Source organism: Emticicia fluvialis, from assembly GCF_024793945.1.
GTDB classification, from domain to species: Bacteria; Bacteroidota; Bacteroidia; order Cytophagales; family Spirosomataceae; genus Emticicia; species Emticicia fluvialis.
Genome location: NZ_JANUSD010000011.1, coordinates 1 through 57,671, shown reverse-complemented (window position 1 = coordinate 57,671; position 57,671 = coordinate 1). Strand labels below are relative to the sequence as shown.

Sequence of the window (57,671 nt, the reverse complement as noted above, 5' to 3'; positions counted from 1 at the left end):
TTGAGTGGGCCTCAAAAAACCTTGTGTGGAGCAATTCAAGTTTTGAAACTTACGTGTTATTGAAACCAGGTGCCAGCCAGCAAAAGGTAGAAGCCCAAATGACGGCTTTACTTGAAAAGAACATTCCGGACAAATCAGACCGCTGGTTTAGTTTATGGCTGCAACCCCTAACTGATATCCACCTTAACTCTGCAGACATCACCAATTCCAATACAAAAAGGGCAGGAGATGCCGCCCAGGTAAAGATACTGTCCATTCTTGCTTTGGTGGTATTGGTAATTGCTTGTATTAACTATATGAATCTGTCTACGGCGCGTTCGCAGAAAAGATTTAAAGAAGTGGGTATTAATAAAACAATAGGCGCCACCAACGCCCAATTGATTGGCAGGTTTTATACTGAAACCCTCTTGACAGTCTTGCTGGCCCTTATATTAGGGCTTGTTATTCTGGTGTTAATGATGCCATTTTTTAATGACATCGCCGGTAAAGAGTTATCAGTAAGAGATGTTTTTACACCTGAAGTGGGGCTGGGTTTATTGGCAATTTTTACGTTCGTTACGTTTGTGTCAGGGTCATATCCGGCTTTTTACCTGTCTTCATTTGCTCCTAAAAGTCTTTTGCAGGCACCTGTTAGCCGTAAAACCGGAGCCGGATTATTCCGCCAGTCGCTGGTGGTTATTCAGTTTTCAGCCTCCATAATTCTGATAATCTGCACCTTTATTTTTTTCCAGCAACTTAGGTTTATTCAAAACAAAAAGCTGGGGTATAACCCGGAGCAGGTGGTAGCCGTGATGACCTCAGCAGCTGAGAATAAAGAACAGATAGATGCTTTGATTAATAACTATAAAGATTTAAGCAATGTGCTGGAGATTGCACGCGCGCAGGCTTATCCGGGTACTGGCGGTAGCGGCCGCAGCATGAGTAAAGTAAATAATCCTAATGAATCTTTTGCAGTGCGCACCAACCGAGTAAACGGCGATTTTGCAAAAGTACTGAACCTCAAATTCGTTGCAGGCAAAACGCTGCCACTTACCAAAGCAGAAAAAGACACAACGGTGCAGATTGTTGTGAATGAAACAACTGTCAAACTGTTGGGTTATAAAACCCCACAGGATGCCATCGGAAAGTTTTCAGAAGATTTGTTCTGGAACCGCAAGGCCGAAATTGTGGGTGTGGTAAGAGACTTTCACTATGATTCTTTCCATCAGCCTATCGGGTCTTATGTTTTTCATAATAATGACACCGAGTCAAGGCCATACGTACTCGTTAAAATAAATACAGGTAATGTTGAGCAGACCATGAAACAACTGGAAGCTACTTTCAAAAAAAGTATACCTAGTTCAGCATTTGAATATCTTTTTCTGGACCAGTACCTGAACACATTATATGCATCAGAAACGCAAACGGCCAGAGTGGTATTTGTTTTTTCTGGTCTGGCTATACTTATTGCCTGTCTGGGGCTTTTTGGTCTGGCAGCTTTTACAGCAGAGCAGCGAACCAAAGAGATTGGTATCCGTAAGGTTTTAGGGGCTTCGGTAGCCGGCCTGACCACATTGATATCGAAAGATTTTATGAAACTGATAGTAGTTGCTGTAGTAATAGCCAGCCCCATTGCCTGGTATTTTATGAATAGCTGGTTGAAAAACTTTGCTTATCAGGTAACTATCCAATGGTGGGTATTTGTGGTTACTGGTCTCTTAGCTACTCTGATTGCGCTTCTTACCGTAAGTTATCAGGCTATCAAAGCAGCATTGGTGGATCCGGTGAAATCGTTGAAAACGGAGTAAATGGAGCATGAGAAAAAGACAAGGGAAAACATAAAAAGCACTTTTGCTTTTTCTAAAACTAATAATATGAAACTAAATTTTATATTAAGAGTACTGGTTAGAAACAGACTCTTCACCTTTCTGAATGTGTTCGGTCTGGCTTTGGGCATGGCCGGTGGGATACTGGTTTTTCAATTGGTGAAATACCATTTAAGTGTTGATACCTATCATAAAAATGCAGACCGGATTTATAGAGCAGTGGTTGACCTGCATCTGGAAGATGGCAGCATAGAAAAAGAAAAGGGTAGTGCCTATCAATTGCATCAGACCTGGGCGAAGGAGTATCCGGCCATTGAAAAAACTACATATCTGGCGCATCAACCATTGACAATTTCGGTTGCAAGAAATGGGGAAGTCAGGAAATACGCAGAGCGGGAATCGGCTGCTTTTACCAATGCCGACTACTTTAAGATATTTGATTATGAGTGGAAGGCAGGTAAGCCCGAGGTACTTGAGAATCCTAATCAAGTGGTAATTACGGAGCGATATGCCCGGAAGTTTTTCGGAAATGATAACCCTTTGGGAAAGGTTATTAAACTTGAAAGTAAACAGGAAGTTGTGGTGGCGGGGGTACTGAAAGATTACCCGGCCAATACGGATTTGAAAACCGATATTTTTGTTTCACTGCCTACATTGAAAATCCTTGTGCCTGAATATGGCTACCAAGACTGGGGTTGGATTGACAGCAGCAGGGAAACCTTTGTGATGCTGCGCTCGAAGGAATTAAAGAATAAGCTTGAAAGTCAGATGCCTGCTTTTTCTAAAAATTATTATGGCGCAGACTCAGAAATATTCAGGTATCATCTACAAGATTTATCTGATATTCACTTTAACATCGACTATGACGGAAAAATCAGGAAATCAACCATCCATTTGCTGATAGGTATCGGATTGCTAATGGTGGTTATTGCCTGTATCAATTTCATTAATCTTTCAACGGCGCAATCTTTTAAACGACACAAAGAAGTAGGGGTAAGAAAAACTTTGGGCAGTTCACAAGCCCAAATTTTCTGGCAGTTTATTAGTGAAACCACATTGTTAGCTTTGTTTTCCGGCATACTGGCAGTAGTTATCGCCTTCGTAGCTGCTCCTTTACTTGCTCAATGGTTAGCTACCCCTGTTCACATTAGCCTGTTCTCTGACCTCACCCTAATTGGTTTCATGGCTCTTCTGCTGGCGGCCGTTGTTTTTATGGCCGGGTTTTATCCGGCACTTATCATTGCCAATTTTCAGCCTTTAAAGGCATTGAAAAATGTCACTGAGTTGCCTAAGAAATTTACACTTCGCAAAGGGTTGGTAGTAATACAATTCAGCATTGCCTGCATATTGATAGCGGTGTCTATGCTGGTTGTGTTGCAGCTTGATTACCTGGAAAATAAAGATCTGGGCTTAAGAAAAGACCTGATTCTGCAAGTAAATATTCCGGATGCTGAAACCGGCAAACTTAGAACACTTAAAAACCAATTGCTTCAACAGGCAAATGTAAGCTCTGTGTCTTTCTTTCGCACTGCGCCAACTTCGCAGACCGGTAGTGGCGGAAGCATCAGATTTGAAAACAGAGACTGGGAGAAATTTGTGGCAAGGTCTAAAATAGCTGATGAAGCCTATATTGATACCTATGGCATCAAGCTAATCAGCGGCCGTAAGCCTGTTGCTTCTGACACCCTGCGAGAGTTACTGGTGAATCAGAAAATGGTAAAAGATTTAGGATTGAAATCAGCCGATGAAATTCTGAACAGAAAACTATTGGTAGGCGACCACAACAAAACCGGAGCCATAGTAGGCGTAGTAGCCGATTTTAATAATACCGACCTCTATTCGGGCATTGAGCCCACGGTTATCTTTTCGTCAAGAGCGCATTATCGTAAGGTAGCTATTCAGCTAAAATCCTTTGACCAGTCAACCCTGAAAAAAGTTGCCGGATTATGGGAGAAATTGTACCCAGACAACGTTTTTGAATACACTTTTTTTAATGAAGACGTGGCGAGTTTTTATGAGCGCGAAGAACTAATCAGTAACCTTACCAAGACCTTTGCCACGCTGGCAGTTTTCATTTCTTGCCTGGGTTTGTTTGGTCTGGCTACATTTTCTATCAGGCAGCGCACCAAAGAGATTGGCATCAGAAAAGTACTGGGCGCTTCGGTATTTGGTATCACCACTTTGCTTTCGCTCGATTTTCTGAAACTGGTGCTAATTGCTCTTGTGGTGGCCGTACCTGTTGCTTATTACTTTATGGCGCAATGGCTACAGGATTTCGCCTATCGAGTATCTATTGAGTGGTGGATATTTGCAGCCACCGGAGCCGTAGCGATTCTGATTGCCATCATGACTGTCAGTTTTCAGGCTGTAAAGGCAGCATTGATTAATCCGGTGAAGAGTTTGAAATCAGAATAAAACATGCCCCTAACCCCTAAAGGGGGACTACAAAAATACTGAGGTTTTTAATAGCTCCCCTTTAGGGGTGGGGAGCAGAAATTCATTATTCAATTTTAAATTCCCTTTAGGGGTTAGGGGCTTATGTTAAAAAACTACTTTAAAATCGCCATCCGTAACCTTTTTCGCAATAAGGTTTACAGTTTTATTAACATTGCGGGGCTCAGCATCGGTCTTGCAGCGGCTATGCTTATTATGCTTTATACCAAAGATGAAGTAAGCTACGACCGTTTCCATGCCAACCAAGCCAGTATCTACCGGGTTACTACCGAATGGATTAATCCGGATGGCAGCGTGAAACAGTCAGACGGTGTAACGGGGTATTTTCAAGGCCCTAAGTTTAAAGCAGGTGTGCCTGAGATTCAGTCGTTTATGCGTTTACGCAGTGATTTCCGGAATATCCGTCAGGGTAACGAAATAAAAGGGTATGAATTATTAGCGGCCGACGCTAACTTCTTTTCTGTGTTTTCTTTCCCTTTGCTAAGTGGAAATCCCAAAACAGCATTGATACAGCCTAACACTTTAGTTATTTCAGAGCAAATGGCAGAAAGACTGTTCAAAACTAAAGATGTGATGGGTAAAACTATTGATTTTGTAGAGGATAACAAACTGGTGCCTTACCAGATAACGGGGGTGGCAAAAAAAGCGCCGCAAAACTCTTCTATTAAGTTTGATTTTCTGCTGCCTTTAGTTGTAGAAAATGAAGAATACCAGAATAGCGATAACTGGTTCAATTTCTTTCTTAATACATTTGTGGTACTTAAGCCGCATGCCAATGTGGTATCAGCAGAGGCTAAAATGAAACGGGTTTATGAGGCAGATGCAAAAGAGAGTATTCAGAAAATGGCCAAAGAGTTTGATGTAAAAGAAAATGCCAGATACGCCCTGCAACCATTGGCCGACATGCACCTGAGTACTACATTTGCTGCCCAGAATGGTTTGTCTGATGCCAGCAACCCTACTTTTTCTTATATCCTTACAGGCATTGCTATTTTTATATTATTAATAGCCTGCATCAACTTCATTAACCTTACAGTAGCCCGTTCGTTGAAACGCGCCAAAGAAATTGGAATAAGAAAAGTAGTTGGCGGCGACAGAAAACAACTGATTTTTCAGTTTTTGGGCGAGTCTTCCATACTTTGCCTGATAGCCTTTGTGCTGGCAGTATTTATTGTGCAGATGGTGTTGCCTACCTTCAATCAATTAGCAAATAAGTCTTTGGCTTTCTCCTATTTATTTGACATCAGGCTGATATCAGCCTATGTCATACTATTTGCCATAACAAGTCTGCTGGCTGGGTTTTATCCGGCGCTTGTGCTGTCTGGATATGACCCGGTGAGAACCTTATACAGCCGATTTAACCTGACAGGAAAAAACTATCTGCAAAAAACATTGGTGGTGGTGCAGTTTAGTTTGGCTTCGTTTCTGATTATTGCTACCATGACCATCTATTCGCAATTCAATTACCTGACAACCAAAGAGTTGGGGTATGACGATAAAAATCTGATATTGGTTGACAAGTGGCTTTTAACTCACAGCCAGTCGGCTTTGTTTATCAACGAATTGAAGAGTGACCCGAATATTATTGAGGTAGCACCCAAAAACGCAGGTTCGTGGGGTACAATAGCGAAAGTGAACGGCGATACACAGATTGATTTTGCCTATGAAACAGTTAATCATGTTTTCTTGCCTTTAATGAAGATACCCGTTCTGAAGGGGCGAAATTTCTCTCCTGATTTTCCATCTGATTCAACAAAATCGGTCATTGTGAATGAAGCCTTTGTGAAAAAAGCAGGCTGGAAGAATCCACTAGGGCAGGAAGTTAATTTCTATAACAGCAACGATAAGTACACGGTAATAGGAGTTGTAAAAAACCACCATTTTAATTCACTGAGCCAGGAGATTGGGCCACAATTATTTACCATGAAACCCGGTAATGTATACGGTAGAATATTTATCAAAATTAAGCCGGGGTCTGCAGTAGCCAGCCTGAAACATATAGAGAAGACTTTCAAAAAGCTATTCCCGATTAACTCTTATGATTTTAAGTTTCAGGAAGCCGAAAACCTGAAAAACTATGAATCAGAAGCAAAATGGAAACAAATTATGCTTTTTGGCGCTGCGCTTACCATTTGTATTTCCTGCATAGGTTTGTTTGGCCTGGCCACTTTGTCGGCAGAGAAACGTACCAAAGAAATTGGTATCCGTAAAGTGTTAGGTGCTTCGGTAAGTAGTATAGTGCAATTATTGTCTTCTGACTTCCTGAAACTGGTGGGTCTATCATTTATTTTTGCGTTCCCAATCGCTTTTTTGGCCGCACAAAAATGGCTCGAAAACTACCCGTATCGCATTTCTATTAACGCATATATATTTATAATAACGGCAATGGTAACCATTGCTGTGGCGCTTTTAACTGTAGGTGGGCAGGCCATCAGAGCGGCATTGATGAACCCGGTGAAGTCGCTGAAAGCAGAATAACAGCCGGAAAAACGGACAAAAAAAGGCAATGGAAAACCCCACTGCCTTTTTTAATTTGTTTCAGACCTTATCTTTTCTTAAAAAACATAACTTCTTTTACCGGATTACCCACCTGTATTTGTACTTGTTGGGTTTCAAAAACTATGCTAGTGGCTTCCTGCAGATTTTTGAAATACTCAGCCTCAGCTTTATTGGCTTCTTCGCTACCTGCCATCTCGGTAGCTATCAGTTCTTTAATTTTCAGGGCACCTGTTTTTTCATCGCAGGTATAACCGGCACCATACATATTTACAAAACTATAGCCGCTCACATACAATTGAGTGGGGTTGTCTGGGGCTTTACCAATATCCATACCCATTTTATCAGAACCGGCAGTTTTGCTTACCTGGTATCCTGCAAAATAATAAAAAGTCTCTGAGCGTGGATTAACAGGGTCTTTGCCAGACTTAGGCGCATTCGGGTTGAGCATGCCAGTACCGGGCTTACCTGATAAATCACTACCCGCCATATCTTCTGCTTCATTTTTGCAAGCCATCGCCACGGTCAGAAAGCCAAATAGTAGCATTAATTTTTTCATAAATAAATAGATTAACGTTTCAATGATACAGACTCTTCTGCCCCCGAAATGGTTGGAAAATCTTCCTGAAATTTATTTATAGTGAGGCAGTTGCGTAAAATTGTATAATGTTATTTGTGTTCTGATAAAAGCTTAAATCTTTTAAGTGAGCCTTTCGGGTATAAGTGCAGCAGTTTATGCCCAAAAAAATGGAGTGAAAACAAAGAAAAGGGCCTGTCCGACAGCGTACTAAATTCGTCCGAAAACGGACAGATTATTTGAGTTTGATTTCCTTTAATATGCTTATTATAAGTTGTTTAAGTTTTTGGCATGGCTTTGGTTATTTAATAATTACAATACAAAATTATGAAAAAACTATGTTTAAAAACTATCTTAAAATAGCAATAAGGAATCTGCAACGAAACAAGGTATATGCCACCATCAATATACTGGGGTTGGCGTTGAGTATGAGTTGCGGAATCCTTATTTTTGCTTTGGTGAAACACCATCTTAGTTTTGATAACTTCCATTACAACTCAAGCCGCATTTACCGCCTTGTTACCGAACAACACCGCGACAACATAAGCTATGCCAACAGCGTACCCAATCCGCTTGGAAAGGCATTTAGAAATGATTACACATTTGGTGAGAAAGTTGCACGCATCTGCACCTTTGATGAACAACTGATTACCGTGAAACAGGGTGGAGAAATTAAAAAATTTAAAGATGAACAAGGTGTAGCCTTTACCGAACCTGAGTTTTTTGAGATTTTTAATTATCCGCTTTTGCAGGGCGATAAAAAGACAGTTTTAAGTGAGCCCAATACGGCGATTCTTACCGAAAGAGCTGCCAAAAAGTATTTTGGCAATGAGAGCCCTATCAACAAAACCTTTAAGCTCGATAACCGAATTGAGTTTAAGGTTACCGGGGTGCTTAAAGATTTGCCAGCTAATAGCGACAGAAAAACCGAGATTTATGCATCTTACCCAACCCTTAAAACATACAATGAATGGTTTGCCAGTGATGACTCCTGGGGGGGTATTGCCAGTTCAATGCAATGTTTTGTTTTGATGCGCCCTGGTGTTTCTATTGCAGAGGTAGAAAAAGTAATGCCGGCATACGTGAAAAAATACCGCCCAACGTCTAAAAACGTGCATCATTACAAATTTCAGCCATTGGCCGAAATGCACTTTGATGCGCGCTACGGTGGCCCAATGGACAAGAAAAATCTATGGGTGTTATCGTTCATAGGCTTGTTTCTGATAATTACGGCTTGTGTAAACTTCATTAACCTGGCAACGGCACAGGCTTTAAAACGTTCAAAAGAAGTAGGCGTAAGAAAAGTACTGGGCAGCTTAAGATATCAACTTTTCTGGCAGTTTATTGCCGAAACCGGTATAATAACCATCATTGGCGCAATTGTGGCCATCAGCCTGGCTTTCATGGCTTTGCCTTACGTTAACCTGTGGTTTAATTCTCAAATCAGTATCAATTTCTTCTCAGATGTTTATCTGATACTCTTTGCCTTCTTATTGGTATTAGTAGTTACAATTTTTTCCGGTTCGTATCCCGGCCTTATTCTTGCCGGCTTCCAGCCTGTTCTCGCTCTTAAAGGAAAACTATCACAACAAAACATTGGTGGTTTTAACACACGACGCACCCTTATCATTACCCAGTTTGCTATCTCGCAGGTTTTAATTATTGGTATGGTAGTTATTGCCAGCCAGATGAAATATGCCCAGCATTCTGACCTCGGCTTTAAAAAAGATGCACTGGTATTTGTTCCCATTGCCTCTGGTACAGAGGCAAATAAACAAAAAACAATCAGGAATCAGCTGGCTGCGCTAAACGGCGTAGAAAACGTTTCATTGTTTTTTCGCCCTCCGGCTTCCAGCTCAAACTGGAACACATCTGTTAAGTTTGATAACCGCACAGAAGACGAGGTTTTCAGAGTAAACGTAAAATCGGCTGACGACCAATACGTGCCTACGTTCGGGTTAGAATTGGTAGCTGGCAGAAATGTTTTTCCGGCGGATAGCATGAAAGAGTGCCTGGTCAATGAAACATTTGTGAAAAAGCTGAATTTTAAATCGCCACAGGAAGTAATAGGTAAAATTGTTAAGCTGAATGACGGCCGGAGCAGCGGCCCCATAGTAGGTGTGATAAAAGATTTTCATGACAGAACGTTCCATGAAGATATCAATCCTATACTTATTACTACCTTGCAAGAAAACTACGATAGCTATGGCCTGAAACTGAATATAGCCAATGCTCAGCAAATAATGCCGGAAATTGAAAAGATATGGGCCAAACACCACCCTGACCAGATTTACGAATATCAGTTTTATGATAAAGTAATAGCTGAGTTTTATGAAACAGAAAATGTGATGCTGAAATTGATTCAGGCGTTTTCAGGAATCGCCATTTTTATTGGGTGCCTGGGTTTATATGGTATGGTGGCGTTTATGGTTACGCAGAAAACCAAAGAAATTGGCATCAGAAAAGTTTTGGGTGGCACAATACCGCAGATTATCTGGATATTCGGAAAAGAGTTTTCCGGTCTTATTTCTGTAGCTTTCATCATTGCCTCACCATTTGCCTGGTGGTTAATGAATAGCTGGCTGCAAGACTTTAAGTTTCATATAGATATAGGCGTTGAAGTATTTATAATAGCCATTGTCTCCACATTTGTGGTAGCTGCTTTAACGGTGGGGTATCAGGTGTTAAAAGCCGCGTTGATGAATCCGGTGAAGTCGCTGAAAAGTGAATAACACGCCGCGCGGCGGCCGCCCAACCCCTAAAGGGGAGTTGAGTGAAATACTTTCTGTAATTTTAAATAAATCCCCCTTTAGGGGCTAGGGGCACCATGATACGTAATTATTTCAAAATCGCTTTTCGGAACCTGGTTCGGAACAAGATTTACAGCTTTGTCAACATTGTGGGCCTGGCTATGGGTATTACCGCTTTTTTATTCATTCTTGAATATATCAGTCTGGAGAAAAGCGTCAATAACTTCCATAAAAATCTGTCAAGTACTTATCGTTTGCTTAATGAAGATATCCACGGTGTCACCTGGGCCGAAATAGAGCCGGGCTGGGCATTGAAAGCCAAAGAGAATTTTCCGGAGGTGAAAGATTTTTGTCGATTCGAACAGGGTATAACCAAGGGTGTGGTCAGGAGGTCTGTTGCAAATGCCGAGGCATTCCGCGAAGCCAACATCAGTTTTGCTGAAAGCAACTTCTTCGATTTTTTTACCTTTCCGTTGGTGGCAGGTAGTAAAAAGGCGCTTCAAAAACCCAATACTGTCTTTATTTCTGAATCCACCGCCAGAAAGTATTTCGGAACCCTCAACCCATTGGGGCAGGTACTTGTGCTTGATAATCAGTTTGGGTCTTCATCTCATACCATAGAGGGGGTTTTTATGGATATGAAAGACAATTCTGACATCAGATTAGATATGGTTTTCTCTTTAGAAACGTTAAAGAATCCTGCCAATCTGAAAGGCAACAACTGGGCTACATTAACTAATCTGGACTCGCAGTATATCAACACATTTTTTCAGTTGAACGACGGAGTAAATGTTAAAGCCTTTGAAAATAAACTTACTGCCTTACGGAAGAAACTTGGCAAAGAAAACGATGGTGTACGCTTTCGTTTACAGCCGTTGGCCAACGTTCATCTGGCTGCCTCATTAAGTGATAACCTTCAAACCACGGGTAACCTCAAGTATGTGTACATGCTGGGCGGAATAGCCTTTCTTATTTTATTAATTGCCTGGTTTAATTACATCAACCTTTCAACGGCCAATTCTTTAAAAAGAGCCAACGAAGTGGGTGTAAGAAAAGTAATTGGCGCTACTCAGTTTAACCTTATCAGCCAGTTTCTGGGAGAGGCATTGTTGGTTAATCTGTTAGGATTTACTTTAGCAGCCGTATTTGTTTATTCTCTTCAGCCATTTTTTAATGATTTAATAGGGAAAGAACTATCGTTTACAACTATTGATTTCTCGCTGGTTTCAGTTGCCGGGCTTGGTTTGTTGTTGGTTGGTTCTGTTCTGGCCGGGGCTCTTACGGCTTTTGTATTGTCTAATTTCAACCCGATTGAAACCCTGAAAGGCAAACTGGGCAGGCAGTCAAAAGGTATATTTCTTCGTAAGGCATTAGTGGTTTCTCAGTTCAGTATATCTATTATGCTTATTTTAGGCACAGTGCTTATCTATCGCCAGTTGCATTATATGCAAAACAAAGATTTAGGCATGAACAGCCACCAGCTTCTGGTAGTAAAAGGCCCCGAGGTAGGTAAAGACAGTACGTATGGTACCCGAAAAACCGCATTTATTGATGGCCTTGCCCAGCAAAGCTTTGTTAAAGATTATTGTGCTTCAGGCTCAATACCCAGCGGTTGGTATAATTTTACAACCTCTGGCTTTACACAGCCTAAATCTAAACCCGGCGATGAAATGAAAGCCTATTCATTTGCCATAATAGGAGACAGATTCCTGAAAACGTATCAGATTGAACTAAAAGCCGGCCGAAACTTTACCCCTGCCGAATGTTATCTGGACTGGAACGATAACAGCAAAATACTGCTCAACGAAAAAGCGGTAGAGTCTTTAGGCTTTGCTTCGGCAGAAGAGGCTGTTCAGAAGCGTATTCAGTGGGACGAGCGCCCATTGGAAATTATTGGAGTTGTAAAAAACTACCATCATACCGGTGTGCAAAGAACCATAGACCCGATTATTTTCTATCCGCAAAATTCATCAGCCTATTACACGCTTCGTATTACGCCAGATAATATAAATGCCAAGGTAGCAAGTCTTGAAAAACTCTATAAAGCTAATTTCCCGGGTAATCCTTACGAATATTTTTTTATTGACGAAAACTTCAATAAACAGTATCAGACAGAGCAACAGTATAGTAAAATATTTACCACGGCTTCTGGCTGGGCAATTATCATAGCTTGTCTTGGGTTGTTTGGGCTGGCCACATTTACTACCGAAAGCCGCACTAAAGAAGTGGGCATTCGTAAGGTGCTGGGGGCAGGCGTTTTAGGTATTACAGCCTTGCTTAGCAAAGACTTTATAAAACTGGTAGTTATTTCAATTGTAATTGCCAGCCCGGTTGCTTATTACCTTATGAGCCAATGGCTGGAGAATTTTGCCTACAAAGTAGATATTTCATGGTGGATATTTGCCGTATCAGGTGCAGGTGCTATTCTGATTGCATTAATAACAGTAGGGTATCAGGCAGTAAGAGCGGCATTAGCCAATCCGGTTCAATCTTTAAAGTCAGAGTAAAAAAACACCACCAACCCCAAATGGGGAGTTGAGTAAAGTATATTATATAAATAAAAAAATCCCCCTTTAGGGGCTAAAGTCAATATGATACGCAATTACTTGAAAATCGCCTGGAGAAACCTTGTAAAAAGTAAGGTGTACTCTTTTATTAATGTTTTTGGCCTGGCCGTTGGTATGGCGGTTGCCATATTGATTGGGCTTTGGATAAACGACGAGATGTCGGCCAATAAGCACCATGCCAATTATGCCACGCTCTATCAGGTAAAAATGCACCAGACGTTTGATGGCCGCAGAGGAACTCAGGATGCTTTGCCGTTTCCGATGGGAGAGGAACTGAAATCAAAATACCCGGATTTTAAAGGTGTGGCCATGTGCGACTGGGGCAGTACGCGGTCTTTGCTGGTGGGCAACCAGAAGTTTCTGAAATTCGGCCACTTTATTGGGCCAGATGCCATGGAAATGTTTAGTATTCAGGTTATCGACGGCGATAAGCAACCGCTGAAAGAACCATACTCAATCGTATTGACAGAAGAAACAGCAGAAGCCCTTTTTGGCAAGCAGGACCCCGTAGGAAAGATAGTGAAAGTAGATAATACCATGGATTTGAAGGTAACGGCCGTTGTAAAAAAACAGCCCAAAAATGCATCATTGCAATATGACTACCTGATACCTTTTGATTTGCAGGAGAAAATTTATGACTGGGTGGCCAAATTTCATAAAACTAACTGGGGCAATAATTCTTGGCAAACATTTGTTCAGCTGAAAGATGGTGTAGACCCCGAAAAAACCAATGCCAGAATAAAAAACGTAGTGCTTGACCATTTTAAAGAAGACCAGCTGATGCAGAAGAGCATCAAACCAGAGGTATTTGTACACCCAATGGCCAAATGGCGTTTGTATTCTGATTTTACCGAGGGTAAAAACACCGGCGGGTTTATTCGTTACGTAAACCTGTTTGGTATTTTTGGCATTTTTGTTCTGGTTATTGCCTGTATCAACTTCATGAACCTGAGCACCGCCCGTTCTGAAAAACGCGCCAAAGAAGTTGGTGTCCGTAAGGCTGTAGGTTCAGCACGAAATCAGTTAATAGGTCAGTTTCTGAGCGAATCCATTCTCATTGCTTTTATTTCTCTTGTACTGGCTATTGTTTTGGTAGGGCTGTCATTGCCTTATTTCAATAGAATGACCGAAAAACAAATGTCAATGGAGCTTGCTAATCCGGTTTTCTGGGCAATCATGCTTGCTTTTACACTTATTACCGGTTTGCTGGCGGGTAGCTACCCTGCGCTTTACCTATCGTCGTTCAATCCTGTAAAGATACTTAAAGGGGGTATTCATGTAGGTAAAAACGCTTCCCTGCCTCGAAAAATCCTGGTTGTTTTGCAGTTTACTTTTTCTATTGTGCTTATGATTGGTACGGTAATTATTTACCAGCAGATACAATATGCTAAAAACAGGCCTATCGGCTTTAACAGCAAAGGATTGATTTCTGTTGAAAGTTCAAGCGACCTGTTAAGAAATTATGATGCACTGAACAATGAATTGCTGGCCACCGGTGCTGTCTTATCTATTTGTAAATCGAATTCACCGCCAACACAAATATATAGTAACAATAACGGGTGGGAGTGGAAAGGCTCTACACCAGAAGACAAATCGGCTATTTTCAGTACAATTGCCACCAGTTTTAATTACGTAAAAACCATAGGGGTTAAGTTAAAAGAGGGTCGGGATTTTTCAAGAGAATATTCAACTGATTCTGTTGGCGTATTACTCAATGAAGCCGCCGTAAAACGCATGGGGCTTAAGAATCCTGTTGGAGAAATCTTGAAATGGAATGGACGCGAAAGACGCGTAGTGGGTGTGGTTGCCAATGTAATGATGGAGTCTCCTTTCAGAAATATATCGCCTTTAACTATTGTGTTTGAGAAAGACTGGGTGAGTTACATCAATATCAGGTTAAACCCTACTGTTTCAAGTGCGCAGGCTATCAAACAGATTCAACCGATATTTGATAAGTATAATCCGGGTTTCCCGTTCGACTACAAGTTTGCTGACCTTGAATATGCATCTAAGTTTAATTATGAAGAACTGATTGGTAATCTGGCTGCTATTATATCTGTGCTTGCCATATTTATTTCTTGTCTGGGCTTATTTGGTCTAGCGTCTTTCATGGCCGAGCAACGCAAAAAAGAAATTGGGGTTCGTAAGGTTTTAGGCGCAAGTGTGGCTAATCTGTGGGGGCTTTTATCAAAAGACTTCGTGAAACTCATTATTATATCCTGCGTTATTGCCTCGCCTATCGCCTGGTACGGTATGTCTGAATGGCTCAGTGATTATACTTATAAAATAGATATCGGCGTGGGGGTATTCTTAATGGTATTATTTGTTGCCATACTGGTTACCCTGCTCACAGTAAGTTATCAGGCCATTAAGGCTGCGCTGGCCAATCCGGTAAAGAGTTTGAAAACTGAGTAACAACCTTTGCCCCTGAACGGGAGCGGAAAGAAATATATCTACAACCATAAAATGAGGTCCCCTTTTAAGGGCGAGCCTACCTGTCGGAGGTGTGTTATGCTGAGTAACTATTTAAAAATTGCGTGGAGGAACTTGCTAAAAAATAAGACCTTCTCATTTATTAATATATTTGGGCTGGCCATTGGGTTCAGCAGTTTTATTCTTATTGGTCTTTATGTGATTGACGAGCTGAGCTTTGATGATTTTCATGAAAAGGCAGACCGTATTTATCGTCTGGACGTGGATGTCAGATTCGGCGGGACTGATTTAAAACTGGCTACCAGCGCAGACCCCGTTGGCGAGTATATGAAGAAAGACTACCCCGAGGTAGAGCAATATGCTAGATTATATGCCAATGAGGGTCCTAAGTTTATCCGCAAAGGTAGCGAGTATATCAGAGAAGCCGATATTACTTACGCCGATTCTACCATTTTTGATGTGTTTACCTTTCCGGTTTTAGCCGGTAACCCGAAATTAGCTTTAGACCAGCCCAACACTGCCGTTGTAAGTGAAACCACTGCTAAAAAGTATTTTGGCACAACAGATGTGCTAGGTAAAACCCTTGAAGTAGGCCTTGAAGAAAAAACACGCTACAACATTACAGCAGTAATGAAAGACATGCCGGCGAGTTCTCACTTCCACTTTGATATTCTGCTCTCAATGGATAACCTGGAATATCAGTTTGGCAATTTTCTGAGTAATAATTTTCATACCTATGTGGTATTGAAAAAAGGTACTGATTACCATGCCTTTGAAAACAAACTTGAAGGTATGATTATTAAGTATGTGATGCCACAGGCAAAACAGTTAATGAATATCAATAGTCTTGAGGAGTTCAGGAGGGCAGGCAATAAATTAGAGTATCACCTGATGCCAATGACTGACATACACCTGAAATCAGACCGCGCACCCGAACTTGGGGTAAACGGTAGCATACAGTATGTGTACATCTTTTCGGCAGTGGCTTTGTTTGTATTGCTGCTGGCGTGTATCAATTTCATGAACCTGTCTACTGCGCGTTCTGCCAACAGAGCCAAGGAAGTTGGCATACGCAAAGTACTGGGCACACCCAAAGGTACTTTAATGAGCCAGTTTATGGCCGAATCTGCCTTTATGAGTTACCTTGCTTTTGGTGTTGCATTATTAATAACCTGGCTTGTAATGCCTTATTTTAATGATATTGCTGCCAAGGCATTCACCTACAGAGACCTGATTGCGCCTAAAACACTTCCTGTACTGCTGCTTTTACCATTGGTTGTGGGTATGCTGGCAGGCTATTACCCTGCATTTTTCCTGTCGTCTTTCAGGCCTATTGTAGTGCTTAAAAGCAAATTAAACACAGGTGTGCAACGCAGTAGTTTTCGAAATGTGCTGGTTACCTTTCAGTTTTTTACTTCAATTCTACTGGTAATAGGTACTATTGTGGTTTACCGCCAGTTAAATTTTATTCAAACAAAAAACCTGGGTTTTAATAAAGACCAGGTACTGGTTATTAACGGAACAGGTGCCTTGCGCGAAAACAAAGAGGCGTTTAAAAAAGAAATACTTAAACTCTCGGGCGTGCAAAGCGGTGCGTCGGCAGGTTTCTTGCCTGTTGCCAACTCATCACGTACCGACCATAGTTTCTCCAAAGAATCAACCATCAGTTCAAATGACGGTTTTCAGATGCAGATGTGGAATGTAGATTACGATTATGTGCCTACTTTAGGAATGGAGTTGCTAAAAGGCCGGAATTTCTCTAAACAGTTTGGCACTGATTCAAGCGGGATTATCATCAATGAAACCGCCGCAAAAGTGTTGGGTTTTGATGACCCCATCGGTAAAAGAGTGTACTCTATAGAAGATGAGAGAAGTTTTTATCATATAGTTGGCGTGGTGAAGAATTTCCATTTCGAATCCATGCGGCAGAATGTGGGCCCTTTATGTATGCGTTTGGGTGTGAGTAGCTGGGCGATGGCCTTTAAAGTAAAAACCTCAGATATGCCAGGTTTAATTAGCCAGATAAAAGACAAATGGAAAGCCATTGCGCCTGAAATGCCATTTAATTATAGCTTTCTTGATGAACGATTTGATGAAATGTATCGTGCCGAACAGCGGGTGGGCAAAGTGGCAGTTACTTTTGCTATAATTACTATTGTTATTGCCTGCCTGGGTTTGTTTGGGCTGGTAACCTACATGGCCGAGCAAAGAACCAAAGAAGTGGGTATCAGAAAAGTATTGGGGGCATCGGTTTTGGGTATAGTTTCGCTACTTACCATAGACTTTATCAGGCTCATTGTGCTGGCCTTGTTAATTGCAAGCCCGATAGCTTATTTATTAATGAACAGCTGGTTGCAGGACTTCACTTATCGCATTAATCTGGAATGGTGGTTTTTTGTATTGGCAGGTTTGGTAACATTGGCGGTTGCAATGCTAACGGTGAGTTATCAGGCTATCAAAGCAGCTTTGATGAATCCGGTGAAGTCGTTGAAAAGTGAATAAATTACAGAGGGAAAAGGGCATGGGGCATTGGTTTTCTTCCCTATGCTCTTACCCCTTTGCCATAAGCCCAAATATTATGATAAACAATTACTTCAAAATCGCGTGGCGGAATTTGTTGAGAAATAAAGTTTTCTCATTCATTAATATTTTCGGCCTTACTATTGGTTTAACCAGCTTTCTACTGATAGCGCTCTATATTTTCGACGAGCTGACTTTCGACGGGTTTCACTCTCAGGCAAATCATATTTACAGGGTCGTGAACCAAAAAACTTCTGCGGATGGTAAAGAATCGAAGGTTTCAAGTGTAGCCTTTCAAATTTCAGAAGGAAGTAAATCAAATTTCCCTGAAATAAAGAAAGTAGCCCGATACACAGGGGCAGGAAGAAGTAATATAGGCACGCAGGAGAATACTAATGTTTTCTATGAAGATTTAATATTTGCCAGCAATGATTTTCTGCAAGTGCTAGACTTTGAGGTTTTATCAGGTGACCCTAAAACAGCTTTAAATGCTCCGTTCTCGGTTGTTTTAACAGAAGAGTCGGCTCAGAAATACTTTAATTCAACCAACGTAATTGGCAAGTTCATTAAAGTCGACAGAGATACTATTCCTTACACTATAACGGCCGTGTTGAAAAATATTCCGGTCAATTCGCATCTATCGTTTAATTTGCTTTTTTCGGAGTCGAGTATTAATAATCAGCGGTTTAAAGATTTTGTTAGTTCTGATTGGAGTTCTGACAGCTTCAATACTTACCTCTTATTAGATCCGAAAGCTGATGCAGGTAACTTGCAGGCAAAGCTGAATCAGCTGGTGGCAACCAAACGCGACAAAACAGTAAAAGATAAATATACGTATTCATTACAGCCATTGAAAGATATTCACTTTTACTCCGCTGATATTGAGGGACAAACTAGTCAAGGGAACCTCACTCACATTTACATATTTGCAGTTCTGGCTGCCTTTGTGCTGATTATAGCCTGTATAAATTATATGAACCTGACAACGGCCAGATTCGCAAACAGGGCCAGAGAAATAGGCGTGCGCAAAACAGCAGGGGCGACAAAAAAGAACCTTATCAGTCAGTTTATCACCGAGGCCCTTATCGTTACTTTAATAGCTTTATGTCTTTCTATTTTTTTTGTTCAGATTTTACTGCCTTATTTCAATCCTTTTACCCAAAAAGAGCTTTCGCTTGGGTTAGGTACTGATTTTAGAATCTGGATAGGTGTTGGGCTTATTGTAGTATTGGCAAGCCTCATGTCTGGTATGTATCCCGCTCTCATACAGTCGGGTATTAAACCTATTGTGCTGCTGAAAAGTAAAATTAATGTTGGCAAGGGCAATATTTCTGTCCGCCGCTTACTAGTGGTGTTTCAGTTTTCACTCTCTATCATCATGATAGTGGCTACTACCATTGTGTATCAGCAAATGAAATATGTTGAAACAAAAGACATGGGCTTTAAAAAAGAGCAATTGCTGATAGTAGATATTAACAGCGGTAAGGTAAGAAAAGGTGCAGAGACCATTAAAAGTGAATTCAAAAAATTGTCGCAGGTGAAGCAGGTAGCCCTTAGCTCACGCGTGCCCGGCGAATGGAAAAACCTTTTGCAGGTAGGTGTAAAAAATGAAAACATCGGCTCTACAGAAGGTAAAAATATGTATTTTCTGGGAGTTGACGACCAGTTTCTGAAAACTTATGACATTCAATTGCTGAATGGCAGAAACTTTACCAATGTGGGTGCAGGAGATTCTACAGCTGTGATTATCAACGAAACAGCTGCCAGACAACTGGGCGTAACTACGGCGTCAAATCAGGTAATTGAGATACCAAGTGTTGATTATAGCGGAACAATCGAAAAACTTGATAACCCTTTTTATGCCAGAGTAGTAGGTATTGTAAAAGATTTCAATTTTCAGTCTCTCCACCAGGCGGTTTCACCAATGGTGATGGGTTTTCATAAAAATCCTATTCAGAATATTGATTATTTCAGTATCAGAATTTCGGCTGAAAATATAAAAGAGACTATCAAACAGATGGATAATGTACTGAAGAGCATAGACCCGGACCATCTGTTTGAGTATCATTTCCTAGACAAGCAATGGGAGTTGTTTTATCAGCAAGACCAAATACAGCAAACCATTTTTATGGTTGTGGCCATTCTCACAATTTTAATAGCTTGTCTGGGTCTGTTTGGCCTGGCTACTTACGCAGCCGAACAACGTATTAAAGAAATAGGTGTCCGTAAGGTACTTGGTGCCAGCATAGCTGGCATTGTTATGATATTGACACGCGATTTTGTGAATTTGGTGCTGATAGCAGCCATGATTGCCTTTCCGGTTTCATGGTGGGCTATGCACACCTGGCTGCAGAATTTTGCTTATCACATAGAAATAAAATGGTGGGTGTTTGCATTGGCGGGCATAATGGCCATAGGCATAGCACTCATTACCATCAGTTACCATACCATCAAAGCTGCTTTGATGAATCCGGTGAAGTCGTTGAAATCAGAGTAAGCCCCGCGCGACGTCCGCCCAGCCCCTAAAGGGGAGTTGAGGGAAACATTTTCTATAACCATAAAACAATTTCCCCTTTAGGGGGCGGTCCGACGAATCGGAGGGCATCATGATACGTAACTATTTCAAAATTGCCAGGAGGAGTTTGTTGAAAAACAAAATGCAGACTCTGATAAACATCACGGGTTTGTCAATTGGTATGGCTGCCTGTCTGCTGATTCTGATGTATGTCTTTGATGAGCTGAGTTTTGATAAATTCTGGGCCAACGGAGACCGCATTTATAGAATGGCATTGGAGCGCAGATACCCGGGCAGAGCAACAGGCTATGCTATTATTCCGCCGTCTTATGCGCAATCGGTTAAGAAAGAATTACCGGAAGTAGAGGAGTCTACCAGAATTTTTGGCGCCGGTGGCACTACGCTTTTCAGGCATAATAATGAGGTATATGCAGAGAAAAATATGCTATGGGCTGACTCTAACTTCTTTAAAGTGTTTAAGTTACCACTGTTGCAGGGTAATCCTGAAAAGGCTTTAATGGCGCCCAATACGGTAGTGCTAACTGAAAGCACGGCCAAACGTTTTTTTGGCACTGCCAATGCCATGGGCATGTATCTGGAACAGGTGCAGGGGCCAAAATTGCAGGTAACGGGTGTTTGTGCCGATGTGCCTTCTAATGCCCATTTTAAGTTCGATTTTCTGGCTGCTGTAAAGGGCAATCGCTTCGCCGAGGCTACCAACCATGTCAGTTTTGCAGCTGCTACTTATCTGCTGCTGAAACCACATACATTGCCCCAACAAGCACAGGCGAAGTTTCCTGCCATTGTTGAGAAATATGCCTCTGGTGAGATACAACGTACTTTCGGCGTTTCTTACCATGACTACGTAAAAGCCGGCAACGGTTATTTTTATTTTCTGCAGCCACTGAAAAGCATTCACCTGGAATCGCATCTGGAAGGTGAGCTGGGTACTAATGGAAGCAGTAATCTGGTGTATATCTTTATGGTTATTGCCATTTTTGTTTTACTTATCGCTTGTATCAACTTCATGAATCTGGCTACCGCACGCTCTACTGAAAGAGCAAAAGAGGTGGGTATCCGAAAAGCACTGGGGTCCACCAAGTCGCAGCTGGCTTTTCAGTTCCTGACTGAGTCGGTTTTGCTGAGCGTTTCCAGTTTTTTTGTGGCTTCTATGATCGTGGTATTGGCCTTGCCATTTTTTAACAATCTGACAGGCAAACAATTGCTGCTTGATACTTTTTATACATGGCAGACTATCCCACTTATGTTGTTCTTATCGGTTTTAGTAGGTTTAATGGCCGGCATATATCCTGCGGGTGTGTTGGCGTCGTTCCAGCCTATTCAGGTACTTAAGGGTAAATTTATATCTAAAAAACAAGGACACCTGTTGCGTAATGGTCTGGTTGTTTTTCAATTCTCAATCTCAATTGTGCTGATAATCGGCACTTTGGTTGTTTATCGTCAGTTAACATATATACAGAATAAAGAGCTGGGTTATTCTAAAGACTTGGTGATACATCTGCGTGGGGCCGGATTTTTGGCAGAGCGAACAGAGGTGTTTAAAGAACAAATAAAGAAAATTGCAGGCATTGAAAAAGTAGGCGGCACAAACGCTGAACCCGGCCAGGAGCAGTTTTTTGGTATAACCTTCCGGAAGGGTGGAGAAAAAGAGAGCGTAACTGGCAAAACCATGGTTGCTGACGAGGGTTATTTACAAACACTGAATATGAGCGTGGCCGAAGGCCGGTTTTTTAATAAGGATTTTAATGATTCGCTTTCAGTGATTCTGAATCAGGAGGCCGTAAAAGCATTGGGATTAAAGAACCCTGTAGGGCAGAAAATATTTAGTCCTGATAATATGGTGCGTGAGGATGGTGGCGAAATGGCTTATACCATTGTGGGAGTAGTGAAAGACTTCCATTTTTCATCATTGCATCAGAAAATTACTCCTTTATTCATTATCAATAACCGTTTCTTTGGGAGAACGAGCAACCTGATGGGGGTAAGGGTGAACACCAGTAACTTTAAAGAAGTAACAGCTAAACTAGAGCAAACCTGGAAGAAATTTTTACCTGAACAGCCGTTTAACTACGCATTTCTGGACGCTAATCTGGCCGACCTATACCGAAATGAGCGTGTATCGCAACAGGTGTTCTGGATATTCTCATGCCTTGGTATTCTGATAGCCTGCATGGGCTTACTTGGGCTGGTGAGCTACATAGTGCAGCAAAGAACCAAAGAAATTGGTATTCGTAAAGTATTGGGGGCCAGTGTGCCGGGTATCATAGTTTTGGTATCTAAAGATTTGTTAAAGCTGGTGTTGATAGCATTAGTGGTGGCTTCGCCACTTGCCTATTATCTCATGAGCGCCTGGCTGCAGGACTTTGCCTACCGGACAAACATTGCCTGGTGGATATTTGTGCTGGCAGGCGGAATGGCTGTGCTCATTGCCTTTGTAACAATCAGCCTTCAATCTATTAAAGCAGCTTTGATGAATCCGGTAAAATCTCTGAAAGCAGAATAACCCATACACTACAACTACTAAGGGGCTTTTTCAGCCCCTTAGTAGTACCATATTTTTGATGAGCATTTCAATTCTTTCTACCGGAATGTCATCGGTTGGGTCAATCAATAAAATTTTCATTCTTACTCTTTTTTCTGTAACCAAATCGGCCTCTTCCAGTTTGTTGCCATCAGCAATGCCTATGTAGGGCTGAGGCACCCCATCAATTTTATATTTTTTATGTATCCACAAATAGCAAAGCATTTTGCCTTTGTAGTAGTAGCTGGGCAGTTTATACTTCCATTCTTCGGTAATAAACGGGTCTTGTTTTAATAGCAGTGCCCGCAATGATAACAAGCAACTTTTGTTAGGTTCAGTCTGCTGTTCAAAAAAGTCATCTATTGGGCGTAATTGCATACAGGCCAGGAAATTTTTGTTTTTGTTTCAGCCAAAGTAAAGAAAAATAATGCCCGGGTTTTATTTATAGTTTGTTTTTACGGTTTTATCGCCACATTATTCTATGTTATCTTAAAATAATTTAGTTTTAGTGGTAAATAATTATATTTGGTTTCTATCTATTTAACCTCCAAACTATGAAAAAACCTGTAAAAAGCTTTTGTTTCTGTCTTTGGGCAGTGGTTGTCCTTTTTTCGGTAATGGTTAGTCAGGATGTAACTGCTCAGCAAAAAAGAGTTTTAGTTTTTTCAAAAACTAAAGGCTGGCGTCATTCAAGCATTCCTTTTGGTAAAGAAGCGATCAAAAAACTGGGTGTTGAGAATAACTTTAGTGTTGATATATCTGAAAACTCGGAGGATTTCAACGATGCCAATCTGAAAAAATACAGTGCCGTTATTTTTAATTCTACCACAGGTAATGTATTAAATAACGAGCAACAAGCTGCCTTTGAAAGGTATATTCAGTCGGGTGGCGGGTTTGTGGGTATCCACGCCGCTGCTGATACCGAATACGAATGGCCGTGGTACGGGCAACTGGTAGGTGCTTATTTTGAGAGCCACCCCAACAACTCTAATGTACGCAAAGCCACCGTTCTGGTAACTGATAAAACGCATATTTCAACAACGCATTTGCCAGATAAATGGGATAGAACCGACGAATGGTATAATTATAAGTCAATATTCAGAGGTATTAAACCGCTGGCGTATCTGGACGAAAGCACCTATGATGGCGGTACTAACGGAGGCAACCACCCGATAGCCTGGTATCATGAGTTTGACGGTGGCCGCTCGTTCTATACAGGTGGAGGGCATACCGACGAGAGTTTCTCTGAACCATTGTTTCTGAAACATCTTTTGGGGGGTATAACTTTTGCTATGGGTGGCAGCAAGCCACTAGACTACGCAAAGGCCTATTCGGTAACCATGCCTGAAGAAAACCGGTTTGAAAAAACTGTTCTGGTAAATGACCTGAACAACCCGATGGAACTGGCGGTATCGAACGATGGTAAGGTGTATTTTACTGAATTGGCCGGTAATCTGTCGGTGTTTAATACCAAAACCAATCAGTTTAAACTCATACACCGTTTTCCGGTGGTAATGAAAGGCGGTACGGGCGTAATTGGTATTACCCTTGACCCCGATTTTGATACCAACCGCTGGATGTATCTGTATTACTCTCCGCCAATTGAGGGAGAGCCCATCTATTTTAATCTGTCGAGATTCATGCTTTCAGCAAAAGATGAAATCGATTTAACCTCTGAAAAAATATTATTACGCGTGCCGGTTCAAATTAACAGCGGTTCGCATCATGGTGGCTCGCTGGCATTTGATAAAGATAAAAATCTGATTCTTTCTACCGGCGATGGCACCACGCCTTTCCCATCTAATGGCTATGCCCCTTTAGATGAACGCAGTGGCGCTGAATATTACCCGATGGATGCGCAGCGGTCAGCGGCAAACACCAACGATTATAAGGGGAAAATCCTGCGTATTCATCCAAAGCCGGATGGCACCTACACTATTCCTGCTGGTAATTTGTTTAAACCCGGTGAACCCAATACACTGCCCGAGATTTATGCCATGGGTTGCCGGAATCCTTATCGCATAGCCATTAACCCCAAAACAGGCACTATTTACTGGGGTGAAATTGGCCCTGATGCAGGAGAAGACAGCCCGAGAGGCCCAAGAGGCTATGATGAGTTTAATCAGGCTAAAAAACCAGGCAATTTCGGCTGGCCTTACTTTGTCGGTAACAATTACGCCTATTCTGAATGGGATTTTACCGCCAATAAACCCGGCCCTGCTTATAATCCTGCCAAACCGGTTAATAATTCGCCCAACAATACGGGCTTGAAAGAGCTGCCGCCCGCTACACCACCTATGATTTGGTACCCGTATGCCCTTTCTCCGGAATTTCCGGAATTAGGAACCGGTGGACGCAGCGCCATGGCAGGAGAGTTTTATACGTTTAATGAAGCATCAACCAACAAAAACAAAATACCCAGGTATTATGACGGCGCGCTGTTTATTTTCGACTGGATGCGTAACTGGATGCTGGCTACAAGATTAGACAAAGACGAAAACTATGTAAAAACGGAAGCTTTTATGCCTACCAAAGGCGATTTCAGAAGGCCTATCGATTTGGCTTTCAGCAAAGACGGCATTATGTATGTGCTGGAGTACGGCTCAGTTTATGGCGCTGATAACAAAGATGCCCGTCTGGTAAAGATTGAATATAACTACGATAACCGCGCGCCTCTGGCCACTGCCTCTATTGTTGATACTTTAATGATGGCCAAAAAACAAAGAGAATCGTTCATTACTTCAGAAACAAGAGAAATGCCTCAGTATAAGGAATGGGCAGGCAAAGCACCTTTAAAACTGCGTTTTTCGGGCAGAGGAACTGATTTGGATTTTGATGATAAACTGTCTTATGAGTGGTACATCAACGGAGCAAAACAAGAGGGCGATAAACCTATGTTTGTGCATACCTTTACTAAAAATGGTAATTACAAGGTTGTATTTCTGGTAAAAGACCTTGCCGGAAAAACAGCAACTGATACGCTTGCGGTAAGGGTGGGCAATGGTGTGCCGGTTGTAAAAATCAATGCCAAAAAGAATAAGACATTTTATTGGGACAACCAGCCGTTTGAATATGCCGTCTCGGTCAATGATGCAGAAGATAAAGTAATTAATGCCAAAAAACGTAAAGTAGAGTACAACTATTATCCGAATCCGTACCAGCCTTTGGATGTTAGCAAGTCAGATTCTAAAGTTGAACTGGGCTCATTAGGCAAAACACTGGTTGATGCCAGCGATTGTAAAGCCTGCCATACGCTTGATAAAACCTCGGTTGGGCCATCGTTTCTGGCTATTTCTAAAAAATATGGCAATGGCGACAACAAGACTATCAAAACCTTGTCGAAGAAAATTATTGATGGTGGCGGTGGCAGCTGGGGCAGCACACACGTAATGAGTGCGCACCCGCAGTTATCAGCTCAGGACGCCGACGAAATGGTAAAGTATATTCTGGCCATTAATGACCCGAACAAAAACTTCAAGCCTATAGCAACAACGGGTAGCATAGCCTTAAAAGAGCATCAGGAAAACAAAACCACTGGTTACTATACCATTAAGGCATCTTATATAGATAACGGCGCAGCCGGCAGCAAACCAGAAAAAGCAGAAGATGTGGTGCGCCTGCGCTACCATGAACTACGTGCCATGGATGCAGACCGACACCCGGGTTTTGTGTTTGACTGGGGAGAATTACGCCAGGGGGCATCTAAGGCTTATCTGGTTTTTAAAAATATTGACCTTACCAATATTAATACCATTGATTTTGAGTATGCCTCGCAAGATAAGTCAGGTGTGATAGAGGTCAGAGAAAACTCAGTGGCGGGGCCAGTTATTGCCCGCACTACCTTTACGCCAACACAAGGCTGGGGTAAAATGGAATGGGTAGAAAGTAAGATTGATAAGCCGGTTGACGGCTTCAGAGACCTGTATATTATAGCAGTGAAGTCAGATAAACCAAGCGATAATCTGATTAAGTTTAAAACACTCAGATTCAATTGAGGTTATATGTAAATACACAATTTAAGGAATTAACATAATGATAAGACATTCAGTTGTTTTTAAGTTAAAGCACCCGGTGGGTTCAGAGGAAGAACAGTTGTTTTTTGATGAGGTCAGGAAACTGACGGCTATTGAAGGTGTGCAGAACTTTGTTTGCTACAAACAAACCGGAAAGCACAGCAATTATCAGTACGGTTTGTTTATGGATTTTGCCGATACACAGGTTTATGAGCAGTACACCACTCACCCTGCTCATATAGCTTTTGTAGACCAGCACTGGCATAGTAATGTTGAAGAGTTTCTGGAGCTAGACTATGAGTCACTTTGAAAAGAAACACATAAAAATAGCCCGGACGAAAGCCTGGGCTATTTTTATGTTACCAGGTTGGCATTACAATACCACTACACAATTTTGAGTTGTAAATTCGTTGCTGACATACTTGTCTGCGGCCTCGTCGTTTAGCCATTCAGAGCCATCTAATAAATAGCGGAACTGAAATTCTGCGCCTAAAGGTAACTCAAGTGAAGTTTTATATTGTCCGTCTTTCTGTTTCTTTAACAAATTGGCGGTTGAGTTCCAATCGTTAAACTCACCTACCAGTGCTACATTCTTTGCGTTATTTACAACTTCAGAAGGTAGCGTGAACGTTACTTTGCAAACTGATTTGGTTTTTGAAAATTGTTTTACAATTGACATGATATGCATAAGTTTGATTTTCGTAGCAAAATTATATTATATAAATTATAATTGCATGATTATCAGCTAATTGAAACCTAAAATTCTTTGAATAGTTATGTTTTATTTTTGAATGATAATATTTGGCGGTGTATCAGCCTTATTTTTTGGTAACCGGCCTTGTTTTTTTAGTTCTTGTCGGCTAAAAATAGGCTTAAGCCCATGAAGCAGTATTTGACAGGTATAAATGCCCATTTTTAAGAGGCATTTTATTTTGGGCATAGTTTTTGCGATTTTTAATGTAATTTGTACCCGTCCCTAATTTTGTTCAATAGCCACGTGATTTGATATATGAATTTACTCGAATTAATTAAAGAGAAACTAACCGGCTCAGAGATTGAAGAGATTAGTGTTTTTTTGGGAGAGCGCCCCGAGAACATAAGTGTGGCTTTAGATAAAGTGCTGCCAACCGTTTTTGGCGTTGTTATTCTGACAACTACTGATCAGAACGCAGGAAAGGTAATGGATGTGCTGAAAGATGGCGGGCATACCGGAGAGATTCTGGATGATTTAGGAGATTTATTTGCCAGCCCCGAGAAAATTCAATTGTTGATTTCAGTAGGCACTAATATTTTTAATCATTTTTACGGCGGAAAAAGCCAGATTGTTTCAGACACCATTGCTTCTTTGAGCGATATCCGTAAAACTTCTGCCTCTTCTTTACTTGGGCTTGTTTCGCCTATGGTGCTTGGTGCATTGGGTAAGGTGGTGGAATCGGAAGGCCTGGGGATATCTGGTCTGAAAAAACTATTACAAGAGCAAAAAGAAAGCGTTCTAATAGCTATACCGCCTATTCTGGTTAATAAACTGGTTTCTAAAGAAGAAACAGGCAGCAAAAAACCTTCTAAAAGTAAAGAAAAAGTAAAAACTGAAAGCATAGAAACTAAATCCGGTAGCCCTATGGTCTGGATTTTCTTACTTTTATTGGTTTTAGCATTAGGGGCAGGCGTGGTGTATATGTTTAAGTTCAGAGAAAAGGGGGTACCTCCACTGCCTGCCGAACAATTACCTTTAAAAGATACAACCGTATTTGAAAAGCCAGATTCAGCACTAAGCCAGCCGGTAAAAGATACTGTTCTGGTATCACCAGGCCAGTTGTTGCAGAAGGGTGATTCATTACTTCCAGCACCCAAACCTGCGCCTTCAGCCGGAGCAACTATCTCGTCAGAAGAGTCAGCCACGGTGTTAGGCGAAGAACTCAACACAAGCAATAACTGGATTATGCTTCCGAAGCTGAGTTTTGATAGGGGAAGCGCTGAAGTAAGGTACGCCGGGGGGCTAAGTGATATTGTCAGGTACCTCAGAAATACTCCGTCTGCTACCATAACCATTGCCGGTGGCGGGCAGAGTGCCGACGACAATATGGGCGAGTACCGAGCCTATGCCCTCAGAGAATTATTAATTGAAAGGGGCATACCGCAAAGAAGAATTATCATTCAGTCTAAAATAGAAACCTCAGTTGATTCAAAAGTAACAATCAAGATAAGCCGTTAGGCAGAAAAACTATCAAAAGGAATGCCCGTAGATAATACACCTGCGGGCATTCCTTGTTATGCTGCTAATTCTTTCAACGCTTTTACAAAGGTGTCCAGCTCCTTAGTACTTGTATAAATATTAGGGGTTATCCGGCAGCCTTTTACAGTGGGCGAGTCAATGGCCACCGTCCAGATTTTATATTTTGTAAGTAGTGTTTTAGCCATATCGGCAGGTTTCATGGTAGCAATGCCCACATTGGCTATACCACAGGCTCTGTGGCTCTCAGCCGGGGTGTTCATTACTATGTTAGGCAGGTGTCTTACCTGTCTGGTCCAGTACTCTTGCAGATACCTTAACCGTGCCTCTTTGCGGTCGCGTCCAATTTTTTCATAATAAGTAATGGCATCAGCAATGGTTAAATCAGTATGTACCGGATTCGTACCCGTATGGTTCAGCTTCCTGATGTCGTCATCTTTATAGCCCATGTCTCCAAACATTTGCCAAAGCCCGGCAATTTTGTCTTTTTTTACGTAGAGTAAGCCGGTACCAAGGGGTACGCTGAGCCACTTATGCAGGCTGCTGCCGTAGTAGTCGCAGCCCAGGTCGCTTATTTTATAATTAATGTGGGCTAAAGCATGGGCTCCGTCAACCATTACTTCTACGCCTTTGCTATGTGCCATGTCGCATATTTTTTTTACAGGCAGTATATGCCCGGTAATATTAATCATGTGGCAAATCATCAACAGCCTGGTTTTAGGTGTAATGGCTTTCTCATAGATAGAAACAATTTCTTCGTCTGAACCGGGATTATTAGGCACCGACACTATTTTATTAACAATGCCGTATCGGCGGGCCTGCAGTTTAAACATATCCAGCATAGCGCCGTAGTCTTGTTCGGCCATGATGGCTTCATCACCAGCTTTCCAGTCTATTCCGGCAATAACAGTATCCAGCGACTCAGTGGTATTACGGGTAATAACCAGTTCTTCATGAGAGCATCCGGCAATGGCTGCCAGTTTCTTTCTTAGTTCCAGCTTATCATCAAACTGGCGCGTACGCATATAATAAGAGCCTTCCAGGTTAACATCCTGCACATGGCCCAAAAAATGCTGCAAGGTAGGTTGGGGGGCTATAGAATAATAACCGTTCTCCAGGTTTATATAGTCTGGTTTTAATTTATAGTCTTTTCTTACCTCTGCCCAGAAATCCTCATTGGCAGCTACTTCTTCTGGTGTTTGTGAGGTTATCCGTTTCAGGGCGGTGTCCAGGTTTTTTCCAAAAGCAGGAAGAGACATACCCGTTGCGGCAAAGGTCTTGATAAACTGGCGTTTGTTCATGTAAGTGGAGTGTTATTGATATGGTCAATTTACTTTAGTTGCATAAAATATCTCCGGCGTTCGTCGTTCATTTTTTCTATACTGTATCTCAGTGCGGTTCTTGGTATATTTCTGATATTCTTTTCAAGAAATAGTTCAACCTTGTTTTGTCTGTTTCCGGCGGCCGACTCTTTTTTCCATATTTCCCGCAGCATCCAGCCAACGGCCTTATGTATAAGGTCATGTTTGTGCGGCAGTAGTATTTCAGCTATCTGCAGGGTATCATCATACTGTTGCTTGTTTATAAAATACCAGCTGGCTATAATGGCTACGCGCTGGGTCCAGAGGTGGTCAGAATGCGCCATATCATATAGAATGCTCCGGTCTTTATCGAACAAATAATTGCCCGCAATGTCGCGTGCCGAACAATCAACCAGGTCCCAGTTATTTATGTTGTGCAGATTCTTGATATAGAATTCATAAATTACGCGCTTTGTATCTCCTTTGGCTTTTTTCATCTGGTTAACCAGAATCATCAACGCGGCCATTCGGTATTCGTGGATGGGGTCATCGAGCAAAACCTGTATTTCATTTAATGGAAGTGCCTGGTACTTTTTGCAGATGCCCCGTAACTGAGGCGTGGTAATGCCTATAAAAATATCACCCTCTCCGTATTGACCCTTACCGGTTTTAAAGAACCATGCCGATGTTTTTGCCCGCTCGGGCGTAGCTATGGCCTGCAATTCTGAAATGAGTTCGTTCATTGAAACGATTTGACATTTTTTTTGTTAAAGATAATAAAATATGATGGCATACAAGGCCGGGTTTTAAATTCCCGGGTCTGTTATGAAAATATCCCCCTAAAAATGATAGCTATAATCATTGGTACTAATCGAAAAAATTCTGTTTCCCGTAAAGTTGGCGTATATTATCAGAAGTTACTAGGTTCGTTAGGAGCAGAAACCCGGTTGGTTGACCTGGCCGATTTACCGGAGGATTTTGCGTTTTCGGCGCTCTATCATAACTCCGGTCGTAACGATTCTTTCAATGAATTTCAGACCATTGTAGATACAGCCCCGAAATTTGTTTTCATTGTTCCTGAATATAACGGCTCTTTTCCGGGTGTATTAAAGACTTTTCTGGACGGGCTGCGGTATCCTGACAGTTTCAATCATAAAAAGGCTGCTTTGGTGGGTATATCGTCAGGCGTGCAGGGTAATTCGGTAGGTTTAGGGCATCTGAATGATATACTGAGCTATATGGGTACCGATGTACTGGGGCTGAGAATGAAACTGGGCAGTATCAGAAGCCATTTTGATGGTGATGATTTTACGTTTGAAGTATATCGTAATTTTCTGGAACGCCAGGCTAAACAACTCATTGCATTTTAAAGAACAGACTTCCCATCGGCGACGGCGGTCTGTTCTTTAAATATTTATTCTCATGCGACACAAATCTTCATTGGTGCGCGGGCATTATCTATTTACAATTTTCTTTTCTACGGGTGTCTACAATGCCTGCAATTTTCCAGCCCTTGTCGGTTTTTATCATAGTAAATACATCAACACCGCAATGGTTGAACTTATCGTTGACATAAAACTCATAGGGGGTCCAGGCCATAGCCATTTCTCCATCAATTTTTATATCGTAGGCTGTCAGTCTTTCGTCTAAAACTACTCCCTCGCGCTTGGTTCCTACAGACTTCAGCCAGCCGCTGATAGGGTCTTCCTGTAGCTTTACTTCTCCGTTTTTATCTTTAATTATTGATTTCAGAAAGCAGGAAGGGTAAAGTACCTGACGAATAAGCGTTGTGTCGTTTTTTCTCATGCCATCAAACACCTGATTGATGGTAGTTTTGATTTGCTCGTGGTCGGTTTGGGCAAAGGTGGCAGAAGAAATAAAAACAAATAAGATTAGGGGTATCAGTTTTTTCATTGTTAATTGATATTAAAGGTCTATTGATGGTTGTAGTTTACCGCCATTATTAAAAAAACGGTGGGGTTAATCCTGTTTTTCAAATTTTGTAGGTTTGTTGTCGGTTTTCAGATAGTTGCCCGTAACAGTAGCACCATTGCCGAACCCGCATTCAAAGGCTTCGTCCTGATAAATAATGGCTGCACCGCCTTCAAAGAACAAAAGTTTCAGTTTGCACTTGCCAAACTCGTTGTTTTCATAGATGGCCTGATTCCCTGCAAGTTTCAAAGTGGTTTTTTCAATAGTAGCCTGATTGTAGCTGGGGGCACCTCTGTAGGCCTGCATTTCTACCACTATGCGTTCACGGCCAGTCTGGCTCACCGATAACACACCCGCACCACCTTCTTTGCCAAAATTATAAGCATAAGTGCCAGTAACACTTACGGGGTCTGTTTGCGTTTTTATTTCAGAGGTTTTCTTTAGTGTAAATATCTGCTCTTTATTGATACTTGGTTTAGACCACGTACCGGTTATTTCATTACCTTTTTTTGTGCCGAAAAATACGCCGGTAACCTCTGCTTTCGGGTCAAATTCATATAATAAAACCTGTCCGTTTTCAAGCGAGCCTATTACCTTAATGGCCTGCCCCACGCGTTTATAAACCAGTGTGCCGTAGATGAGGTCGTCGTCAAAAGTGAGGGTCATCAGCACTGGTGCTTTATTGATTTGTCCGTCAAAAGTTTCTTTTGATAATGAGTTTTGAGCAAAACAAAATGTACCCAAAAAGGAAAATGACAAAAGAAAACCACAGATTATCCGCTTTGGCATAGAAATAGTTTTTGCTTGGTGATGCAAGATAAGAAATTTATCTTTTCTTTGTAACAGTAAATAAACTCTATTCAAAATGAAGACAAAACTAAGTTTCCTAACTTTTACATTTCTGTTGATTTCTGCTTTAAGCTTTGCACAAAAGAGCAAAGGACAAAAACTTTTTAATGGTAAAGACCTGAAGGGATGGGTGGTTTACGGTACTGAAAAATGGTATGTAGAAGACGGTATTCTGGTTTGTGAAAGCGGGCCCGATAAGCAATATGGTTACCTGGGCACAGAAAAGAAATTCAAAAATTTTGAATTGACACTTGATTTTAAACAAGAGGCTGACGGTAATAGTGGCGTGTTTTTTCACTCGTCTATTACCGGCACTACCATAACAGGCTGGCAGGCAGAGGTAGCGCCTCCGGGTCATTCAACCGGCGGTATTTATGAGTCTCATGGCCGTGGATGGTTAATTAAACCTGACCCAGCTAAAGACAAGGCATTGAAAATGGGCGAATGGAATACAATGACCGTGAGAGTGGTTGACAACGTGGTTACTACTATCTTGAATGGCACAGAAATGATTAAACTTGATGACCCGAAAATCGGCGAAAGAGATGGAATACTTGCCTTGCAGATTCATAGCGGTGGCGGCATAAAGGTAAGATGGAAAAACATTGTTGTAAAAGAATTGTAATAGCCAGCCTTGTGCTTTGAAACGAAATTATGTACTTCCCCTCTCTTTATTTTAAGGAGAGGGTCTTTTTTAGCCTAATGAGATTTGTTTTAATCTGAAAGACAAAAAACAAGGCCTGATTTACCATCAGAACCATTGGTTATAACACACACCCAACCCCAGAAATATTAAAAACCTAAACTTTATGAAGCAAGAAAAAACCACATTACAGCATTTGTTTAGCCTGCCTGTAATTGTTGCTGCCCTTGGTTATTTTGTTGATATATACGACCTCCAGTTGTTTGGCATTGTGCGTGTTCAGAGCCTTGAAAGCCTCGGCCTGACATCCAAAGAAGAAATATCGTCAGTGGGTACAACCATCATCAATTTTCAGATGATAGGTTTATTGATTGGGGGTATCTTATGGGGTGTTTTAGGTGATAAAAAGGGCCGGTTGTCTGTATTGTTTGGTTCAATTATTACTTATTCGCTGGCTAATATTGCCTGTGGGTTTATACCGCATATCAATTTTATAGATAAGGTAGAGGCTTACAAATGGCTGCGATTTATTGCCGGTATAGGGCTTGCGGGCGAGCTGGGTGCTGGTATTACGCTGGTTTCAGAGGTTTTACCTAAAAATTTGCGTGCCATAGGTACATCGCTGGTAGCGGGTATCGGGCTTTGCGGGGCGGTTGTAGCTACTTTTACGGTAAAATTATCTGGCGACTGGACCATAGCCTATCTGATTGGTGGTGGCCTGGGTATTGCCCTTCTGCTGCTTAGGGTAGGGGTTATAGAATCTGGTATTTATAAAGACATAGAGAAGAAGTCGCATGTACAGAAAGGTAATTTTTTCGCCTTTTTTACTGATGGCGAGCGGCTTATAAAATACCTGAAATGTATAGGCATTGGGCTACCAACCTGGTTTTGTATAGGTATTTTAACCTATTTTAGTAACGAATTTGGTGAAGCCATGGGCATAACAGAAAAAGTAGACCCGGGGCTGGCCATTATGTGGGCGTATGTGGGTATTTCGGTAGGTGATTTTTTCAGTGGTTTTATCAGCCATTTGTTTCATTCGCGCAAAAAAGCCATTGCAGCCATGATGGCCTTTGCTTTTGTTGGTGTGCTGGTATTCTTGTTTTCAGGAAGTATCAAAAGCCCCGATTTATTATACGCCATGTGTTGCTGGCTGGGCTTGGGAACCGGCTATTGGGCCATGTTTGTAACAGTAGGAGCCGAGCAGTTTGGCACTAATCTGAGGGCAACTGCTGCCACAACCATACCCAATATGGTGCGTGGTACAGTGGTAATTATGACCATCATATACAAGTTTTTTAAACCCGACCAGGGGGTAATTATAGCCGGTGCCATAGTAGGCGCATTATGTTTTGCTATCGGGTTTTATTCTACACTTACCATCCAGGAAACTCACGGAAAAGACCTGGATTTTCTGGAAGAATAGACATCAGGAGTTAAAATTCAAAAATCCCAGGGAATACCATAAAAGGTGATTCTCCGGGATTTTTAGCTAATAAATGCTCCGATTTGCTAAATAATGTTATTGGGCGGTATCAAATACAAGCATTGAAAGCTGAAAAACGCGTAAAATCCCTTTACGGATTGCGTATTTTTACGCTATGAGTATGTACAGCAACCGGCTACCTTTGCATATATAATTAAGAGACCAATAAAGATGAGCTTGCTCACTTTGGCCACCCTGATTAACCCGGAACACTTGCTGCTGCTAAAATTTAAGATCCCGAAACACCTCTTTGTAGGTGTTTTCTTTGTATTGGGTAAAGGGTTCTTTTTTGTGATTGTCTCCGCCTATAAAGGTTATTATCTGATGAAACTCCTGTGCTTCCAAATAACCCGGTATGGGCTGTATCATGTTAAAGTCTGAGTCAAGAAAAACAGTGGTTGGGTAGCTCAGATTGCCCTGCAAAAGCATAATAGCCGCCTGATTAGCATTTTTCTGCGCATCAAAACTGTATTTTATTCCACCAACTGATATGTCATTCCTGCTTTCGGCATCCAGTTTTACCATATAAAAATTTTTGTTCAGGTAATCAATAATTACAGGATTACCATACGTTTTTTTATCCATTACCTTGCACCAGCCGCACCAGTCAGTATATACATCAATAATAGTTTTACGGGGTTCTTTTTGCGTGCGATTGTAGGCCTCCTGCAGGCTTATCCACTCTATCTGTTTTTTTGTGCCTGTATTGGGCTGTGCATTGGTGCCGAAAGCCACCATCAGAAACACCAGCATTGAAAGTATCTTTAGCATACAAAAGTATTTTTACTTGAAAACGCTTTTTTGTGCCTTAACGGTTCATAATGGGTATTTAACCGAGAAAAATATACCAGCAGTAGCCAGCCTGACTTTCCCATAGCCTACTTTACCTAAAGGTGCTTTAAAGATGGGTTCTGCCTGAATAGTAAGACCTCTGAAAAGCCTGTGTTCATAACCAGCCGATAGATTAAGTACGCTGAAAGGGTAAGTGCCAGTTTCTCCCTGCCATCCACGGCGTTTAATATTCGGGTCTGCAGGGTTTTCATAATTATACTTATATGTTTCATTCAGCATAATGTAACTTGTAAATCCGGCACTTGCAAACCAACGGCTATTGGGCTGGGTGGTTATGTCGTATCTCAGATTTAGAGGTATATCAAGCATTTTGCAGGTGGCATCAATATCTTTTAGCGGAGATTGCAAAGAAAGATAACTGGCCCACTCGTACTGATACGGATACGCATGATAACGCTTCATAGAACGTATTACGCCTGTCTGCACGCTCAGCCGTTGATTAAATCGATATTCAAGCAATGCAGCCCAGTTGGTGCCAATTTTACCAATATGGTTAGAGGCAACAAAGCTAAGGTCTGGCGATAACGTCAGCCTGATATTTAAACCGCGTCTGAAAGCGGTATTTGAGTTCGCTGTTAAACATTTAAATGAAACAATAGGCAAATAGTCAATTTCAGGGAGTGCATATCTTACCGATTTCATACGCTTATGAGGCGTTAAAGAATGCAGTGCAACCCACTGAAGGCGTTCGGCCGGCGTGGCAATGGCAGTGTTTGCCTTGTAATTTTCGTTAGCTGCCTTCATGCCTTCACTACCAAAGTATTCTGTTTTTACGCCTGCCGTAAGAGGTTTGTTCTTTACAGAAAACAATGATTTTTTCATTGCCCCTCTGTTGCCTGAAGAATAGCCGCTGCGAATGGCTTTCGGTTTTTCTGTTGTGGTTGGCGTTTGCTTCGTTTCATTACTTTCTGCTACTGTTACTGGCAGGTCATGAGTTGAGGTACTTGATGTTTTTATTTTTTTCGGCAGCTTATCTGCTGATACATCAGGCTGTTTGGCGTCTTTAATTGCTGCATTGTTAAGTTTGGGTTGTTTTTCCGCCGCGGCTTGAGCAGTTGTCTCCGGCTTCAAGCTTTCATTGTTTTCTTTAGTGTTCACCTCAACTGCGCTTTGGGGTTCAGTGTCTGCAGTATTAGATTTGGCGGCGCTTAGCTCTGATTCTTTACTCTGTGTTTTGGTTGCCCCCGTTGTTACTTGATTTACCTTATTTTGGGTACTTGGGTTAATAAAAAAGTAAACCCCGGTTAGTATAAGCAACAGCAGAATGGCAAGTGGAAGCCCCCATTTGCCGAGGGTATTGCCACCTTTAGGTTTAACCGGCGCACCTGTACCGGCTGCGTCAAGTTTCAGGCTCATTTGGTTCCATGCCTCAGGGTCAAAGTCGATGTCGGTCTTTTCGGCTGACTGCCTGAAAAGCTCATCGAACTCGTCATCTGATAAATCATGTATCTTTTTGCTCATTTTATTTATTAGACTTTTTATAAAAGCCTGTGTTTTAGTTGTCGGTTAGCGCTCCATCTATTTTCATTATCATTTTGCGCAGGGTCTCTCTGGCTCTTGATAGATTAGATTTCGATGTGCCTACTGATATCTGTAATTTTTGTGCTATTTCTTCATGCGAATATCCGTCTATCACATACAGGTTAAAAACCACCTTGTAGCCTGAAGGCAGTTTCTGAACAAGTTCCATTAACGCTTCATGGTTTAGCTGGCTTATTGCATTGCTTTCGGTTGAAGAAACATTGTATGCCTCGTCGAGATTTTCGTGGAAGTAGTGTTTTTGTTGGCTTCTGTAGTAATCTAATGCAGTGTTAACAATGATGCGTCTGAACCACGCCTTAAACGGAAACGAAGAATGCCTTCCGGAGGCGTCGTACTGTTCGCCTTTGGTAAATACTTTCAGAAAACTGTCATTTACAATTTCCAAGGCTTCTTCCCGGTTATGGTTATACCGCAAACACACACTCATGGCAAAGCCATAGAACTGCCTGTAGAGCTTCTCCTGACTCTGCCGGTCGCCTTTCAAGCTTGCAATAAGTAATTCTTCAGGTCTTTCAGGCAATTGGTTCACCATAGTTAATACCAGTACGCTATAATTTGGTTCTTGGTTGCGTGCGTAGGCAACTGCTCATCAACATTAATAAAAAAAGCGACAAAAAGCAACTACTTCACGACCACAGGAGTAAATTTTACCTGTAAGGTGGCGTTTTTATCATTAAAAGTTTCATTACTTTTGGCTCAGGCTATCGGGCTTTCTAATTTTTTCTTTTTATGACCTCATATCTCGACATAGGGCTAAGGGCACTAACGGTTTATCTTTTCATGATTTTGGCCATCAGGCTCTTTGGCAAAAGAGAACTGGCACAGTTATCAGTTATTGACCTGGTTTTTATATTGCTTATCAGTAATGCCGTGCAGAACGCCATGGTTGGGCCTGATAACTCTCTTGCTGGTGGTCTGGTAGCGGCAGGCGTATTGTTTGTTACCAATTTTGCGCTCAAGAAATTAATTGGCAGATACCAAAAAGTAGGAAAACTGATACAGGGAGAACCCATAATGCTTATTTATGATGGCAAGATTAAAGAAAAGAATCTGGCCAAAGCAGGGTTTACAATGGCTGAGCTCGAGGCCGCTATCAGAGAACATGGCATTGAGGAAATTGAACAGGTTGACCTGGCTGTATTGGAGGTAGACGGCAACGTAAGTGTGCTGACTGATGATTTCAAAACGAGGTCTCGCAGAAAGCGTATCCACAAAACTTTGCAAAACCCCAATGCCACTACATAAAAACCGATTGGATTTCTTCTTTCAGAAATCTGAGGGCGTCGGTAGTGGGCTGTTTGTTTTCTGTAATGACCCGCTCAAAAATCTTCTTTGATAAATCAATAGCAGGGGCATCTGTTGCCAGGCCAGACGCCGACGTATTAATCAGAGCAATTACATCGTTCATGGCCTGTCTGATTTTCTCCCAGGCTTCATGAGATATATAAACCTGTTGAGCCAGGTTATGGTTAAACTCTTCTCTTATTTCCTTTAACAGTAACTGTTGGAAATCCAGCACATGTAAGCCGTTGTTGCCAAGCCTTACCAGTAGATTATTGGGTGTTATTCGCTCCAGAAACAGCGTCATGCGCTCGTAAGCCTGTAATCGCAGGGGCGTTACAATCTCTGTGTTTCTTTGTTTTATCTCTATTTGTTTTTGTTCAAATTGTTTTTGCAGAAAAGCCTGTGCTGTAAGGTACATACCATAAAGAACAGCCGCCGCCGGGATAAGAATTTTCAGTAATTCAGTAATTAAAGCCATTATTGCTTCTGTGAGTTGTAAAAATGCAAAATTATAAATTACTCATTGAGAGAATATCACAATGTAGTGATTATTTTTGCCAGTGCATGTAGATAACGAGGCAAAAGAAATGATAGTATTTACACCTGAAGCAAAAAAGGAGATATTGAGAACGTTCAGTGCGCCCGGTATACCTGATGGTTATGCGCTTCGCGTAGGAATGAAAGGCGGCGCTTGCTCAGGTAGTTATCTGCTCGGGTTAGACAAGGCCTCTGATCATGACGAAGTGTATGAAATTGAGGGTGTAGTAGTGGTAATTGACCGCCGGCACCTGATGTATGTAATTGGAACAAAAATAGATTACACCCAAACGGATGCTGGCACCGGATTTGTAATTATGAAAGAATGATTGTTTTTGGCATGGTTTTCGAGAGAGTTTGAAGTCAGAACTTAACCTTCATCATGGATTGGAAGTTGTTTAAGAAACCTATTTTACTTATTCTTTCTATAGTATTTGCTTTGGCTGCGGCGTTTAATTCTTTGTTTGTGGAAACCGACCCGACGCGCCTTGCGCAGGAATACTATGCAAACGGGGTAAGAGAAAATCTGAAGGCGCAAATACAAATATCTGATGAGGAGTTGCAGCGGGTAAGTATCAATTACCGGCAAAAACCAATGGGTAAGTTCCAATCGCCCGGCCAAACCACCTATCCGTATTATATTTTCAGCAACGGCAAACTGGTCTACTGGTCAGACCAGGATTTTGTGCCAGACTACCAGCGCTTAGACAGAAACGCAGCTAATTCGCTTCTCAATAGCCGAAATCATAAATTTATAGTAAACACTTACAGGTTTGATGATAACGGCAAAAAAATTGAGATTTTCTCGCTCATTAATTTATATCAGAAAAGCCCCAACCAAAGTATTAATTACAACAACCGGATTTTTGCTAACAGACCTGCAAAGTTATCTGATTTGCCGTCATCGGTATTATATCTGAACATCAGAGACGGCAACGGCCATTTTTTGTTTTCTATTGCCCCGGCACTGGCCAGGCATGATGGTATTCCGTTTGTATCGGGTAATACAGTTTTAATGGTTATAGCCAGTTTAGCGCTATTGGGTTTGTTGGTAATTTTGTTTATTCATGATTTTCACAGCAATCGCCAATACGGGCGGGCATTTTTATTACTTGCGGCCTACTTGATTTTTGTAAGGCTGGCCATGCTTTCAAACGGAGTTTTATATGCCGTTTATGAAACAGAATATTTTAATCCTAAATATCTTACCATCAGCCCCTGGGTGCCCTCAATGGGAAATGCCCTGCTAGATACCCTTGTATGTTTTATATTGGCAGGTTACCTGACCATGTATTTTTACAGGTCAGAAAACTACTACAGGCTCACAAAGGCTCCTGCTTTTTTTAAGCATGTATTTTCAGTAGCAGTGGCTGGGGCATCGGTGCTTTCAACTTTCTTGTTTTACCGTAACCTGTGCAGTATCTACGAAAAATCAATGTTTACGATTGATTTGACGCTTGCAGCCAGCTTTTCTTCTTTTAAAATAGCGGCTTTAGTACTGTATCTGGCCTCGTCCATTGTTTTTTTCTTGATCAATCATTTGCTTATCAGTATTTTTCTCAGGCTCAATAAAGATTTCGTGCAAGGTGCTATCAAATGGGTGTTTGGTGTGCTGACAGGCTTGTTGATAATCTCTTTTTTAGATGAATTCCATTGGGTTTATCTGTTGGGCGGGGTTTATTTTATATTTGTTTATGCGGCTCGCCTGCCACGGTTTTTTTATAAGTTTACGTTCAGAACAAACCTTTATTTTGGTACCGGGGCGTTTGTGTCGGCGGCCATTGCTATGTTTGTGGTTTTTGATTGCGAGCAAGACAAAGATTTTTTTGTAAAGCAGAAAATTGCACAGCGGTATCTTACTGATAACAATGTGTTAGGTGCGCATGTGTTGACAGACCTGGTTACGGCTCTGAACCGGGATTCGGCCATTGAGCAATTAATGAAAAGTACCAATCCGGCATTTGGGGTGCAAAAGGTTTTAGAAGACCGTTACTGGAACGAATACCTTAACCGCTACGAAGCCGATGTTTTGATTTTTGATAGCAGGGGGAATCCGTTAGGGCCAGACAAAACCGCTCCTGTCCTTGATTTTTATAAGGAAAAATTTGCCAAAGCGCAGTTTAAAACCCAGAACCCCTCTGTTTTCTTTATTGATAAGACCGCAAGCAATGATGTGCCGCATTACGTAGTTTTTATACCGGTTGGCAAAACGGCCTCGCTGTCTGGCGTGGTAGTGCTTGAATTGATACCCAAAGACGATTTTGAGCAGGGTGCCTACCCTGATTGGATGGTAGACGAAAGGTTTGCCAGTATAGCCGAAGCTAAAAACTACAGCTACGCTATTTTTGACAGACAGAATAAACTCATTTTTAATTCAGGCGATTTTAATTACAGCATCAGTTTGCCAGACTCGCTGCTGAATATGAATCGCCTTTACGAAAAAGGCATTATAATCAATAATTACAAGCATGTAGGTAAAAGTGGTAAGAGCGGTTACAAGGTCGTTATATCGTCAGACTACCATCTCTGGAATCACCTGCTTACTAATTTTTCTTTTTTGTTTCTGCTTTCTGTCTGGTGTACGGTTATTGTAATGATAATCTATGCCTTAAAATACAGCATACGCAAATACAAGGCCGGGTTTTCGGCCAAAATGCAGTTATACCTTAACGTAGTATTTCTGCTGCCCCTGGCCTTGCTGGTTATAACTACGGTAATTATTCTTGAAGAAAATTCAGAGATTAATCAGGAAAAAGCTTTTCTCGACAGTACTGTCAATATTTCTTCTATCATTGAGTCAAGATTGAAAAGTCTGGCACAGGAAGACGGTAGCAAGGCAACCCTGAAACAGGAAATAAGCAAACTGGCGCATGATGCCCAACTGGATATTAATCTGTATAACCCTGATGGCAGGCTGAGTTTCAGCACCCTGCCGTTGATCTATGAAGAAGGCTTTGTTTCTGATTACATCAATCCCGTAGCTTACAGAAATATCCTTAATGATAAAGAAAATGGCATTGTATTGCCCGAGCGCCTAAGCAATCGTAATTACAAAACTGCCTATGCAATTGTAAAAGAGCAGGATGGCCACACCCTGGGAATTATTGGCGTGCCTTTTTTTGATGCCGATTCCGTGTTAAGCCAACAGGTGCAAAAGGTGGTTGGTTCTATTCTGATAGTAGCCACAATATTGCTTTTTTTGCTGTTACTGATTTCCTACCTGGTTTCTGGCCTTTTAATGAAGCCTCTCAAAATTGTGGTTGATAAATTAAAAGTAAGCAATGCCGGCAAGTCTGTTAAGCGGCTGGAGTGGAGCTCTGATGACGAAATCGGGCTGGTAGTAAGAGAATACAATAAGGTAATTAAAAAGCTGGAAGACAACAAGACGGCGCTTTCTTTAAGCCAGAAACAAACAGCCTGGCGAGAAATGGCCAAGCAAGTGGCCCATGAGATAAAAAATCCGCTGACCCCCATGAAGTTATCCATCCAGCAGCTACAGCGCACACTCGTGATTGATAGTCCGAGAGCACGGGAGCGTATTGAAAGAACCCTGGATTCACTTACCGAGCAGATTGATAACATCAGCGAAATTGCTAATTCATTTTCAGAATTTGCCAAGATGCCTGTGCCTCGCAGTGAAATTTTTGACCTCGTTTCGCTGGTTCAGAAATCGGCTGATTTATACGCTGAGGATGACAAAATAGCGCTCAATGCTTATATAAGAGAAAGCGAAGCTCTGGTAATTGGCGACCGGCAGTTTATGAGCAGGGTAATCACCAATTTAATTATTAATGGTATTCAGTCGGTTCCTTTTGGTAAAAGGCCGATTATAAATCTGAGATTATATAAAACTGAAGACGACAAAGTAATAATTGAGATTCAGGACAACGGTGCTGGCATTGCCGAAAAACACCATGAAAAGGTATTCAGGCCTAATTTTACGACCAAAGTGGGTGGGTCTGGCTTTGGATTGGCCATGGCTCGCAGAGGAGTAGAACACGCCGGGGGCAATATCTGGTTTGAAACCGAAAACAACCGTGGCACTACATTTTTTATTGACTTACCACTAGCGCCCTCTTTGTAGCCAAATTTACAGAAAATAGCCCTGGTGTGATTCGTTTTTCAAGTTGCGGGCTTATCTTGCCTAAAAATAGGTGCTAATGGATTTTTTTGATATCAATAATATTTTCTTTGAGCTTCTGGGCGTAAAAATGAGTTATCTTGAGTTTTACGCTACCGTTACCGGTTTGGTTGCCGTTATTCTTTCAGCGCGCGAAAACGCCTGGAGCTGGGTGGTGGGGTTGGCTAACGTGGTGTTGGCATTTATTATGTTTTATCAGATTCAGCTATACCCCGATATGTTTCTGCAGGTGTTTTTTTTTATTACCAACCTGATAGGTTTCTGGCAATGGAAATACCCCAGGCAGGAAGAGGCTAACCGGAAAAATGAATTGAGAATCAGCCAGTTGTCAATTCAGCAATTTGGTTTGTTATCTTTGATAGGCCTGGCAGGAACCTTGTTGCTGGGTACATTTGCCAGCAAACTGCATGAGTGGTTACCGATGGTTTTCAGCATGCCCAGCGCTTTTCCATATATGGACTCCTTTACAACCATTATGAGCATTTTTGCCACATTTCTTTTAATTCGTAAAAAAGTGGAGTCATGGTGGGTGTGGTTAGGGGTAGACATTATAAGCACCTATATGTACTTTGTGAAAGATGTAAAGTTGTATTCTTTGTTATATGCTGTTTTCTGTGTGATCGCGCTTTTGGGCGCCGTGAGCTGGACAAAAGAATTCAGAAAGGCAAAATAAAAGGGTGCCGTTTCCGACACCCTCAAACTCATTATTTCAATCGTTCTTCAAACAGTTTCAGTATTCTTTTATACTCATCCATCCAGCTGGTGGGTTCTACAAAACCGTGGTCTTCCATCGGGTAGCTTGCCATCTCCCAGTTTTCCTTTTTCAGTTCTATTAATCTCTGTACAAGCCGGTAAGAATCCTGTATGTGAACGTTCACGTCAACCATTCCGTGGCAAATAAGTAAATGGCCTTTCAGTCCTGCGGCATGGTAGATAGGCGAGCTTTTACGGTACGCCAGGCTGTCTGTCTGTGGCTCGTTCAGAATGTTAGCCGTATAGCCATGATTATACGCGGCCCAGTCGGTTACTGGTCTCAGGGCGGCACCTGCGGCAAAAACATCAGGTGTAGTAAACATGGCCATCAGGGTAATAAACCCACCATAAGACCCACCGTAGATACCAATTTTCTTAGGGTCAATGCCATATTTTTCTGTCAGAAGTTTGGCGCCATCAACATGGTCTGTCAAATCTTTACCTCCCATAAAACGATAAATACCCGTCCGTACGTCACGTCCGTATCCGGAACTGGCACGGTAGTCAATATCTAAAACGGTATAACCTTTATCAACCAACAGGTTATGGAACATATACTCACGGAAATACTGGCTCCACCATTTATGTACATTTTGCAAATACCCCGCGCCGTGTACAAATATCACTGCCTTTTTGTTTTTCAGCTTTTTGGCAGGCTCATATATACGGGCATAAATATCAACGCCGTCGCGGGCTTTAAAGGTAATTATCTGGGGTTCTTTCCAGGCATAAGCCTTAAACTCATCGGTAAGAGAATGCGTTACCTGCTCAGCTTTGGCCGCCGGAGCGTTATCCTGCACATATAATTCCCAGGGCTTGTTCATATAAGAATACCGCAGGGCTATGGTTTTTTCATCGGGCGAAAGCGTAACTTCATTACCACCTGTCAGGTTGGTTATTCTGATGCGTTCTCCGCCTGCAACAGCCATTTTGTAAAAGTGGGTTTCACCCGGATGCACCTCGTTTGTGGTTAGGTAAAACCATTGTTTATCTTTAGAAAGCTGTGCCTGCTGAATCTCAAATTTACCCGAGGTCAGTTGTTTTTTCTCACCTGTAATTACATTAAGGGTATATAAATGCGAGTAACCATCAGCCTCAGACTGAAAATAGATAGTCTGGTCGTCAATCCAATCCAGATTACCTACACTTAGTGTGAATCCGACGCCGGGGCCGCCAATCCATGCTTCATCGTGCTGGCGGTCAAGTAACTTCAATTTACCGGTTTCGGCATTCAGAAGCATTATCCAACGGTCTTTGTTGTCGAACGACCGAACCACGACCACAGCCTGCGTTCCGTTGTCAGACCACCTCGGCCCAACTACAATCACCTTGCGGTCGGCCTGTTTTTTTTTGGTTGTGTCTTTTTTAGGATAATCTTTCAAAAACTCGGGCTGTTGCGTTATGCCGGCCAGGTCTTTTGTGCTTATCTGATACACCGTATCTTTTTTAGTGTCATAAATGTAGCTCTCATAGCTGCTCATGGGGCTGCCCACTTTTGTGCGGGCAGGAATATCCTCAGTAAAACCAGATTCAGTTACATAGCTAGGCACAATGGTGTTTTTGGCACCAACTGCCGGAGTTGAAAGCCGATAAGTTATGAACCGTAAGTCGGGACTTACCAGCGGGGTTTCCAGATTTTTGCCCTCCAGATAAATCTCTTTTGGTCTTTTGGCCAAATCTGCTTTTGCATTTTTTTCGGTTAGGTCTTTCTTTTCTTTTCGTTCTTTCAGAATCTCAAACAAGGCAATCTGGTCGTTCTTCAACCATTTTTCTTCTTCGTTCAGCCTGGCTTCTGCTTTTTTATTGCCAACAATAAAATTGGATAGTTGAGAAATCATGCCATCGGCCAGATTCAGGCTGAAAAGATTCCCACTTTTGGTGAATATGATTTTGGTTTCATCGCCACTGAAATAGGGCCCTGCCTCACGCTCAATGGTGCTGGTTAATTGTTTTATTTTTTGGGTATTGGTATATAAAAGGTATAATTCTCCCTGTTTTTCATATACCTTTAATGAATAGTCTTTGTTGTAAGTGCCTTGTTGAGACGGCAGGCTTCTTCTTTCTTTTGGGGTAACTTTTACAGGTGTTTTGTCTGGAAGCACTATTTTGTACAATGAATCACTCTTGTTTTTATCAGGGTTCCACGAAAAATAAATGGTTTTCGAATCTTCTGACCAGAAGATATTGCCTGGCGAAGTACCTATCCATTTATAGGGCTCCTGCATAATTTTTTCGACAGTGAGCTGCGCTTTTGTGGTTAAAGAACAAAATAAAACTGCTAAAAGGATGAAGTGTTTTTTCATGTGTATCAGGGTGTAATAAGTTTTGACAAAATTAGTTGATTTTGTTAAGTTTGCTAATGCGATTTGATATTTGAAAAGCAGATTTACCATAAATTGAGCAACGCATAATTTGCCCTGAGGCACCTATTCCGGTGCAAATAAGACATGAGCTGAAAAGCAACTAAAATATCAGTAAAAACATTGAAAGGATTTTAGCACTTTTACGTTTAATAATTAAAATTAAAAAGATATACCCTCAGGGCTTGATTATATGCAGTTTCTCTTTCCGTCTTTTTTGTGGGGTTTATTGGCTATCTCGATACCAATCATTATTCATCTATTTAACTTCAGGCGCACAAAAAAGGTGTTTTTTACCAATGTGGCTTTTCTGAAAGTGGTTGAATCTGAGACAAGCTCTTTCAGGCGGTTGAAGCAATGGCTTATACTGGCTGCAAGGGTGTTGTTTTTGGTTTTTCTGGCTCTGGCTTTTGCGCAGCCTTTTCTGCCTGCTAAAAATGCCACTGCCAATAGCTCAACTGGTTTGGGGGTAACCAGTTTGTATCTTGATAACTCTTTGAGTATGCAGAATACAACAGAAAATAAAAGGTATCTTGACTTGGCCATTACAAAAATAGACGAGTTACTGACACTTTTCAGTCAGTCGCCCAATGTGCAATTAGTTACTAACGATTTCTCCGGCGACGACCAGACCGTAACCAATACAACCAAAATAAAAGACAGGCTCACGTCTGTGGGGTTGTCGCCTAACCCGCGTACTTTAGAAAATGTGTATAAACGCCAGCGAAGCCTGGCGCAAAAGCACAATGCCAGCGCTGGTAACCAGTTTTTCTGGTTTTCTGATTTTCAGAAGAGTACGGCCGGAAACCTGAAAAACATTAAAACCGATTCGCTTGACAAGCTGTTTCTGGTGCCTGTTCGGGGTAAGGCATCTCAGAATGTGTTCGTCGATTCGGTCTGGCTGGCCTCTCCGTTTATCAGAGAAATGCAAAACAATGTACTGTTTGTGAAGGTATTTAATTCGGGCGATAATGAGGTAGAAAAACTACCTGTAAAGCTCTTTATAGATGATACCCAGGCCTCAACGGCCTCGGTTGACATTGCCCCTAACAGCTCGGCTACTGCAACTTTTAACTTTACTGTAAAAAGCAAGGGTTTTCATAAAGGTCGGGTGTCTTTTGATGACCAGCCTGTTACGTTTGATAATGATTACTATTTTGTGCTGGATGCGTCGCCCGTTATTCAGGTTTTGCATTTGTATGAACAACGCAGCGCCGCCGATTACATTGAAAAAGTTTTTGAAAACGACAGCCTCTTTTCTTACAGAGCCTACAGTGCCAATAATGTTGATGTAGGGCAGTTTAAAAATGCAAATCTGATTGTGGTAGAAGGGGTAGAGCATATTAACGGTAGTTTCAGGGCAAGTCTGGAAGAATTTGTGCGCCGGGGTGGTAGTCTAATGATTTTCCCGCCGGCAAACCCGGATGCTGAGGAGTACGGTCAATTGCTGAGTGGTTTCGGAATCAACAGCATAACTGTTGTGAGGCAGCCGCCTTTACCTCAAAGCCAGTTGCCTGTGGCAGAGCCGGATAGACAGAATCCGTTTTTTGCTGATGTGTTTGAACGAACTACCTTGCAGGGTATAACCAATTCGCCTGTTATGCAACCGGTGTTGAGGTGGTCTGGCATTGGAGAGAAAATTTTGACGTTCAAAAACCAGCAAAATTTTATTACGGCTACTAATTCGGCATTGGGCCGGGTATATTTGTCTGCATCCCCGCTTGAAAGAAACTACGGAAACTTTGCCGAACACGCTTTTTTTGTGCCTACTATGTTTAAGATAGCCTCTATGAGCGTAAGGCGTGAAAGGGCAGCGTATAATTTTAGTGAAGGCAGCATTACGATTGATGTACCCGATGGAAAGAAAAATGCCACTTATAAACTGAAGAGCATAGCCACCGAAGGGAGAACCAATGGCATGGAGATTATTCCGGTACAGCGGATTAATGGCAATGAATTAACGCTTGAATTGCCAAAGTCGAGCCAACTGACGGACAACCAATTGCTGGAGTCGGGGTATTATGAGTTGCAGCTTGATGGTAAAACAGAAAAATTGCTGGCATTGAACCATGACAATGAGGAATCTAAAATGGAATTTTATACGCCTGAAGAACTGAAAAACTTCTTTGCAGGGCAAAAAAATGTAACTGTTTTTGATAATCTGTTGGATGGCGATTTTGTGAAAACTTTCCGTGAAAATAATGTAGGTACACCACTCTGGAAATACTGCATAATGCTTGCCCTGGCTTTTTTACTGGCCGAGATTCTGTTGATACGTTTTATGAAAGGTTGAAGCCTTTCAGTAACAAGAAAAGCCTTTTGGAGTGCACCTTCAAAAGGCTTTTCTTGCGTAGTAAAGTATGGGTTCGTCATTTAACGGCATTAAATACAAACAAATCGGCAAAAGTCCAGTTGCCGTTTTCCTGTTTGCCTCGCTGAAACACCAATTGGTTCGGGCCGCGTTTTTCATAGATAATTCTGATCGAACCATCTTGTTTTTCAAATAAAGCCCAGTCTTTTTTTGACTCAATGAACCGGTACCTGTCTGATACCTCTTTTTCTTCTATAGCTATCAGGCCGGGTTTAAAGTGCTTTACCAATACAACAGGACCGTTTTCGGTCTGTTCAAAAATGAGCATTTCATACATGGTCACTTTTTCATCTTTCATCATCCTTATAAAGCCCGTCAGGTTGTCGCCGGCAGGCTTAGCCCAGAACGCTTCAATAGGGCCGCCGTTGAATGCCCCCTGCCAATGCCCATGCATAAAGGCTACATCGTTCAGCGTGGCTTTGCCGGCTTGCGCTTTAGCAGCTTGATTCATAAACAGACCCAAAGCTAATAATGTAAACACAAAAAATGTGTGCGTTGAGGTTTTCATAGGTTTGTTGGTAAACAGGTTGAATTTATCGATGCAAAAAAATAGGGCTTACACCTTGATAAGCCCTAACTGAAAGGGTTTGTATTATCTGAGGCTTTGGTTCAATGCCTCCAGTGCATCTGCACCGGGGCAGAGTACGTCTTCTTTCAGTTCATTCAGTGGTTTTGTTGTAGTGCCTAATACTTCATGCAGGTTTTTGGTGTTGGGTTCAATATAAATCAGGCCTGTTAATATTTCGCCACTTGCTTTGGCATTTTGCAGGGCAGTCATGGCTGATAGTTTATCTTCCGGATTCCAGCCCTGGTGCAGCTTTTGCAGGTTTAGCACCGAGCCATCGTGCAGGGTTACTTCCTGGTTATCGCCTTCGTCATAAGTTGTGGTAATTTCTTCCATTGTTGGTACAAAGTCAATAGTAGAGGTGGCCTCAATATGCTCACGGACATAATCATAAGACTTAGTGGAACCACTATTATTATTAAAAGTAACACATGGAGAAATGACATCAATTAAAGCAAAACCCGGATGCGACATAGCCGCCTTTATTAAAGGTATCAACTGCGTTTTATCTCCCGAAAAACTGCGGGCCACAAACGTTGCGCCCAGCTCAAGTCCTAAGCCCACCAGATCAATGGCATTAAACTGATTGGTAGAGCCTGCCTTGCTGATTGAGCCGGCATCTGCAGTGGCAGAGTCTTGCCCTTTAGTAAGGCCATAGCAACCGTTGTTCATTACCACATATACCATATTCAGGTTACGGCGGATAGCATGCACAAATTGCCCCATACCGATTGAGGCAGAGTCACCATCGCCAGATACACCAAAATAAACCAGGTCACGGTTAGCCAGGTATGCTCCGGTTGCTACAGAAGGCATACGGCCGTGTACCGAGTTAAAGCCATGCGAATTACCCAAAAAATAAGCAGGTGTTTTGGATGAACAACCAATGCCCGATAGCTTGGCAATGCGATGCGGCTCAATGGCCAGCTCAAAGCAGGCCTGAATAATAGCGCCGCTGATAGAGTCATGCCCACAGCCTGCACAAAGGGTTGACAGCGCTCCTTCGTAATCTTTTTTGGTATAATTTATTTTGTTTTTCGGCAGTTTTGGGTGCCGGAAGGCTGGTCTTACGTAGGTCATGAGTGTACAAGCGTTTGATTGATTTCATTAACAATTTTAGCGGCCGTAATAGGCATTCCATCATAATTAAGCACGCGAACCAGTTTTTTTGGATTTATTTCCAGTTCATTAATCAGCAGCGAACGTAACTGTGCATCGCGGTTCTGTTCAATTATATAAACTGTTTCGTGGTCTTCTATAAATCTTTCTACTTCTTCACTAAACGGAAATGCTTTGATGCGCATGGCATCGAGCACTACTTCCTTCTCGCGCAGCAGGTCTATGGCTTCTTCTGAGGAGTAGGTTGATGTACCAAAGAAAATAACACCCAGCGGGCTCATGTTTTTTTCCTGATAGAAATACGGAGCGGGTACCAAAGTTTTGGCGGTTTCCCATTTTTTCTCCAGGCGTTCCATGTTTCTTACGTACACGGCCCCGTCTTCAGTATAAACGGCGTATTCATCGCGAGAGGTACCCCGTGTAAAATAAGAACCCTTGGTTGGGTGTGTACCCGGATAGGTTCTGTAAGGGATACCGTCTCCATCTACATCCAGATAGCGGCCAAAGCGGCCCATGTTCTCCAGGTCGTGGGCGTTCAGTACTTTGCCCCGGTCATATTTTCGTTCATTGTTCCACTCAAAAGGTTCGGTCAGGTGGTCGTTCATTCCCAGGTCAAGGTCTGTGAGTACCATTATAGGGGTTTGCAGGCGTTCGGCCAGGTCAAAGGCAGCCGCTGTCAGTTCAAAGCATTCCTTCGGATTACTCGGAAACAGCAATACGTGCTTGGTGTCGCCGTGTGAGGCGTAGGCCGCAATGGTAATGTCTGACTGTTGCGTGCGGGTAGGCATACCGGTTGAGGGGCCTGTGCGTTGCACGTCAATCAAAACGGCTGGTATTTCGGCAAAATAGCCTAAACCTAAGAACTCGTTCATTAACGAAACTCCCGGCCCACTGGTGGCTGTAAAAGACCTGGCGCCGTTCCAGTTAGCGCCTATCACCATACCTATGGCCGCAAGCTCGTCTTCGGCTTGCACAATGGCATAATTCTTTTCGCCGGTTTCTTTATTGGTTCTGAATTTTTTGGCGTATTTCTCAAATTTTTCAACAACAGAGGTAGAAGGCGTAATAGGATACCACGCCGCCACGGTTGCTCCGGCAAATACAGCGCCTAATCCGCAGGCACCATTGCCATCAACCATAATGCGGTTACCTACTTTATCGCGGCGTTCCACTCGTATGTCAAGTGGGTAACTGAAGTTTTCGTGCACATATTGCACGCCTAGCTGTAAGGCCTGAATGTTGGCAGGTATCAGTTTTTCTTTGCCTTTAAATTGCTCGGCCAGTAATTGCTCAAGCACGCCAAATTCAATGTCAAGCAGGGCAGAAAGCGCGCCAACGTAGATAATGTTCTTGAATAATTGCCTCTGGCGTGGGTCTGTATATTGTTTCAGGCAGATATCCATTAATGGAATGCCCAGATACGTAATATCTTCTCTGATATATTCGCTATGGAGGGGCTTGGTGCTGTCATACATGAAGTAGCCGCCGGGGCGCACACTCTGCACGTCTTTCAGCATGCTTTGCGGGTTTACGCACACCATCAGGTCTATGCCTTCACGGCGGCCCAGGTATCCTTTTTCATTAATCCTGACTTCATACCAGGTGGGTAGCCCCTGAATGTTAGATGGAAAAATATTCTTGGGCGTAACGGGGATTCCCATTCTAAAAATAGCCTTGGCAAACATACCGTTGGCACTGGCAGAGCCTGTGCCGTTTACGTTGGCAAAGCGTACTACAAAATCATTTATGAGCGCTGACATTTTGCTGGCCTGAGAAGAGTTTTGTCGTTAATAAATAATTGTCCGGGTTGGTGCGCTATCAAACGGCTGCCGTCTGGCAACCATGATGTGCTTTGGTGACGTTATAAAAGTACTTTTGCATGTCCCAGGCTGAGGTGGGGCATCTCTCTGCACATAAACCGCAATGCAGGCATACGTCTTCGTCTTTTACCATTACCCTTCCGGTTGGCAGATTGCCCGAAACCAGTAGTTCCTGTTCCAGATTCAGTGCCGGGGCCATCAATCTTGTTCGCAGGTCTTCTTCTTCACCGTTTACCGTAAACGTAATGCAAGAGGTAGGGCAAATATCCATGCAGGCATCGCATTCTATGCATCGGGTTTCGGTAAATACCGTCTGCACATCGCAGTTCAGGCAGCGTTGTGCTTCTTTAAAACCTTCAATCGGGTTAAAGCCCAGTTCTACTTCTTTTTTACGGTCTTTCAGGGTAACAGATTTATCGGCCTGTGCTACCACAAAGCGGTGGTCTGTTACTACCAGGCTATCGTAACTCCATTCGTGGATTCCCATTTTTTGAGAAACCAGATTGGTATATGGGGCAGGGCGGTTGGTCAGGGCCTGTCCCTGACAGAACAAATCGATAGAGATAGCTCCCTGATGCCCTTGCGCCACGGCAGTAATTACGTTTTTAGGACCCAGCGCGGCATCACCGCCAAAGAAGACCTTCGGATTGGTTGACTGAAATGTATCCGGGTTTACCTTTGGCATTTCCCATTTGTCAAACTCAATGCCTAAATCCCGCTCTATCCAGGGGAAACTGTTTTCCTGGCCAATGGCTATCAGTACATCATCTGCTTCAATAAAAACCTCAGGTTCGCCGGTTGATACCAGAGAGCGTTTGCCTTTGTCATCATAAACGGCGTGTACTTTTTCAAAGGTCATGCCTTTCAGGCGGCCTTCTTCCACTACAAAAGATTTGGGTACATGGTTATCCAGAATCGGAATGTCTTCGTGCATGGCGTCTTCTTTCTCCCAGGGCGAAGCCTTCATTTCAGCAAAAGGGCTGCGCACAACTACCTTAACGTTTTCGCCACCTAATCGGCGCGAAGTGCGGCAACAGTCCATAGCTGTGTTACCACCGCCCAGCACAATCACATTTTTGCCTATTTTACTGGTATGCTCAAAAGCCACACTGGCCAGCCATTGAATACCTATGTGGATATTGGCTGCTCCTTCCTGCCGACCGGGCAAATCGAGGTCGCGGCCTTTTGGTGCGCCGGTACCAATAAAAACTGCATCATAACCGTTATTTAGTACCTCTTTCAGGCTTGAAACATAGGTTTTGAAATGGGTATGAATCCCCATTTCCAGTATATTGTTTACTTCTTCGTCTAAAACAGCTTCCGGAAGCCGGAATGATGGAATCTGGCTGCGCATCATGCCCCCGCCTTTGATTTGTTCATCAAAAACGTGGATTTCATAACCGATAGGGGCCAGGTCGCGGGCTACAGTGAGTGAAGCGGGCCCAGCACCAATGAGGGCCACTTTCTTGCCATTCCCAACGGCGGGCGCTTTCGGTATCAGGTTTTTGATGTCTCCTTTATTATCTGCAGCTACTCTTTTCAGGCGACAGATAGCTACCGGTTCTTCTTCAACGCGGCCACGTCGGCAGGCAGGTTCGCAGGGCCTGTCGCAGGTTCGGCCCAGTACTCCCGGAAATACGTTCGATTCCCAGTTAACCATATAGGCTTCGGTGTAACGCCCGGCGGCAATTAATCTGATGTACTCAGGAACAGGGGTATGTGCAGGACATGCGTACTGACAATCTACTACCTTATGGTAGTACTCGGGGTCATTTACGTTTGTAGGTTCCAACTGTTGAATATTTTATAATTAAATCGTAGGTAAATCTATTCAATTTAAAAAATCAATGCCAAATATTATTCTGAAATTTTGTAAAAGTGGCAATTATTATATGAATTATTGTCAAGAAAATACAAATTTTACATCTGTTTCAGTTCGCTTACCAGTTTGGTTAAAACCCCCTTGGCATCACCAAAAAGCATACTTGTTTTGGGTTGATAAAACAACAGGTTATCAATACCGGCGTAGCCGGCATTCATGCTGCGTTTGTTTACAATTACATTACGGGCGTTTTCTACATCCAGTATGGGCATGCCGAAAATAGGAGAGGCCGGGTCTGTTTTGGCGGCCGGATTCACCACGTCATTGGCACCTACCACCAGCACGACGTCTGTTTTGGTAAATTCGGGGTTAATTTCTTCCATTTCTACCAGTTTATCATAAGATACATTACTTTCGGCCAGCAGCACGTTCATGTGGCCAGGCATACGGCCAGCCACCGGATGAATAGCGTATTTTACCTCAACGCCCCTTTCTTCCAGCAGGGTTTCCAACTCATGAATCACGTGCTGGGCTTGTGCCACAGCCAGCCCGTAACCCGGCACAATAACCACTTTCTGAGCGTAGTTCATCAGAATGGCAGTGTCTGAAATTGAAATATCTTTTATGCTGCCCGTTACCTCAGCACCTGTTCCGGCTGCGCTTGGGCCAAAGGCGCCAAAAATCACATTGCTCAGGGGTCTGTTCATGGCTTTACACATGGCCAGTGTAAGAATGGTACCTGCCGAACCTACGAGGATACCCCCGGTGAGCATTACCTGATTCTGATACAAAAAGCCGCCAAATGCCGCAGCCAGACCCGTGAACGAATTGAGCAACGAAATTACCACAGGCATGTCTGCACCACCGATAGGAATCACAAACAGCACACCGTAAATCAGTGCGGCTGCAAAAAGTAATACAGGCAGCAGCATGTGTTCGGGCCGGGCATAGACGATGTAGGCGCCAAAGGCAACCAGTGCCACCATAACTACTGTATTAAGAATATTATAAGAGGGTAGCCTGATTGGTTTCTTCATGGTTTCGTTCAGTTTCAGAAAAGCAATAATGCTGCCGCTGAACGAAACTGAGCCGATAATCAGACCACCGATAATGGTGGCCATTGCCCCGGGATTACCCAGATTATGCTCGTATTCCATAATACCAATCAAGGCAGCACAGGCGCCACCCATACCATTGAATAGCGATACAAGCTCAGGCATTTTGGTCATTTGCACCCTATTGGCCGTTAGCCAGCCTGCAATGGTGCCTATACCAATGGCTACCAGAATGAGCGTAATCTTAATTGGTTCTCTGGTTGTGTAGCCATCCGGATGCTGATAGAGCAGTATGGTGCCTGCAATTGCCAGGGTCATTCCCAAGGCTGCGTAGAGGTTTCCCTTACGGGCGGTGTCGGGGTGGCTTAGCATTTTAAGCCCCATCACAAAGGTTATTGAGGCTATTAAATAGATAATATCAAGAATATATTTTGTTTCCATTAGGCAGGGTTGTCAGGATAAAGTATCACCTTATTTTTTCTTAAACATTTCCAGCATTCTGTCTGTTACTGCAAAACCACCCACCACGTTTAGCGTACCCAGCACTACAGCTATAAAGCCCAGCGCCAGCGCGGCAATGTTATCTGCCGGGGTATTCAGCATTACAATAATGGCCCCAACTATTACAACCCCGTGTATGGCATTTGCTCCGCTCATAAGTGGTGTATGTAAAACGGCCGGTACTTTACCAATTACCTCAACGCCTACGAATACAGACAAGATGATGATGTATATCATCTCTATATGCTGGCCAATGAAACTCACTATATCGTTTATCATATCTTAAAAAAGGTTTTTGTTGATGTCTGATTGGGCAACTACACAAAGTCTACATAACTGAGGCATGCACCGCTTTGCCTTCGTGTACTATCAATGAGCCCTTGGTTATTTCTTCAGCCATTTCCCATTTGAAGCCGTCTTTGGTAGCCAGATGCAGCAGAAAAGTAGCCATGTTTTTGGCATAAAGCTCACTGGCATTTAAAGGCAGCAGCGATGGTATATTGGGTTCGCCTACAATGGTTACACCATGTTTTACAACTGTCTGACCATATTCACTACAGGCGCAGTTACCGCCTTGCTCAACGGCCATGTCTACAATCACCGAGCCCAGTTTCATGCTTTTTACAACTTCTTCGGGTACAAGTAACGGCGCTTTTTTACCGGGTATCAGCGCAGTTGTTATCACCAGGTCGGCTTCGCTTATGTGGCGGGCAATTACTTCCTGTTGCTTTTTCAGAAAATCTTCCGATACCCCCTTTACATACCCGCCCTCTATTTTTATCGATTCATCACCTTTTACCTCAATGAATTTTCCGCCTAGTGATTCCACCTGTTCTTTGGTTTCGGGGCGGATATCGCTTACCTCAACTACCGCTCCCAGTCTTTTGGCTGTGGCAATGGCCTGAAGCCCGGCCACACCTGCGCCCATAATTACTACCTTGGCCGGTTTAATGGTGCCGGCGGCTGTCATAAGTAAAGGAAAAATTTTGCCCAGGTGATAAGCCCCGATTATAACTGATTTGTAACCTGCCAGATTGGCCTGAGAGCTGAGGGCGTCCATTTTCTGAGCTCTTGAAATACGGGGAATGGCATCGACTGAAAAGGCCGAAATTCCTTGTTTTACACAGGCGGCAATTAGTTCAGGATTTGCAGCTGCATACATGAAAGATAGAGAAACGGCTCCTTTTTTCATGAAAGATACTTCTTCGGTTGTCAGCGGATTTACCTTTACAACTGTGTCGGCGTCTGAAAGCAAGACCGATTTATCTGAGGCTACCTGCGCGCCAACGGCCTCGTAAGAGGCATCTTCAAAAAAGGAGCTTATTCCGGCATTTTTCTCAATAGCACAGGTAAATCCGGCTTGAATCAGTTGCTTGCAAACTTCAGGACTTAGGGCTACGCGTCTTTCAAAGGGCTTGGTTTCTTTTAATATCGCTATTTTCACAGGGTCGTTACTTTTTTTTGATTACAATATAGAAATAATTCAAATAATTGCAGATATAATGATAAATTAAATTTTATATTCCTCAAAAAGCCTGACCTGTACAGATTGAAGGATGGAGATTTAGGGTAATAGTGAAACAGAAAAGGCAGGTACTTCCGGTTTTTTAAAACGTGAAGCATCTGCCTTTTTATGGCGGTTCTGTATAGGTTAATCTGATGTCTTAAGGTAATTCAGGCACATAATCAAGTGGTAGTAGCTCTCCGATTTTTTCCTGTTTTCCTCGGTTTTTCAAAAAGTGCTTGGATTTTTGCAGGAAATATTTTTAATTAACTGACTAGCAAGCATTTATGATTAGTTGTATTTTTTATTTGGGTGACCCAGCGTATCTTTAT

At 42.4% G+C, this 57,671-nt stretch carries 39 protein-coding genes (1 of these 39 running past the window's edge); 20 read left to right on the top strand and 19 right to left on the bottom strand.

Translation table 11 applies throughout. From position 1 onward, the window contains the following. From NZ848_RS13795 to NZ848_RS13785, 3 genes are all read left to right on the top strand, one after another. A protein-coding gene (locus tag NZ848_RS13795; protein WP_259015966.1) for an ABC transporter permease crosses the window boundary here: on the top strand, nucleotides 1-1,787 show its 3' portion. The gene continues 613 nt to the left of window position 1, outside the view; 1,787 of the gene's 2,400 nt are visible here — the last part of the coding sequence; its start codon lies off the left edge, out of view; it ends in the stop codon at nucleotides 1,785-1,787. Nucleotides 1,788-1,853: 66 nt separating this feature from the next. Next, nucleotides 1,854-4,220 carry an ABC transporter permease gene (locus tag NZ848_RS13790; protein ID WP_259015964.1) on the top strand — a complete coding sequence of 789 codons (2,367 nt, stop codon included), beginning with the start codon at nucleotides 1,854-1,856 and terminating at the stop codon, nucleotides 4,218-4,220. Nucleotides 4,221-4,343: 123 nt separating this feature from the next. Beyond that, on the top strand, nucleotides 4,344-6,737 hold the full coding sequence (locus tag NZ848_RS13785; protein ID WP_259015963.1) for an ABC transporter permease: 2,394 nt from the start codon (nucleotides 4,344-4,346) through the stop codon (nucleotides 6,735-6,737). Between the two features lie 67 nt (nucleotides 6,738-6,804). Here NZ848_RS13785 and NZ848_RS13780 read toward each other — a convergent pair whose 3' ends face one another. Further along, nucleotides 6,805-7,314, bottom strand: coding sequence for an META domain-containing protein (locus tag NZ848_RS13780; RefSeq protein WP_259015962.1), 510 nt, complete (start codon nucleotides 7,312-7,314; stop codon nucleotides 6,805-6,807). Between the two features lie 356 nt (nucleotides 7,315-7,670). Here NZ848_RS13780 and NZ848_RS13775 point away from each other — a divergent pair, with 356 nt between their 5' ends. From NZ848_RS13775 to NZ848_RS13750, 6 genes are all read left to right on the top strand, one after another. Then, complete coding sequence (locus NZ848_RS13775) at nucleotides 7,671-10,064, top strand: ABC transporter permease (protein WP_259015961.1); 2,394 nt, start codon at nucleotides 7,671-7,673, stop codon at nucleotides 10,062-10,064. Nucleotides 10,065-10,159: 95 nt separating this feature from the next. Then, nucleotides 10,160-12,589 (top strand): ABC transporter permease, encoded by a 2,430-nt coding sequence (locus NZ848_RS13770; RefSeq protein ID WP_259015960.1) that lies wholly within the window; start codon nucleotides 10,160-10,162, stop codon nucleotides 12,587-12,589. Nucleotides 12,590-12,673: 84 nt separating this feature from the next. After that, nucleotides 12,674-15,064, top strand: coding sequence for an ABC transporter permease (locus tag NZ848_RS13765; protein ID WP_259015959.1), 2,391 nt, complete (start codon nucleotides 12,674-12,676; stop codon nucleotides 15,062-15,064). 132 nt (nucleotides 15,065-15,196) lie between these two features. Next, nucleotides 15,197-17,584, top strand: a complete 2,388-nt coding sequence (locus NZ848_RS13760) for an ABC transporter permease (protein WP_309600836.1) — start codon at nucleotides 15,197-15,199, stop codon at nucleotides 17,582-17,584. A gap of 76 nt (nucleotides 17,585-17,660) precedes the next feature. Further along, nucleotides 17,661-20,099, top strand: coding sequence for an ABC transporter permease (locus NZ848_RS13755; protein WP_259015956.1), 2,439 nt, complete (start codon nucleotides 17,661-17,663; stop codon nucleotides 20,097-20,099). 160 nt (nucleotides 20,100-20,259) lie between these two features. Then, complete coding sequence (locus NZ848_RS13750; RefSeq protein ID WP_259015955.1) at nucleotides 20,260-22,641, top strand: ABC transporter permease; 2,382 nt, start codon at nucleotides 20,260-20,262, stop codon at nucleotides 22,639-22,641. Between the two features lie 30 nt (nucleotides 22,642-22,671). Here the strand turns inward: NZ848_RS13750 and NZ848_RS13745 are convergent, their stop codons facing one another. Next, complete coding sequence (locus NZ848_RS13745; RefSeq protein WP_259015953.1) at nucleotides 22,672-23,037, bottom strand: DUF1801 domain-containing protein; 366 nt, start codon at nucleotides 23,035-23,037, stop codon at nucleotides 22,672-22,674. A gap of 176 nt (nucleotides 23,038-23,213) precedes the next feature. Here NZ848_RS13745 and NZ848_RS13740 point away from each other — a divergent pair, with 176 nt between their 5' ends. Both NZ848_RS13740 and NZ848_RS13735 read left to right on the top strand, forming a co-directional pair. Continuing rightward, a complete protein-coding gene (locus tag NZ848_RS13740) occupies nucleotides 23,214-26,654 on the top strand; it encodes a ThuA domain-containing protein (protein WP_259015952.1) in 3,441 nt (1,146 codons plus the stop codon). A 37-nt stretch (nucleotides 26,655-26,691) separates the two neighbouring features. Beyond that, a complete protein-coding gene (locus tag NZ848_RS13735) occupies nucleotides 26,692-26,982 on the top strand; it encodes a Dabb family protein (RefSeq protein ID WP_101727995.1) in 291 nt (96 codons plus the stop codon). Between the two features lie 63 nt (nucleotides 26,983-27,045). Here NZ848_RS13735 and NZ848_RS13730 read toward each other — a convergent pair whose 3' ends face one another. Next, nucleotides 27,046-27,351: an isoamylase early set domain-containing protein gene (locus NZ848_RS13730; protein WP_259015951.1), complete on the bottom strand. Its 306-nt coding sequence runs from the start codon at nucleotides 27,349-27,351 to the stop codon at nucleotides 27,046-27,048. A gap of 330 nt (nucleotides 27,352-27,681) precedes the next feature. Between NZ848_RS13730 and NZ848_RS13725 the strand changes: the two genes are divergently transcribed. After that, on the top strand, nucleotides 27,682-28,884 hold the full coding sequence (locus NZ848_RS13725) for a DUF937 domain-containing protein (RefSeq protein WP_259015950.1): 1,203 nt from the start codon (nucleotides 27,682-27,684) through the stop codon (nucleotides 28,882-28,884). Nucleotides 28,885-28,940: 56 nt separating this feature from the next. On the opposite strand, the gene NZ848_RS13720 is transcribed toward NZ848_RS13725, so the two are convergent. After that, nucleotides 28,941-30,203, bottom strand: a complete 1,263-nt coding sequence (locus NZ848_RS13720) for an aminotransferase class V-fold PLP-dependent enzyme (RefSeq protein ID WP_259015949.1) — start codon at nucleotides 30,201-30,203, stop codon at nucleotides 28,941-28,943. A gap of 29 nt (nucleotides 30,204-30,232) precedes the next feature. Then, nucleotides 30,233-30,946, bottom strand: coding sequence for a DNA alkylation repair protein (locus tag NZ848_RS13715; RefSeq protein ID WP_259015948.1), 714 nt, complete (start codon nucleotides 30,944-30,946; stop codon nucleotides 30,233-30,235). A 102-nt stretch (nucleotides 30,947-31,048) separates the two neighbouring features. Between NZ848_RS13715 and NZ848_RS13710 the strand changes: the two genes are divergently transcribed. After that, a complete protein-coding gene (locus NZ848_RS13710; protein WP_259015947.1) occupies nucleotides 31,049-31,573 on the top strand; it encodes an NADPH-dependent FMN reductase in 525 nt (174 codons plus the stop codon). 88 nt (nucleotides 31,574-31,661) lie between these two features. Here the strand turns inward: NZ848_RS13710 and NZ848_RS13705 are convergent, their stop codons facing one another. Both NZ848_RS13705 and NZ848_RS13700 read right to left on the bottom strand, forming a co-directional pair. Next, entirely contained in the window at nucleotides 31,662-32,117 is a 456-nt protein-coding gene (locus NZ848_RS13705; RefSeq protein ID WP_259015946.1) for a nuclear transport factor 2 family protein, read from the bottom strand. Between the two features lie 66 nt (nucleotides 32,118-32,183). Next, nucleotides 32,184-32,801 (bottom strand): hypothetical protein, encoded by a 618-nt coding sequence (locus NZ848_RS13700; protein WP_259015945.1) that lies wholly within the window; start codon nucleotides 32,799-32,801, stop codon nucleotides 32,184-32,186. A 199-nt stretch (nucleotides 32,802-33,000) separates the two neighbouring features. Here NZ848_RS13700 and NZ848_RS13695 point away from each other — a divergent pair, with 199 nt between their 5' ends. Continuing rightward, nucleotides 33,001-33,609, top strand: a complete 609-nt coding sequence (locus NZ848_RS13695) for a 3-keto-disaccharide hydrolase (RefSeq protein ID WP_253529073.1) — start codon at nucleotides 33,001-33,003, stop codon at nucleotides 33,607-33,609. A gap of 184 nt (nucleotides 33,610-33,793) precedes the next feature. Continuing rightward, complete coding sequence (locus tag NZ848_RS13690; RefSeq protein ID WP_259015944.1) at nucleotides 33,794-35,053, top strand: MFS transporter; 1,260 nt, start codon at nucleotides 33,794-33,796, stop codon at nucleotides 35,051-35,053. A 282-nt stretch (nucleotides 35,054-35,335) separates the two neighbouring features. Here NZ848_RS13690 and NZ848_RS13685 read toward each other — a convergent pair whose 3' ends face one another. From NZ848_RS13685 to NZ848_RS13675, 3 genes are read right to left on the bottom strand one after another with little or no spacing between them, the layout of a single operon-like run. Beyond that, the gene (locus NZ848_RS13685; protein WP_101727981.1) at nucleotides 35,336-35,884 is read right to left on the bottom strand and encodes a thioredoxin family protein; all 549 of its coding nucleotides are present in this window, start codon (nucleotides 35,882-35,884) and stop codon (nucleotides 35,336-35,338) included. 45 nt (nucleotides 35,885-35,929) lie between these two features. Next, the gene (locus tag NZ848_RS13680; protein ID WP_259015943.1) at nucleotides 35,930-37,426 is read right to left on the bottom strand and encodes a hypothetical protein; all 1,497 of its coding nucleotides are present in this window, start codon (nucleotides 37,424-37,426) and stop codon (nucleotides 35,930-35,932) included. Nucleotides 37,427-37,460: 34 nt separating this feature from the next. Then, a complete protein-coding gene (locus NZ848_RS13675; RefSeq protein ID WP_259015942.1) occupies nucleotides 37,461-38,039 on the bottom strand; it encodes an RNA polymerase sigma factor in 579 nt (192 codons plus the stop codon). A 197-nt stretch (nucleotides 38,040-38,236) separates the two neighbouring features. Here NZ848_RS13675 and NZ848_RS13670 point away from each other — a divergent pair, with 197 nt between their 5' ends. Next, entirely contained in the window at nucleotides 38,237-38,752 is a 516-nt protein-coding gene (locus NZ848_RS13670) for a DUF421 domain-containing protein (protein ID WP_259015941.1), read from the top strand. On the opposite strand, the gene NZ848_RS13665 is transcribed toward NZ848_RS13670, so the two are convergent. Beyond that, nucleotides 38,745-39,269, bottom strand: a complete 525-nt coding sequence (locus tag NZ848_RS13665) for a DUF7935 family protein (RefSeq protein ID WP_101727977.1) — start codon at nucleotides 39,267-39,269, stop codon at nucleotides 38,745-38,747. The two genes, NZ848_RS13670 and NZ848_RS13665, sit on opposite strands and share 8 nt — an antisense overlap. 109 nt (nucleotides 39,270-39,378) lie before the next feature. On the opposite strand from NZ848_RS13665, the gene NZ848_RS13660 reads away from it, so the two are divergent. The 3 genes from NZ848_RS13660 (at nucleotide 39,379) to pnuC (ending at nucleotide 44,142) form a co-directional block, all read left to right on the top strand. After that, nucleotides 39,379-39,657 carry a HesB/IscA family protein gene (locus NZ848_RS13660; RefSeq protein ID WP_253529052.1) on the top strand — a complete coding sequence of 93 codons (279 nt, stop codon included), beginning with the start codon at nucleotides 39,379-39,381 and terminating at the stop codon, nucleotides 39,655-39,657. A gap of 53 nt (nucleotides 39,658-39,710) precedes the next feature. Next, nucleotides 39,711-43,412, top strand: a complete 3,702-nt coding sequence (locus NZ848_RS13655) for a sensor histidine kinase (RefSeq protein WP_259015940.1) — start codon at nucleotides 39,711-39,713, stop codon at nucleotides 43,410-43,412. Nucleotides 43,413-43,488: 76 nt separating this feature from the next. Beyond that, complete coding sequence (gene pnuC / locus NZ848_RS13650; protein WP_259015939.1) at nucleotides 43,489-44,142, top strand: nicotinamide riboside transporter PnuC; 654 nt, start codon at nucleotides 43,489-43,491, stop codon at nucleotides 44,140-44,142. Nucleotides 44,143-44,173: 31 nt separating this feature from the next. On the opposite strand, the gene NZ848_RS13645 is transcribed toward pnuC, so the two are convergent. Then, nucleotides 44,174-46,525, bottom strand: coding sequence for a S9 family peptidase (locus NZ848_RS13645; RefSeq protein ID WP_259015938.1), 2,352 nt, complete (start codon nucleotides 46,523-46,525; stop codon nucleotides 44,174-44,176). A gap of 250 nt (nucleotides 46,526-46,775) precedes the next feature. On the opposite strand from NZ848_RS13645, the gene NZ848_RS13640 reads away from it, so the two are divergent. Continuing rightward, on the top strand, nucleotides 46,776-48,875 hold the full coding sequence (locus NZ848_RS13640; RefSeq protein WP_259015937.1) for a BatA domain-containing protein: 2,100 nt from the start codon (nucleotides 46,776-46,778) through the stop codon (nucleotides 48,873-48,875). Nucleotides 48,876-48,951: 76 nt separating this feature from the next. Here NZ848_RS13640 and NZ848_RS13635 read toward each other — a convergent pair whose 3' ends face one another. The 7 genes from NZ848_RS13635 to NZ848_RS13605 all read right to left on the bottom strand — a co-directional run bounded on the left by NZ848_RS13635 (nucleotide 48,952) and on the right by NZ848_RS13605 (nucleotide 57,279). After that, nucleotides 48,952-49,461, bottom strand: a complete 510-nt coding sequence (locus NZ848_RS13635) for a DUF6265 family protein (RefSeq protein ID WP_390890885.1) — start codon at nucleotides 49,459-49,461, stop codon at nucleotides 48,952-48,954. Nucleotides 49,462-49,545: 84 nt separating this feature from the next. Beyond that, entirely contained in the window at nucleotides 49,546-50,598 is a 1,053-nt protein-coding gene (locus NZ848_RS13630) for a 2-oxoacid:ferredoxin oxidoreductase subunit beta (protein ID WP_101728367.1), read from the bottom strand. Further along, entirely contained in the window at nucleotides 50,595-52,397 is a 1,803-nt protein-coding gene (locus NZ848_RS13625; protein ID WP_259015935.1) for a 2-oxoacid:acceptor oxidoreductase subunit alpha, read from the bottom strand. Before NZ848_RS13625 ends, NZ848_RS13630 begins: the two co-directional genes overlap by 4 nt. A gap of 58 nt (nucleotides 52,398-52,455) precedes the next feature. Further along, complete coding sequence (locus NZ848_RS13620; RefSeq protein WP_259015934.1) at nucleotides 52,456-54,249, bottom strand: FAD-dependent oxidoreductase; 1,794 nt, start codon at nucleotides 54,247-54,249, stop codon at nucleotides 52,456-52,458. 128 nt (nucleotides 54,250-54,377) lie between these two features. Then, a complete protein-coding gene (locus NZ848_RS13615; RefSeq protein WP_259015933.1) occupies nucleotides 54,378-55,775 on the bottom strand; it encodes an NAD(P)(+) transhydrogenase (Re/Si-specific) subunit beta in 1,398 nt (465 codons plus the stop codon). 30 nt (nucleotides 55,776-55,805) lie between these two features. Continuing rightward, on the bottom strand, nucleotides 55,806-56,114 hold the full coding sequence (locus NZ848_RS13610; protein ID WP_390890884.1) for an NAD(P) transhydrogenase subunit alpha: 309 nt from the start codon (nucleotides 56,112-56,114) through the stop codon (nucleotides 55,806-55,808). A gap of 49 nt (nucleotides 56,115-56,163) precedes the next feature. Continuing rightward, nucleotides 56,164-57,279, bottom strand: a complete 1,116-nt coding sequence (locus tag NZ848_RS13605) for a Re/Si-specific NAD(P)(+) transhydrogenase subunit alpha (RefSeq protein WP_259015932.1) — start codon at nucleotides 57,277-57,279, stop codon at nucleotides 56,164-56,166. Between the last annotated feature and the right edge of the window lie 392 nt (nucleotides 57,280-57,671).

Excerpts from the sequence above, each read along its gene's own strand:
- NZ848_RS13630 (WP_101728367.1), bottom strand. The coding sequence starts at position 50,598 with ATGACCTACGTAAGACCAGCCTTCCGGCACCCAAAACTGCCGAAAAAC.
- NZ848_RS13710 (WP_259015947.1), top strand. The coding sequence starts at position 31,049 with ATGATAGCTATAATCATTGGTACTAATCGAAAAAATTCTGTTTCCCGT.
- pnuC (WP_259015939.1), top strand. The coding sequence starts at position 43,489 with ATGGATTTTTTTGATATCAATAATATTTTCTTTGAGCTTCTGGGCGTA.
- NZ848_RS13735 (WP_101727995.1), top strand. The coding sequence starts at position 26,692 with ATGATAAGACATTCAGTTGTTTTTAAGTTAAAGCACCCGGTGGGTTCA.
- NZ848_RS13615 (WP_259015933.1), bottom strand. The coding sequence starts at position 55,775 with ATGGAAACAAAATATATTCTTGATATTATCTATTTAATAGCCTCAATA.
- NZ848_RS13750 (WP_259015955.1), top strand. The coding sequence starts at position 20,260 with ATGCAGACTCTGATAAACATCACGGGTTTGTCAATTGGTATGGCTGCC.
- NZ848_RS13755 (WP_259015956.1), top strand. The coding sequence starts at position 17,661 with ATGATAAACAATTACTTCAAAATCGCGTGGCGGAATTTGTTGAGAAAT.
- NZ848_RS13690 (WP_259015944.1), top strand. The coding sequence starts at position 33,794 with ATGAAGCAAGAAAAAACCACATTACAGCATTTGTTTAGCCTGCCTGTA.
- NZ848_RS13640 (WP_259015937.1), top strand. The coding sequence starts at position 46,776 with ATGCAGTTTCTCTTTCCGTCTTTTTTGTGGGGTTTATTGGCTATCTCG.
- NZ848_RS13685 (WP_101727981.1), bottom strand. The coding sequence starts at position 35,884 with ATGCTAAAGATACTTTCAATGCTGGTGTTTCTGATGGTGGCTTTCGGC.
- NZ848_RS13770 (WP_259015960.1), top strand. The coding sequence starts at position 10,160 with ATGATACGTAATTATTTCAAAATCGCTTTTCGGAACCTGGTTCGGAAC.
- NZ848_RS13625 (WP_259015935.1), bottom strand. The coding sequence starts at position 52,397 with ATGTCAGCGCTCATAAATGATTTTGTAGTACGCTTTGCCAACGTAAAC.
- NZ848_RS13635 (WP_390890885.1), bottom strand. The coding sequence starts at position 49,461 with ATGAAAACCTCAACGCACACATTTTTTGTGTTTACATTATTAGCTTTG.
- NZ848_RS13645 (WP_259015938.1), bottom strand. The coding sequence starts at position 46,525 with ATGAAAAAACACTTCATCCTTTTAGCAGTTTTATTTTGTTCTTTAACC.
- NZ848_RS13780 (WP_259015962.1), bottom strand. The coding sequence starts at position 7,314 with ATGAAAAAATTAATGCTACTATTTGGCTTTCTGACCGTGGCGATGGCT.
- NZ848_RS13660 (WP_253529052.1), top strand. The coding sequence starts at position 39,379 with ATGATAGTATTTACACCTGAAGCAAAAAAGGAGATATTGAGAACGTTC.
- NZ848_RS13715 (WP_259015948.1), bottom strand. The coding sequence starts at position 30,946 with ATGAACGAACTCATTTCAGAATTGCAGGCCATAGCTACGCCCGAGCGG.
- NZ848_RS13775 (WP_259015961.1), top strand. The coding sequence starts at position 7,671 with ATGTTTAAAAACTATCTTAAAATAGCAATAAGGAATCTGCAACGAAAC.
- NZ848_RS13730 (WP_259015951.1), bottom strand. The coding sequence starts at position 27,351 with ATGTCAATTGTAAAACAATTTTCAAAAACCAAATCAGTTTGCAAAGTA.
- NZ848_RS13725 (WP_259015950.1), top strand. The coding sequence starts at position 27,682 with ATGAATTTACTCGAATTAATTAAAGAGAAACTAACCGGCTCAGAGATT.
- NZ848_RS13675 (WP_259015942.1), bottom strand. The coding sequence starts at position 38,039 with ATGGTGAACCAATTGCCTGAAAGACCTGAAGAATTACTTATTGCAAGC.
- NZ848_RS13665 (WP_101727977.1), bottom strand. The coding sequence starts at position 39,269 with ATGGCTTTAATTACTGAATTACTGAAAATTCTTATCCCGGCGGCGGCT.
- NZ848_RS13745 (WP_259015953.1), bottom strand. The coding sequence starts at position 23,037 with ATGCAATTACGCCCAATAGATGACTTTTTTGAACAGCAGACTGAACCT.
- NZ848_RS13680 (WP_259015943.1), bottom strand. The coding sequence starts at position 37,426 with ATGAGCAAAAAGATACATGATTTATCAGATGACGAGTTCGATGAGCTT.
- NZ848_RS13785 (WP_259015963.1), top strand. The coding sequence starts at position 4,344 with ATGTTAAAAAACTACTTTAAAATCGCCATCCGTAACCTTTTTCGCAAT.
- NZ848_RS13670 (WP_259015941.1), top strand. The coding sequence starts at position 38,237 with ATGACCTCATATCTCGACATAGGGCTAAGGGCACTAACGGTTTATCTT.
- NZ848_RS13700 (WP_259015945.1), bottom strand. The coding sequence starts at position 32,801 with ATGACCCTCACTTTTGACGACGACCTCATCTACGGCACACTGGTTTAT.
- NZ848_RS13695 (WP_253529073.1), top strand. The coding sequence starts at position 33,001 with ATGAAGACAAAACTAAGTTTCCTAACTTTTACATTTCTGTTGATTTCT.
- NZ848_RS13655 (WP_259015940.1), top strand. The coding sequence starts at position 39,711 with ATGGATTGGAAGTTGTTTAAGAAACCTATTTTACTTATTCTTTCTATA.
- NZ848_RS13720 (WP_259015949.1), bottom strand. The coding sequence starts at position 30,203 with ATGAACAAACGCCAGTTTATCAAGACCTTTGCCGCAACGGGTATGTCT.
- NZ848_RS13740 (WP_259015952.1), top strand. The coding sequence starts at position 23,214 with ATGAAAAAACCTGTAAAAAGCTTTTGTTTCTGTCTTTGGGCAGTGGTT.
- NZ848_RS13705 (WP_259015946.1), bottom strand. The coding sequence starts at position 32,117 with ATGAAAAAACTGATACCCCTAATCTTATTTGTTTTTATTTCTTCTGCC.
- NZ848_RS13790 (WP_259015964.1), top strand. The coding sequence starts at position 1,854 with ATGAAACTAAATTTTATATTAAGAGTACTGGTTAGAAACAGACTCTTC.
- NZ848_RS13610 (WP_390890884.1), bottom strand. The coding sequence starts at position 56,114 with ATGATAAACGATATAGTGAGTTTCATTGGCCAGCATATAGAGATGATA.
- NZ848_RS13765 (WP_259015959.1), top strand. The coding sequence starts at position 12,674 with ATGATACGCAATTACTTGAAAATCGCCTGGAGAAACCTTGTAAAAAGT.